We start from the raw sequence: 56,320 nt of genomic DNA on the forward strand, positions 1-56,320 counted from the left end.
CCGGTCAGCCAGCGGGCGAAGCGAAGGGCGTCGCGGGCGGGGCCGCGCAGGTTCCAGTGGTGGCTGATCCCGTACCGCTCGACCCCGGCGACGAGGGCGAAGGTGCGCCGGGGCGTCAGGGAGGCCGGCAGCGCGCCGGGCAGGGGCGCGGGTCCGGGGGCGGGCCGGGTGCCGGGGTGGGTCACCCGAGGCCCGCTTCGGCCACCGCCCGTCCGATGTGCTCGTAGAGGGACGGCTGTTTCCAGTAGGCGCTGTGGGAGGCCGGGAAGGGCTGGCGGCTGCGGACCTCGTGGTCGGTGACGCGCGGGTCGCCGGGGAAGACGGGTCCGGCAAGGTAGGAGAGCACGTCCTGGCGGTCGTACACGTTGAGCCAGCGGGGGAAGCCGTACGGGAGGGCGCTGCCGGGCGGGAGGGCGGTGAGCGCGCCGAGTTCGTACAGGTAGGGGGCCTGCGAGCCGACGGTGACCAGGAGTTCGGCGCCGGGCACCGGTCCGCCGGAGGCGGCCTCCAGGGCGAGCAGGTCCACGAGGGCGATCCCGCCGAGGCTGTGGCCGATCAGTACGGTCGGGCCCGGCTCGGCGGTGATCCGCCCGTGCAGGAACGCGCGCAGTTCGGTGCCGCGGGCCTGGTAGCGCAGGATGTCGCCGAGGGCGGGGGTGGCGCCGACGGTGAGGGAGCCCCGCCAGGCGTTGAGCAGCGGCTGCGTGGAGACCCGCAGTGCGAGCCGGCCGAGGAGGGCGGCGGCGCGGGCGCCGGGGACCCGGGCGCCGCCGCCCAGGCGGGTGGTGAGCAGTTCGACGAGCCGGTCGCGTTCGGCGGCGGTGCAGTCGGCGTCGGCCCCGGCGGTGGCGAGGGCGCCGGCGGTGACGGCCCGGGCGAGGGCGGTGGCCAGTTCGCGGGCCTGCGGTTCGGCGGGGACGCGGGCGGCGGCGCGGGCGGCCTCGGCGGATCCGGCGGCGGCCTCCAGCGCCGGGCGGAAGCCGGGGGCGAGGCCGGTGCCGTCCAGCAGGGCGCGGAGTTCGCCGGACTCGCCGCGGGGGTCGCCGGGGGCTTCGGCGAGGCGGTGCAGCAGGTCCAGGACGCCCGCGCCGGCGGACCGTACGCCGGGCGGCGCGAAGGGGTCGTCGTCGGGCCCGGGGCCGTCCGCGTCCCAGCCGGCCTCCGCCAGCACCCGCAGCTCGCACAGCGGGTCGGCGAGCAGCAGCCCCCACTCGGCGGTCTCGGCATCCGCCGGGTCCGCGGTCCCGGGGCGCAGTCCCGGGACGGAGCGGCCGCCCGAGCCCAGGCCGGCCCCGAACCGGTCGCCCCAGAAGCAGGAGTCGACGGCCGCGCCGGGGAAGCGGGCCGCGAGCCGCTCGCGCACCAGGGCGAACAGGGTGTCGTGCCGGTCGCGCCGTACTCCCGTGCCGTGAACGAACAGAAACCGCATGGCCGTACCGCCCCCTCGTCTCCCTGCCTGCCCCGCCCGGCACGATAGCCGTGCACGGGGAACGGGGTGCGGGGAACGCGGAGTTCGGCCGGTCCGGGGCCGGGTCGGCGCGCACGGGAGGGGGCCGGGCCGCCGCCGGCCGGCGTCGGTACGGACCCCGCCCCGCGTCGACGCGTGCGTCCCGCACCGGATACCGGGGCCGGGCGGGGACGCCGGCGGTCCGGGGGTGGGGCGCCGCCGGCACGGGGCGGAGTGGAGCACCGCCGGTCCGGGGGCCGGACAGGGCGGGGCGCCGCCGGCACGGGGCGGAGTGGAGCACCGCCGGTCCGGGGGCCGGACAGGGCGGGGCGCCGCCGGCACGGGGGCGGAGTGGAGCACCGCCGGTCCGGGGGCCGGACGGAGCGGGGCGCCGCCGGCACGGGGGCGGAGTGGAGCGCCGCCGGTCCGGGGGCCGGACGGGGCGGGGCGCCGCCGGTCCGGGGCGGGGTGGAACGCCGCCGGTTCCGGGACGGGGTGGAGCGCCGCCGCCGGCGGTCCGGGGCCGGTCAGCCGGGCGGTTCCGGGGGGACGGCCAGCGGCTTGCCGAGCGGGCCGCGCGGGATCCGGTCGACCAGCCGCACCCGCCGCGGTTCGGCGCCGAGCCCGCGTGCGGCGGCCCGTACGCCCTCGGCCGTCAGGGGGCCTCCGCCGGCCACGAGGACGTCGTACGCCTCTCCCCGCTGCGGGTCGGGGACGCGCACGCAGGCGACGTCGGCCCCGGGGAGCGCGGCGCGCAGCCGGGCGGCGATGGCGCCCAGGTCGCGCCGGGCGCCGTTGACCTTGACCAGGTGGGCGCGGCGGCCGAGGCGCAGGAAGAGCCGGTCGCCGAGGCGGCGGACCAGGTCGTCCATCTCGTGGTGCTCGGGGCGGCGTCCGTCGGGGAGGGGCGCGAGGCGGGGCCCGGCGACGGTGAGCGGGCCCTCCGCGCCGACGCCCGGCGCGGCGAACGCGACGTCGTCGAGGAGGGTCCACGCCCCGTGCGGGTCCCAGCCGCCGCGGTGCGCGACGGCCCCGGTCTCGGTGGAGCCCAGCAGCTCGATCAGGGCCGTGCGCGACGCGTCCTGGAACCTCCGCGCCTCGGGCGGGAGTTCGGCGGAGCCGTGCAGGAAGACGATGTGCTCGAAGGAGGCGGTCCAGCGGGGGTGGCGGGCCAGGATCCGGAAGGTGCGGGGGATGGCCGCGACGGCGATCCGCCGGGCCGCGACGGGAGGCGGCGGGCAGTCGGAGCCGGGCCAGAACCACACCGGCAGCCCGGTCAGCGCGGGCAGCATCACCGTGGCCGACGCGCCGTAGGCGTGCCGGGGCGGGACGAAGCTGACGAGGGCCTCGGGCCCGTAGGGGGCCAGCAGGCGGGCGCTGTGCGCGGCGTCGGCCCGGAGGAGTTCGCCGGACAGGACGCACCGGACGGGCTCGCCGGTGACACCGGACGTCTCGAACACGTACTCCCCGGAGCACAGTCGTGCGCGGATCCGGGCGGCCTCGGCCGTGGTGAGCCGGTCCCAGGGCAGGTGCCAGCCGCCGACGGGCGGGTGCCCGGGCGCGGCGGCACCGATGCCGGGGCGCTCCCGGAGCGCGTCCAGGGGCAGGGCCGGGTACCCCTGCGCGGGGATCGCCGCAGCGGCCGCCGCGCCGCCCCGGCCCTGCGGGCCCTCCCGGCCGCTCACGACGCCTCCCGCGGGAGGCCGGCGGACGGGCCGGCGGCGGGCGCCTGGGCCGGGGGCGCCGGCCGGTGGCCGGTGGGGTCGAGGAGCATGCGCGGGTTCCCCCAGTGCGTTCGGGTGCGTCGGGCCTGTGCGTTCGGGTGCGTCGGGCCGCGACGGCTACCACCCGGCGGCCCCCGGTCGGCTCAACGACGCCGCGCCCCGCCGGATACGGCTCCTCCGCCGTCTCGCGCACCGGCGCGCGCACAGCGTCGGCGCTGCGCCCGGGAGCCGTCCGGCGGACCGCGGCCGTGGCCGCGGGGCTCCCCCGGCCACCGCCGGGAGGTGTTCCCGGGCACGGCACCGCGCCGCGTTGCCGAAACGCGAACGCCCCACCGGCTCCGCCGCCCGGCCGCTCCCGCGCCCCGCGGTGCACCGCACCGGACACCACGGCCCGTCCGGGCCCGATCCGCCGGGCAGGTCCTACGCCGCCGCGGCCAACTCCCCCACGTGCCCCCGCAGGACGGACAGGCAGGCCTGCGCGCCCAGGAGGTCCGGGTGGAGCACGGCGGTCATCCCCAGCCCGTCCAGCAGGGCGGTCAGCCGCTCCGTCTCCGCTCCGAGGTCCAGCCCCGCCCGCAGGGCTCCGCACGCGTCGAGCCGGCCGAGGACACGGCGTACGAGCTCCCGCGCGCCCACCGCCGTCCGCCGCGCGAGCCCCGCGAACTCCGGGCTGGTCCGCGCGGCGGTGCTGAAGTCGAGGAACACGGCGACCTCGGCCCGCCGGACCTCGTCCAGCGGGAGCAGCTCGGCCAGCAGTTCGACCGCGAGCCGGAGCTGCTCGGGCCGGGGGTGGCCGCCCAGCTCCCCGATCTCCTCGACGCGCCGCAGGAGCCGGGCCCCCAGCCGGTCCAGCATCGACTGCATCGCGAAGTCCATCAGCTCCTGCTGGCCGGCGAAGTAGTGCCGCAGGGAGCCGATGTTGAGGCCCGCCTCGTCGGCCACGGCGCGCAGGGAGGCGCGCTGGAGGCCATCGCGGACGACGACCCGGAACAGGGCGTCCACCACGTCCCGGCGGCGGGCTTCGGGATCCACGTACTTGGGCACGGGACGTTTCTATCACACCCGTGATATAAAAGAGCCAAGGGTTCTATCACACTCGTGATAAATAAAATCGGGAGGCCTCCGTGGAGACGTACCTCAACCTCATGCTGATCAGGTTCGCCCTGCTGGCGGCCGGCGCCGTGGCGCTGGCGCTCCTGGCCTTCGCCGCCGCCCTGGCCCTCAAGCGGCGGGGCCGGCTGGAGCAGGTCCGCCGCCGTCTCGACCCCCTGGCCCGCTCCGCCCTGCGCGCGGCGGTCCGGCGCCTGGAGGGCGGCTCCGGCGACGCCCGGCGGCAAGGCGGCCGGCGATGACACCGACCGCCCTCCTCGCGGCGGAGCATTCCGACCTGCTCCACCACCTCCTCGTCGACCTGGCCGCCAAGGCCGGCATCACCCTGGCAGCCCTCGCGCTCCTCGCCCTCGGCATGCGGTGGATCCGGCGCCGGGCGGGCCGCACCCCCCGCACCCGGGGCGGTCGGGACCGCCCCGCACCGCCCGGCCGACCCCGCCCCCGGACCTCTAGCCGCAACCTGTGACATGTGAAATATTACCTGCGCTCCGGAAGCCGGACCCTCCGAGCTTCCCGAACTCCCCGAAAGGTCACCCCCGTTGCGCAGACTTGCCGCGGCGGGAGCGGCGATATCGCTCGCCGCTCTCGCCTTCCTCGCCACCCCCGCCCAGGCGGCCGCCCCGCCGCCCACGGCATCCGCCGCCCCGCAGGCCGGGCACGAGGCCTCCCCGCCGCCCGCGCCCCTCGAACTCCGGCGCCAGGCCCTGCGCCGCCAGGCCCTGGAAGGCGTCGCGGCGGGCGGCGCCGGATCGCGCCGGGCCGGGCCGGCCCCCCGCACCGCCCGGATCGGCGACCAGTACGTCGAGCTCGCACAGGAGCGCAAGGACAAGGTCTTCGTCATCCTCGCCGAGTTCGGCGACGAGACGGACCCCCGCTTCGGCGGCGCCCCCGGCCCCCTGCACAACGCGATCGCCGAGCCGCCGGCGGACGACAACCACACCCTGTGGCGCAAGGACTTCGACCGGGACTTCTACCAGCGGCAGTTCTTCTCCGCCGAACCCGGCGCGGACTCCATGCGGGCCTACTACGACCTCCAGTCCTCGGGCCGCTACGACCTCGACGGCACGGTCACCGCGTGGGTCAAGCTCCCCTACAACGAGGCCCGTTACGGCACGGACAAGTGCACCGAGGCCGGCCAGTGCCGCACCAACTGGGACCTGGTCCGCGACGCCACGACCGCCTGGTACGACTCCGAGCGGGCGAAGGGCCGTTCGCCGCAGGACATCAAGGCCGAGCTCGCCCCGTACGACGTGTGGGACCGCTACGACGCCGACCACGACGGGAACTTCGACGAGCCCGACGGCTACCTCGACCACCTGGTCGTCGTCCACGCGGGCAAGGACCAGACGTGGGGCGGCGGGGAACAGGGCAAGGACGCCGTCTGGGCGCACCGCTGGTTCGCCTACTGGGACCAGGCCGGCACCGCCGGACCCGAGGGCAACAAGGCGGGCGGCACCCCGGTCGGCGACACCGGCGTCTGGGCCGGCGACTACCTGACCGGCGGCGAGAACAGCGGAGCGGGCCTCTTCGCCCACGAGTTCGGCCACGACCTGGGCCTGCCCGACCTCTACAGCTCGGACGGGGACAACTCCGTCAACTTCTGGTCCCTGATGTCCTCGGCCTCCTACCTCGGCAAGGGCCCCAACACCACGGGGCGGTTCCCCGGCGACCTGGACCCGTGGAGCAAGCTCCAGCTGGGCTGGCTGGACTACACGGAGGCCGACGCGGGCCGCAGGACCCGCGCCACCCTGGGCGTCTCGGGCTACCACACCCAGGACCCCCAGGCCCTCCTGGTCCACCTCCCGCCGTCCACCACCCGTACGGACCTCACCGACCCCTACGCGGGCGCGAGCCAGTGGTGGAGCGGCACCGGCGACTTCATGGACAACACCCTCGCCCGCACGGTGGACCTCGGCGGCCGGCCGGCGACCCTCGGGGCCCGCCTCTGGTACGACACGGAGAAGGACTTCGACTTCCTCACCGTCGAGGCCTCGTCCGACGGCGGCGCCACCTGGGCCCCGCTCCCCGGCACCGTGAACGGGACGCCGATCCCGGCGAAGGGCGTCTCGGGCAGCTCCGGGGCCTGGACCGAGCTCACCGTCCCCCTCCCCGCCGGCACCACCGGGCTCCGCTTCCACGCCACCTCCGACGGCAACACCCACGGCCGCGGCGTCACCCTCGACGAGCTCCGGATCACCTCGGACGCCGACGGCCGCACCCTCTTCACGGACGGCGCGGAATCCGGCGCGAACGACTGGACGGCCCGCAAGTGGTCCCGCACCGAGGGCCGCACGGGAACGGAGTCCCACCCGCGCGCCTACTTCGCGGAGAACCGCCGCTACACGGGCTACGGCTCCTACCTCCGCACGGGCCCGTACAACTTCACCTCCACGAACGACCGGGTCGAGTTCTACCCCTACCAGCAGGGCGTGCTGCTCTGGCTCTGGGACACCGCCTACAGCGACAACACCACCAAGGCCCACCCGGGTTCGGGCCTGATCCTCCCGGTCGACGCCCGTCCCGAAGCCCTCCGCTACCCGGACGGCACCCCGGCCAACGCGCGGGCCCAGACCTTCGACGCGACCTTCTCCACCCGCCCCACGGACCGGATCACCCTGCACCGGCCCGGAAGCACCCTGACGGTCCCCTCCCGCCCGGGCGTCCCGGTCTTCGACGACCACCGCGGCGGCTACTGGACCCCGGACCTCCCCCAGGTGGGCGTCAAGGTCCCGGACACGGGCACCCGCCTCCAGGTCCTGCGCGAATCCGCCACGACCGCCACCCTCCAGCTGGGCCCCTCCGCCCCCTGACCCTCCCCGTACGCGCGAGCGCCCTGCCGGGACGGCCCGGCAGGGCGCTCGCGGCCGTCCGGGCCGGATCAGCCGCGGGGCAGGACCGTGGCGAGGACCGAGGGCAGGGGGTACCAGTCCGCGGAGGCGATCGAGGCGTGGCGGGCGGCCATCAGGGCCACCCGCTCCCGCGCCTGGGCCTCCGTGGGGTGGACCGCGTCGATGGCCGGGGCGACGTTCTGGGCGTCGGTGGCGATCAGGAGGTAGTGGTTGCGGTCGTACCAGGAGGTGTCGATCGAGCCCGAGGCGTAGGCGGCCGCGTCACCGTCGAAGACGACGAACCAGGGGCGCAGGGCCGGGTCCGCGTAGCGGGTGCGGGGGTCGCCCGCCTCGGCGCGGTGGACCGCCGGGAAGGCGGCGGCCGTCGAGAGGTGGTCGCGCAGGTGCTCGGCGTACTCGCGGTCCGTCCAGAGCTTGTCCGCGCCGTTGCCCTCCTCGACCGTGCCGGGGATCAGCTCCACCAGGAACGTGCCGGCCATCTGCGCACGGGTCGGCCAGGCTCCGGCGCGGGCCGCCGAGTCGAGGTCCGGGTGGCCGGCCGCGAGGCGGCCCGGGGTGTAGAGGGCGTCGCCGAGCTTCGAGGTGAGCAGGCTGTCCAGGGCGGCCGGGCCCCGGCCCAGGTTCGCGGCGAAGCCGTCCTTCAGCTCCAGCTTGAGGACGATCGGGCGGTGGCCGGGGTGGGCGTCGTGCCAGCTGCGGATGTCGGAGAGGCAGCCCGCCAGGTTCTGGTTGCGGGACTTGGTGCGCAGCTGGGCGGGGGTGGTGGCGTTCTCGCAGTTGCTGTCGTTGCCGAAGGGGTTGTCGTGGGAGACGCGCCACGAGCTGCCGAAGAAGTTGGTCCAGACGTCCAGTTCCAGCATGGCCGCGCCGGAGTCCAGCGCGTCCGCGAGGTAGGGGTACTTGGCCTTCTCGTAGGCGTTGTGGACGCCCACGCCGGTCGATGCGGCGTACGGGAGGTCACCGGTCGCCGCCGTGGCGGGGGCGGTGGCCACGGCGAGGGCGGCGAGGGCGGCGGTCAGCAGGGCGGCTGCCGTGCGGAGGCGGGTGCGGATGGGCATGGGTGTGCGACTCCCCTGGTTACCGAGTGGTAAGGCGGGTGGAGCGTAGGGGAGTTGGATGAAGAGGGGAAGGACTGGGGATGGCCGGTCAGGGACGGGGTGTGAGGAGGGGCACATTCCGGCCGGGAACCCCGGGGGACGGCCGGCCGTTCCGGGGGGTTGACGGGTGATCCTCGGCGGTGGGAGTGGCGCGATGACGGGCAGGGCCGTGCGGGTCTGCGTGCTGGCCGGGGTGTGCTGCGCCCTGGTGGTCGCCGGGGTGGCCTTCGGCATGGGGCGGATGGGGACCGTCGCCCGCGGCGACGGCGACCAGGGCCGGTACGTGCAGGACACCTCGCTCGCCGACCAGGCCGCCGCGGCGGCGCTGGAGAAGCTCGCCGAGGGGGATCCGCGGACCGCTCCCCCGGTGCAGGGCTTCGCGGAGGGCACCTGGAAGGCGTCCGAACCGCTGGAGGCCCGGGAGGTGCCCGCCGAGCCGGCCGTCGGGGCGCTGTTCTCCCCCGGCCTGGACTGGGACGACGACCACCACTGCTCGGGGAGCGTGGTGCACTCCGCCGGCGGGGACCTCGTCGTCACCGCCGCCCACTGCGTGTACGCGGGCGGGTTCCGCAACAACCTGGCCTTCGTGCCCGGGTACGAGGAGGGGAAGGCGCCCTACGGCGTGTGGGTGCCCACCCGGATCGACGTGGACCCGCGGTGGGTGCGCGACTCCGACCCCGATGTCGACGTGGCGTTCGTACGGGTGCGCCGGGCGGGACACCCCGGCCAGCGGCTGGAGGACGTCACCGGGGCCCACCCCGTCCGCTTCGGCCAGCAGCTGCCCGTCCCCGCCCGGCTGGTGGGGTACCCCAACGACACCGAGCGGCCGCTGGGCTGTTCCAACACGGCCGTGGCCGACGGGCCGACGCAGCTGCGGTTCGACTGTGCGGACGTGCCCAACGGGACCAGCGGCGGCCCCGTCCTCAGCGCCGGGAACAGCCTGATCGGGGTCATCGGCGGGCGGGACGGCGGCGGGGACGAGACCACCTCGTACAGCAGCTACTTCGGCGACGACGTACGGGCGCTGTACGAGCGGGCCGTACGCGGATAGGCCCCGCCCGCCCCGAGGGGGCGCCGCCGGGGCCGGGGGCCCGTGCGGGAGGGCGCGGGGGCGTCGTCCGAGCCGGCTGGGTGGTTGTCCGGAGTGTCGTCCATCCGCCGAGTGTGGGGGGACCCGCGGCGGCGGGGGCAGGTTCCGTCCGGGGCGGACGGGGGCACGGCAGGGGCGGACGGGGGCACGCCGTCGCGCGGACGTCGTCCGGCCGGTGCGCGGCGCACGACGGGACGGCGGCGGGTGCGCCTCCCGGGCGGCCGGGTACGCCTCCGCGGCCGCCCGGGTACGCCTGCGCGACCGCCGCGATCACCGTCCGGCGGTGGTGTCGTTCCAGGTCACCCTGGCACGGGAGCCCGGTCCGCACCCCAGTAAGCTGCGGGTCCGTCCCGCGCGTCCGCCCTCTCCCGTTCCCGAGGTACCGCAGTGAGCTCCGCAGCACCCCCCACAGCCGTGGCGGTCGTCGGCCTCGGGGCCGACGGCTGGGCCGGGCTCACCGCAGCCGCCCGGGAGGCGCTGGCCGGCGCCGAGGTGCTGATCGGCGGGCCCCGGCAGCTGGACCTGCTCCCGGCCGGCGAGTGCGCCGGTCTGCGGGTCGCCTGGCCGAGCCCGCTGCGCCCCGCCGTGCCGAAGCTGGCGGCCGAGCACGCCGGGCGCCGGATCGCCGTACTGGCCAGCGGGGACCCGATGTTCTACGGGATCGGCCGCGCCCTCTGCGAGGAGCTGGGCCCCGACGCGCTGCGCGTCCACCCTCACCCCTCCTCCGTCTCCTACGCCTGCGCCCGCCTGGGCTGGCCGGTGGAGGACACCGAGGTGGTGACCGTGGTCGGGCGGCCGGTGGCCCGGGTGGCGGCCGCGCTGCACGAGGGGCGGCGGCTGCTGGTGCTGAGCGCCGGAGCGGCCACCCCGCGCGAGATCGCCGCCCTGCTGCGGGAGCGGGGCTTCGGCCCGAGCCCGATGCGGGTCCTCGAACAGCTGGGCTCCGAGCGCGAGGACGCGTACGGGGGCACCGCGGACGGCTGGGCGCACGAGCCCGGCGACGCCCTCAACGTCGTCGCCGTCGAATGCCGCCGGGACCCCGGCTCTGCGGTCCCCCGGCTCGGCGCCACCCCCGGCCTGCCCGACGCCGCGTACGAGCACGACGGCCAGCTCACCAAGCGCCACGTCCGCGCCGCGACCCTGTGCGCCCTGGCCCCCGCCCCCGGCGAACTGCTGTGGGACATCGGCGGCGGCTCCGGCTCGATCGGCATCGAGTGGATGCGCACGCACCCCTCCTGCCGGGCCGTGGCCGTCGAGCGCGTCCCCGAGCGGGCCGGCCGCATCACCCGCAACGCGGCCGCCCTCGGCGTCCCGGGCCTGCGCGTGGTCGTCGGTGCGGCCCCGGCGGCGCTGGACGGACTGCCCGCCCCCGACGCGGTGTTCATCGGCGGCGGCCTCACCGCCCCGGGTCTGCTCGACGCCGCGTGGGCGGCGCTGGCCCCCGGCGGCCGGCTGGTCGTCAACACCGTGACGCTGGAGTCGGAGGCGGTCCTCGCCGAGCACTACCGGCGCCACGGCGGCGAACTGGTGAAGCTGGCCGTCGCCCACGCCGTGGCGGTCGGCGGGTTCACGGGGTGGCGGCAGGCGATGCCCGTCACCCAGTGGTCCGTGACGAAGACCCAAGGAGACTGAGATGACCGTGTACTTCATCGGCGCGGGCCCCGGCGCCGCCGACCTGATCACCGTGCGCGGCGCCCGCACCCTCGCCGCCGCCCCCGTCTGCCTCTACGCGGGCAGCCTGGTCCCGCGCGAGCTGCTCGACGACTGCCCCGAGGGGGCCCGGCTGGTCGACACCTCGCAGCTGAACCTCGACGAGATCATCGCCGAGTGCGTACGGGCCCACGGGGCGGGTCAGGACGTGGCGCGGCTGCACTCCGGCGACCCGTCCATCTTCAGCGCGGTCGCCGAGCAGATGCGGCGCCTGGACGCGGCCGGCATCCCCTACGAGGTCGTCCCCGGCGTGCCCGCGTTCGCGGCGGCGGCCGCCTCGCTCAAGCGGGAGCTGACCGTCCCGACCGTCGGCCAGACCGTGATCCTGACCCGGATCGCCCAGCAGGCCACCCCGATGCCGCCCGGCGAGGACCTGGCCACGCTCGGCCGCAGCGGCGCGCTGCTGGTGCTGCACCTGGCCACCCGTTACGTGGACCGCGTCGTCGACGAACTCCTGCCGCACTACGGGGCCGAGTGCCCGGTGGCGGTGGTGGCGATGGCCAGCCGCCCCGACGAGCTGATCCTGCGCGGGACGCTCGCCGACATCGCCGGCCAGGTGAAGGGGGCGGGGCTGGTGCGCACCGCGGTCATCGTGGTGGGCCGGACGCTGGGCGCGGAGCAGTTCCGCGACAGCCACCTCTACTCCCCCGAGCGCGACCGGCATGTCTGCTGAACCGGGCGCCGCGGGCGGGCCCGGGCGGCACGTCCTGATCCTGGGCGGCACGACCGAGGCCCGCCGGCTGGCGGAGGCACTGGCCCGCGGCCCCGCGCACGCCCGCGCGTACCGGGTCACGAACTCCCTCGCCGGCCGGGTCGCCGCGCCCGTGCTGCCGCCGGGCGAGACCCGGATCGGCGGCTTCGGCGGGGCCGCGGGGCTGGCCGGCTGGATCACCGCCCACGGCGTCACGCACGTCGTCGACGCCACGCACCCCTTCGCGGAGCGGATGAGCTTCCACGCGGCCGAGGCGGAGGCGCTCACGGGCGTGCCCGTGCTGGCGCTGCGCCGGCCCGGCTGGAGTCCGGGCCCGGGCGACGCCTGGACCTTCGCGGACGACCTCGCCGGCGCGGCGGCCGTACTGCCCTCGCTGGGCGGGCGGGCCTTCCTGACCACCGGCCGCACGGGCCTGCACGTCTTCGCGGACCTCACCGACACCTGGTTCCTGGTGCGTTCGGTGGACCCGCCGCAGGGACCGGTGCCGCCGCGCCTGGAAACGGTGCTGGCGCGCGGGCCGTTCGGCCTGGAGGAGGAGCGGGAGCTGCTGACCCGCCACCGCATCGACGTGCTGGTCACCAAGGACAGCGGCGGCGGCGCGACGGCCCCCAAGCTCACCGCCGCGCGCGAGGCCGGGATCCCGGTCCTGGTGGTGCGCCGCCCACCGGTCCCGGAGGGGGTGGCCCGCGCGGAGTCGGTGGAGGAGGCGCTGCGCTGGCTCGGCGCCGAAGGGCCGCACCCTCTAGGCTGAAGGAATGCGGATACGTCACTCCCTCGTCCTCGTCCTGGCCCTCGCCGCCGCGTCGGCGCTCGTCACCGGATGCGGCGGGAGTGCGGCGCCCGAGCCCAAGGGCTGGGAGCCCGACGACGCGCTCCAGCGGGCCGACGAACTGCTGGGCAAGGGCGTCTCGGACGGGGCCCGCGTGACGATGCGGGGCACGGGTTTCCTCAAGGCCGGCATGGAGAAGACCCTGGAGACCGGCGGGGAGCGCCCGTACCGCTTCGACATCGCCTGTGACAGCGAGGAGAGTTCGCGGGTCACCCTGGTGCTGTCGCGCGAAGGCGGCTCCGGGGACCGGTCGTTCGACGTGTCGTGCACGGCCGGCGAGGTCACCCGGCTGAACCTGCCGGCCGGTTCGGCGCTGAACGCGCACATCGACCCCGCCCCGCAGGAGGACTCGCCCCCGGCCGGGGTCGTGTCGTGGCAGCTGGTCGCCGTCGACCCGTCGACGGTCCAGGGCTGCGCGGACGCCCTGGCGGGCTGCCCGGGCTGAGCCGCGGCGGACCGGCCGGGGGATCCCCCGGCCGGTCCGCGCTCACCCCGTGGGCGGGGTCACGCGTACCGGCGCGGGGTCACGGGTACCGTCGGCCGGGTCACGCGTACCGGCGCGGGGTCACGGGTACCGTCGGCCGGGTCACGGGTACCGGCGCGGGGTCCACGTCACGCGCGAGCCGTCGGCCCGTTCGGTCACCTGCGTCTGCGAGGAGCCGACCAGCAGGATGGTCCGCATGTCCACCTCGGACGGCTCCAGTTCGCCCAGCGTGACGACGCGCACCGACTGCTCGGGCCCGCCCACGTCCCGGGCCACGACCACCGGGGTCTGCGGCGCGCGCAGCTCCAGCAGCAGCTCCTTCGCCCGGGCCACCTGCCAGGTCCGGCTGCGCGAGCCCGGGTTGTACAGGGCGAGGACCAGGTCGGCGGCGGCCGCCGCGCGCAGCCGCTCCGCGATGACCTCCCACGGCTTGAGCCGGTCGGAGAGCGAGACGGTGGCGTAGTCGTGCCCCAGCGGGGCTCCGGCCGCGGCGGCCGCCGCGTTGGCCGCCGTCACCCCGGGCAGCACCCGTACGGGCACGTCCGCGTACGGGGCCTGCCCGGCCACCTCCAGGACCGCGGTGGCCATGGCGAAGACACCGGGGTCGCCGCCGGAGACCACGGCCACCCGCTTGCCGCGCCGGGCGAGGTCGAGGGCGAACTCGGCGCGCTCGGACTCCACCTTGTTGTCGGAGCCGTGCCGCACCTGGCCGGGCCTGACCGGCACCCGGTCCAGGTAGGTGGTGTACCCGACCAGCACCTCGGCGTCGGCCAGGGCCCGCTTGGTCTCGGGGGTCAGCCACAGCGGCCCGGCCGGGCCGGTGCCGACGACCGCGACCTCGCCGGGCCCGGACGGCACGCTGCCCGGGTTGCCGATCCGGCTGGGCACGACGGCGACGGCGAAGTACGGGACGCTGTCGGGGTCGATGTCCGCGAGGACCCCGGTCCGCTCGCCCTCCATCGTGGCGCGCTCGACGTAACGGGCCTCCGCGAGCCGCCCGCTGCCCTCCATGGCCCGCCGGACGGCGGGGAAGGTGCGGCCGAGCTTCATGACGACCGCCGAGTCGGTGGCGGCGAGGCGGGCGGTGAGCTCCTCCTCGGGCAGGGTGCCGGGCAGGATCGTCAGCACCTCCTCGCCCTCCACGAGCGGGGTGCCGAGACGGGCGGCGGCGGCGCTGACCGAGGTGACGCCGGGGATGACCTCGGCCTCGTAGCGGTCGGCGAGCCGCTTGTGCATGTGCATGTAGGAGCCGTAGAAGAGCGGGTCGCCCTCCGCCAGCACGGCGACGGTCCGGCCCGCGTCCAGGTGCGCGGCCAGGCGTGCGGCGCAGGCCTCGTAGAACTCCTCCATCGCACCCTGGTAGCCGCCGGGGTGGTCGGTGGTCTCGGTGGTGACCGGGTAGACCAGCGGCTCCTCGACGTGGTCGGAGCGCAGGTGCTTCGCGGCGATCGAGCGGGCGATGGAACGGCCGTGGCGGGCGCTGTGGTACGCGACCACGTCCGCCTCGGCGATCACCTCGACGGCCCGCAGGGTCATCAGCGACGGGTCGCCGGGGCCGAGCCCGACCCCGTACAGCTTCCCCTCGGCCCGGGTCTGGTCCTGCCCGCTCATTCTTCCTCGCTCGCGATCGCGTTGATCGCGGCGGCGGCGATGGCGCTGCCGCCGCGCCGGCCGCGCACGATGAGGTGGTCCAGGCCCGAGGCGTGGGCGGCGAGGGCGTCCTTGGACTCGGCGGCGCCGATGAAGCCCACGGGCACGCCGATGACGGCGGCGGGGCGCGGGGCGCCCTCCTCGATCATCTCCAGCAGCCGGAACAGCGCGGTCGGGGCGTTGCCGACGGCGATCACTGAGTTCTCCAACAGGCCCCGGTCGCGCCAGACTTCGAGGGCGGCGGCGCTGCGGGTGGTGCCCATCTTCGCGGCGAGCGCGGGCACGGCCGGGTCGGAGAGGGTGCAGACCACCTCGTTGTCGGCGGGCAGCCGCTTGCGGGTGACCCCGCTGGCGACCATCTGGACGTCGCACAGGATCGGCGCGCCGGCGTGCAGCGCGGCGCGGGCCCGCAGGACGACCTCGGGGGTGTAGCCGAGGTCCTGGGGGAGGTCGGTCATGCCACAGGCGTGAATCATGCGCACCGCGACCTGGGCGACCGAGGCGGGCAGCCCGGAGAGGTCCGCCTCGGCGCGGATCGTGGCAAAGGACTGGCGGTAGATCGCGGCGCCGTCCTTCTCGTACTCGAACACGGTGTACTCGCTCATTTCTTCACTGCGGCTTCGGTGGTGGTGGGGGTGGTGCGTGCGGCCGTGAGGGCGGCCGCCAGGTCTGCGTGCGGGACGGGCCGCCCGTCGAGTGCGTAGCCGTCGGGGGTGGCGAGAAGGTCCACCCAGGCGGTGCCGCGCGGATGTCCGCACCGGCGGGCACAGCCCGACCAGTGCACGGGCAGCTCGGCGGCGCCCGTCCGCTCGTGCACGACGGCCCGCGCGTCGGCGCGCACGTCCGCGAGGGACTTGGCGCAACCGGGCCTGCCCGTACAGGCGGTGACGGTCCGCCAGGGGCTTTCGGGCCGGACGACGAGGCCGGCCGCCTCGATGCGGGCGGCTCCGTCGGCCACCGCGCGCGGGAGGACGACGCTGCGCCACGGGGTGACGCGCAGCTCCCCGTCCCCGCCGTCGGCGGCCCCGGCCAGGACCCGCCACTGCGCGGAGTCCAGCCGGCCGAGCGGGGGCAGTACGCACAGTCCGGCCGCGCCCGCGCTCCCGGGCCGGGGCGGCTCGGCGTACGGCCACTCCACCTCGGGCACGCACCCGGCCACGACTCCCGCGTCCGCCAGCCGCCGTACGAACTCCCCCTCGTCCAGGGCGTGTTCAGGGGGCAGCTCGGCAACCCGCCAGGCCCGCGTCCCGGCCGCCCGGGCCGCGTCGAGGAAGTACTCGGCGGCGCACAGCGCGGCCCGGGCGGCGTCGACGGCCCCGACCCCGACGGCGCCGCCGCCGCTCCCGAGGCGCACGAGCACCCGTCCGTCCGCGCCGCCGAGCAGGGTCACGTCGGGGTCGAGGGCGGCCACGTCCCCGCGCCCGTCGTCGAGGGCGAACAGGAACCGCCCGGACAGGTCGGCCGCCCGGGCACTGGCGCACAGCAGCCGGTCGAGTTCCCGGACCCGGTCCGCGACGTGGGGCCCGGCCACCGGGGTGGCCACGATGTTGCGCACCCGCTCGTGGCTCGGCGCCGGCAGCAGCCCGGCGCCGTCCAGCAGTTCCGCGAGTCCGGCGCCACAGCCGTCGGCGAGGCCGCGCAGCTGGACGTTGCCGCGGGAGGTCAGTTCCAGGTGCCCGTCGCCGAACCGGTCGGCGGCGTCCCCGAGCGCGAGGGCCTGCCGGGTGGTGAGCAGCCCGCCGGGGATCCGGACGCGCGCGAGGTACCCGTCGTCGGCGGCGTGCAGCCGCAGCGCGCCGGGGCAGGCGTCACCGCGGTCGCGTATGACGGGTTCGTCCCGCGGTGCGGCGGAGGGTGGCTGGGGCGACATGGCCGCGAGCATACCCACGATTGCCCGCCCCCGACCTGTGTCCGTCGCCACCCCGACCAGCGACGACCGGCCCCGCCGGCGTTTGAGGCGCGGGGTCCGGGGCAGAGCCCCCACGGCGCACCGCACGCCACCGCACCGCACCACCCCCGAGCCCCCCACCCCACCTCCCGGCCAGGGAAATGGCCACCTAAGATGACCTTCCGGCGGGCCGCTCGGCCCGTCACCGCCGAGGACGGCGACATGGGAGGAAGCCCGGTGCGATTCCGGCGCGGTCCCGCCACTGTGAGCCCCGCGGAGCGATCCGCGGGGTGAGTCAGGAACTCCCGCTGTCCTCACTGCCCGGGGCGCGGAAACCCCGAGGAAGGCCTGCCGCCGCATGATCCTGCTGCTGTCGACGTCCGACACCGATCTGCTCAGCGCCCGCGCCGCGAACACCGCCGACGGCCCCGTGCCGTACCGGTTCGCGAACCCCTCCCGCCTCCCCCTCGACGACCTCGACGGCCTCCTCGACGGCGTCGGGCTGGTCGTCGTGCGCCTCCTCGGCGGCCTGCGCGCCTGGCAGGACGGCCTCGACGTGCTCCTCGCCCCCGGCCAGACCCGCCCCGTGGTGGTCCTGACCGGCGAACAGGCCCCGGACGCGCAGCTGATGGAGGCCTCCACGGTCCCGATCGGCATCGCCGCGGAGGCCCACCGCTACCTCGCGCACGGCGGCCCGGCCAACCTGGAGCAGCTGGCCCGCTTCCTCTCCGACACGGTCCTGCTCACCGGCCACGGCTTCGAGCCCCCGGCCGCCTCCCCCACCTGGGGCCCCCTGGAGCGCCCCGCCACGGAGGCCACCGGCCCGCAGGTCGCGGTGCTCTACTACCGCGCCCACCAGATGAGCGGCAACACCGCCTTCGTGCACGCCCTCTGCGACGCCGTCGAGGCCAAGGGCGGCCGCCCCCTCCCCCTCTACGTCTCCTCCCTGCGCACCCCGGAGCCGGAGCTCCTGGAGGCCCTGGCCACCGCCGACGCCATCGTCACCACCGTCCTCGCGGCCGGCGGCACCCGCCCCGCCACGGCCTCGGCGGGCGGGGACGACGAGTCCTGGGACGCGGGCGCCCTGGCCGGGCTCGGCGTGCCGATCCTCCAGGCCCTGTGCCTGACGGGCTCCCGCAGCACCTGGGAGGAGAACGACGAGGGCCTCTCCCCCCTCGACGCCGCCACGCAGGTCGCCGTGCCCGAGTTCGACGGTCGGCTGATCACCGTCCCGTTCTCCTTCAAGGAGATCGACGAGGACGGCCTGCCCGCCTACGTGGCCGACGCCGAGCGCGCCTCCCGGGTCGCCGGCATCGCCGTGCGCCACGCCCGGCTGCGCCACATCGAGCGCGCGGAGAAGCGGATCGCGCTGGTCCTCTCCGCGTACCCCACCAAGCACTCCCGCATCGGCAACGCGGTCGGCCTCGACACCCCGGCCAGCGCCGTGGAGCTGCTGCGCCGCCTGATCGCCGAGGGCTACGACTTCGGCCCCGTGGAGGAGATCCCGGGTCTGGTCTCCGGTGACGGCGACGAGCTGATCCGCGCCCTGATCGAGGCCGGCGGCCACGACCAGGACTGGCTCACCGAGGAGCAGCTGGCCCGCAACCCGGTCCGCATCCCGGCGGCCGACTACAAGCGCTGGTTCGCCGAGCTCCCCGCCGACCTGCGCGAGAGCGTCGAGGAGCACTGGGGCGAGGCCCCGGGCAACATGTTCGTCGACCGCTCCTCCAACCCCGAGGGCGACATCGTCCTCGCGGCCCTGCGCCGCGGGAACCTCCTCATCCTCATCCAGCCGCCGCGCGGCTTCGGCGAGAACCCGATCGCGATCTACCACGACCCGGACCTGCCGCCCTCGCACCACTACCTGGCCGCGTACCGCTGGATCCAGGCGGCCGCGCAGGACGGCGGCTTCGGCGCCGACGCGATGATCCACCTGGGCAAGCACGGCAACCTGGAGTGGCTGCCGGGCAAGAACGCGGGCCTGTCCGCCTCCTGCTCCCCGGACGCCGCCCTCGGCGACCTGCCCCTCGTCTACCCCTTCCTGGTCAACGACCCGGGCGAGGGCACCCAGGCCAAGCGCCGGGTGCACGCCACCCTGGTCGACCACCTGGTCCCGCCGATGGCGCGCGCCGAGTCGTACGGCGACATCGCCCGCCTCGAACAGCACCTGGACGAGTACGCCCAGATCAGCGCGATGGACCCCTCCAAGCTCCCCGCGATCCGCGCCCAGATCTGGACCCTGATCCAGGCGGCGAAGCTCGACCACGACCTGGGAATGGACGAACGCCCCGACGACGACGGCTTCGACGACTTCCTCCTCCACGTCGACGGCTGGCTGTGCGAGGTCAAGGACGCCCAGATCCGCGACGGCCTGCACGTCCTGGGCGGCGCCCCGACCGGCGAGGCCCGGGTCAACCTGGTCCTCTCCATCCTGCGCGCCCGCCAGATCTGGGGCGGCACCTCCGCCCTGCCCGGCCTGCGCGAAGCCCTCGGCCTCGACGAGTCGGCGGCCACCCGCACCTCGGCGGACGCCGTCGAGGAGACGGCCCGCGCCCTGGTGCAGGCGATGGAGGACGCGCACTGGGACCCGTCGGCGGTCGCCACCGTCTCGGCGGGCCACCCCCAGGCGGTCTCCGACATCCTCGCCTTCGCCGCGCACGAGGTGGTCCCCCGCCTGGCCGGCACCACGGACGAGATCGCGCACGTGGTCCGCGCCCTGGACGGCGGCTTCGTCCCGGCCGGCCCGTCCGGCTCCCCCCTGCGCGGCCTGGTCAACGTCCTCCCGACGGGCCGCAACTTCTACTCCGTCGACCCGAAGGCCGTCCCCTCCCGCCTGGCGTGGGAGACGGGCCAGGCCCTGGCCGACTCCCTCCTCACCCGCTACCGCGCGGACCACGACGACGAGTGGCCGGCGTCGGTCGGCCTGTCCCTCTGGGGCACGAGCGCGATGCGCACGGCCGGCGACGACGTGGCCGAGGCCCTGGCCCTCCTCGGTGTCCGCCCGGTCTGGGACGAGGCCTCGCGCCGCGTCACGGGCATCGAGGCGATCCCCCTCTCCGAACTCGGCCGCCCCCGCATCGACGTCACCCTCCGCATCTCGGGCTTCTTCCGCGACGCGTTCCCGCACGTCATCGGCCTCCTCGATGACGCGGTCCGCCTGGCGGCCTCCCTGGACGAGCCGGCGGAGTCGAACTTCATCCGGGCCCACGCCCAGGCCGACCTCGCCGCCCACGGCGACGAGCGCAAGGCCACCACCCGCATCTTCGGCTCCCGCCCGGGCACGTACGGCGCGGGCATCCTCCAGCTGATCGACTCCCGCGACTGGCGCACCGACGCCGACCTCGCGGAGGTCTACACGGTCTGGGGCGGCTACGCGTACGGCCGCGGCCTGGAGGGCCGGCCGGCCCGCACCGAAATGGAGACGGCCTACAAGCGCATCACCGTCGCCGCGAAGAACACGGACACCCGCGAGCACGACATCGCGGACTCGGACGACTACTTCCAGTACCACGGCGGCATGGTGGCCACGGTCCGCGCCCTGCGCGGCACGGCCCCCGAGGCGTACATCGGCGACTCCACCCGCCCGGAGACGGTCAAGACCCGCACCCTGGTGGAAGAAACCAGCCGGGTCTTCCGCGCCCGCGTCGTCAACCCCAAGTGGATCGAGGCGATGCGCCGCCACGGCTACAAGGGCGCCTTCGAACTCGCGGCGACGGTCGACTACCTCTTCGGCTACGACGCCACGACGGGCGTGGTCGCGGACTGGATGTACGACAAGCTGACGGAGACCTACGTCCTCGACCCCACCAACCGCGCCTTCCTGGAGGAGGCCAACCCCTGGGCCCTCCACGGCATCGCCGAGCGCCTCCTGGAGGCCGAGTCCCGCGGCATGTGGGAGAAGCCGGACCCGCAGATCCTCGAATCCCTCCGCCAGGTCTACCTGGACACGGAGGGCAACCTGGAGGGCGAGGCCGAGTAGGCACCCGGTTCCGCACGGTACGGGCCGGCCTCCCCACCCCCGCGGGGGTGGGGAGGCCGGCCCGTACCCCGTTCGGCCGCTACACCTTGGCGGTCTGGTTCAGCGCGACGAGCGCCGCCGCCCACCGCGCGAACTTCAGCGTCCCGAAGTCGGCGACGGTCTTCACCCCGAAGGCCTCGTGCAGCAGTTCCCCGTCCTTGTCGGTGACGCCCTTCAGCGCGGCGACGGGCGCGGAGAGGATCTCGGCGAGCGGCTTGTCCTCCCAGGCCTTGTCCAGCACCTTGCTCAGATCGATCGACGACATACGCGTTCCCTCCAGAACCGAACACTCCAGACGCCAAAAAACCTACACAAACCAGACACCCACCCGAAGCTCCGACACCAGCACGGCCCCCGGTACCCCCCGGCGGCCCCCCGCGCCGGGGAACGGGGTGGGTGTCACCTGAAGCGGTGAAAGGGGACGTGTCCGCCGGGTGTCGGGGGTAGGGCACTGCTGATCTCGTGCGGGGGCCGGGTCCGTCGGCCCCCGCGCCCCGGACGAAAGGCCCGCCCCGTCGTGACGCAGCAGCCGTTTCAACTGCCGGAGTTCTACGTGCCGTATCCGGCGCGGCTGAACCCCCACCTGGAGGAGGCCAGGGCCCACACCAAGGTCTGGGCGCGGGAGCTCGGGATGCTGGAGGGGTCGGGGGTGTGGGAGGAGCGGGACCTCGACTCGCACGACTACGCCCTGCTCTGCTCGTACACGCACCCCGACTGCGACGCCGCGGCGCTGTCCCTGGTCACCGACTGGTACGTGTGGGTGTTCTTCTTCGACGACCACTTCCTGGAGACGTACAAGCGCTCCCAGGACCGCGACGGCGCGAGGGCGTACCTCGACCGGCTCGCCGCCTTCATGCCCATGGACCTGGCGGAAGGTTTCCCCGAGGCGACCAATCCCGTCGAGGCCGGGCTGGCGGACCTGTGGGCGCGCACCGTCCCGGCCATGACGGCGGACTGGCGCGAGCGGTTCGCCCTGTCCACGAGGAACCTGCTCGACGAGTCCATGTGGGAGCTCGCCAACATCGACATCGGGCGGGTGGCGAACCCCCTCGAGTACATCGAGATGCGCCGCAAGGTGGGCGGCGCCCCCTGGTCGGCCGGGCTGGTCGAGTACGTGGCCGCGGAGGTCCCGGCACGCGTGGCGCACGCGCGCCCGCTGGCCGTCCTGCGCGATTCCTTCTCCGACGCCGTGCACATCAGGAACGACATCTTCTCCTACCAGCGCGAGGTCACCGACGAGGGTGAACTCTCCAACGCCGTACTGGTGCTGGAGACCTTCCTCGGCTGCTCCACCCAGGAGGCCGCCGAGGCCTCCAACGACCTGCTCACCTCCCGCCTCCTGCAGTTCGAGCAGACGGCCCTCACCGAACTCCCCCGGCTCTTCGCCGACCAGGCCCTCGAACCCGCCGGGATCGCGGCCGTCCTCGCCTACGTCAAGGGCCTCCAGGACTGGCAGTCCGGGGGCCACGAGTGGCACACGGTCTCCGGCCGGTACATGAACGAGGGGGCCAGGCCCACCGCCCGGCTGTCCCTGCCGTTCCTGCCGAGCGGTCTCGGGACCAGCGCCTTCGACCTGGGATCCGTCTTCACGCGGCGCTCGATGGAGATGCGCCGCCGCTCCTTCGCCTTCACCCCCTTCGAGCGCACGGGCCCGTCGGTGGTGCCCGACCTGCACCTGCCGTTCGAGCTGTCCCTCAGCCCGCACCTGGTGTCGGCGCGCGAGGGCTCGGTGGAGTGGGCCCGGCGGGCGGGCCTGCTGGAGCGGCGGCCCGGGGATCCCGGCTCGGGCATCTGGAGCGAAGAGGAGCTGCGGCGCTACGACTTCGCCCTCTGCTGCGCGGGCATGGACCCGGACGCCACCGCCGAGTCGCTGCTCGCGGCCGCGCTCTGGATGACCTGGGGCACCTACGCGGACGACTACTACCCGCTGGTGTTCGGGCGCTCCGGGAACATCGCCGCCGCCAAGGCGGCCACCGCCCGCCTCCTCGCGATGATGCCGCTCGACGGCGGAGAGCCGGCGGTGGCGCCGGCCATCGCGATGGAGAGCGCCCTCGCCGACCTGTGGCGGCGCACCGCCGCGGGCATGGCCCCGGACGTCCGCGCCGAGTTCCGGGCCACCGTGGCGGACGTGCTGGAGAGCTGGGTGTGGGAGGTGGAGAACCGCGCCCACCACCGCGTCCCGGACCCGGTGGACTACGCGGAGATGCGCCGCCGCACCTTCGGCACGCAGCTGACCATGTACATGTGCCGGCTCGGCCACGAGGGCCGGGGCATCCCCGACGAGATCTACCGGTCCGGGACGATCCGGTCCCTGGAGAACGCGGCCGCCGACATCGGCTGCCTGATGAACGACATCTTCTCCTACCAGAAGGACGTCGAGATCGACGGGGACATGCACAACCACCTGGTGGTCACCCGGAACTTCTTCGACATCGGCTATCCGCAGGCCCTCCACATCTGCCACTCCCTCATGGAGCGGCGCGTGGAGGAGTTCCAGCACATCGTCGCGACCCAGCTGCCGCGGCTGTGCGACGACCGGAAGCTGGACGCCGCCGCCCGGGCCGGTCTCGACGCCTACGCGGGTGAACTGCGGGACTGGCTGGCGGGGATCCTCAACTGGCATCTGAAGGCGCAGCGTTATCGTGAGGAGGATCTGCGCCGTCAGGGCGACGGGCTGTCGACCGCCGTCCTGAGCGGCGGCTTCGGCATGGCGGCGGCGCGGATCGGGCTGCCCGCCTGAGCCGGGCGGCGGCGGGGGCGGTCCGCTCGCCCGCCCCCGCCCCGTCCCCCATCCCCTCCCGTCCCCGCCCCCGCCCCGTCCCCGTCCCGGTCAGAACTCGTCGGCGGTGTGCGGCAGCAGCCGTGTGCGCAGGGCCGCGTCCAGGGCCGCCGCCGCGCCGGGGGTGTGCTCGGCCACCAGCCCGGCGGCCACCAGCTCCGCGACCCGGGTCCCGCCGAGGTAGCAGGCGGCCAGCTCCCGTACGTCGAGGGTCAGGTCGGGGTCCGCGCGGGCGGGTTCGTACGCGGCCCCGCCCGGCCCCGCCTTGAGCCGGAACCGCCCGGAGTTCGCGGGCAGCCGCGCGTCGGCCACGTCGAGGACGAGTTCCACCGGCGCGGCCCACGACCGCGCGGTCAGCGCCTGCGCCACGTCGACCAGGCGCAGCCAGAGCGCCGGGAACTGGGCGGTGACCCTGACCTGGTCGCGGTCGGCGGCGAAGTGGAGCAGGGGGTCGTCCGCCGGCCGGCCCCAGGCCCGGACGGTGCCGGTCAGGTCGAGGGAGGCCGTGTAGTCCCACAGGGCGGCGGCGACGGCGGGGGTCTCCGCCTCCAGTTCGTCGACGCGGACCAGGCCGGGGACGCGGGTGTTCCCGGCGTCGTCCTCCTGCTTGGTGCGGTAGAGGACGTAGCCCGCGACCGGCTCCCCGGGGGTACCGAGGGCGGCGATCCGGGGCGGGCCGAACTCCTTGTCCTCCTCGTCCTGTTCGCAGAGCCACTCCTGGGTCCACCGCGCGGGGCTGCGGCTGGGCCGGCCGGCCCGGGCGCGGCGGGCGGCCTCGTGGCAGGGGCCGATGACGCCGAGGGCGTCGGCCGGGTCGACCAGCCTCAGGGGGCGGGGGTCGGGGTCGATGCGCAGGGCGAGCGGGCGGCTGGAGTCGATCTCGACGGTGAGGCCCTGGGTGGCGGGGCCGTATCCGAAGCGGCCGTAGATGGCGGCCTCGGAGGCCCACAGGCACACCAGCGGGCTGCCGGCGGCCGCGGCGCGGCGCAGCTGCTCGTCCATGAGGGCGGTGAGGACGCCGCGCCGCCGGTGGGTGGGGGCGACGGAGACGAAGGTGAGGCCGGGGCAGGCGAGTTCGGAGCCGGGGACGGAGAGCCGGAAGGGGTGCGCGGCCATGAAGCCGACGAGGGTGTCGCCGTCGTAGGCGCCGAGCCGGTCGCAGCGGCTCAGCAGGGCGTGGTGGCGTTCGCGCCCTTCCGGCTCGGGCCGGTCGTGGAAGGCCAGGTAGGCGTGCTCCTGGGCGCGGGCGATGTCGTCCTCGGGTACCTCGCGGATGTCCACCATGATCAGGAGACTAATCGGTCATCGGGGACCGCTCGCACCATAGTGGCCTGATCTGTGCGAACTCAGGATGCGCCGGCGCGGACCGAGCCGGTGGTCCGGTGGGCGGAGTCGGCGAGGAAGCAGGTGATCCGCCGCTGCCCCTGGTCCCAGGTGGCGGACGTGGGGAGGTAGAAGTACACGGCCATCGTGTCCGGGATCTTCGCTCCGGCGCCCGCGTAGGCGGCGACCTCCTTGGCGCCGCACTTCTCGTTGGCGATCGAGACGATCTTCTTGTCGCCGGGGAACGGCCCTTGGGGCAGGGTGACGACGGCGAACGCCTCCGACTGGTGCGGTTCGCCGCAGGGCACGACGTCCACCGACGAGGGCCCGCGGGCCACCTCGTCGGTCTTGTAGTCCTTCACGTCGGCGGTGGTGTTGAAGCAGTCCCCCACCGCGATGTCGCCGGGGTCGCCGGCGGCCGGGGCGGCGAGGGCCGTGCCGGTCGCGGGGGCCGCGAGGAGCAGGGCGAGGGCGAGGGCCGCGCCGTGGGCGGCGCGGCGGTGCGATCGATGCGGTGTGGACATACGCGCGGCTCTCCTCGGGGTGGGCGCGAGACGCGGCGGTTGCTCCCCCCTTCCTACGCTACTCCCGGGCGGCCCCCGGGGCCTGCCGGGCGCCGGGCCCGCTCCAGTCGGCCGGGACGCGGCCGAGGCGGACCCGCTGGGGGTGGTCGCCGACGGGGACGGAGACCCGCTTGGCCCCGGTGGCGAAGTCGATGGCGGTGACCCGGTCGGCGCCGCTCTCGGATATGACGCAGCCCTTGCCGTCGCCGTCGACGGTGGCCCAGTAGGGCTTGTCGGCGGGGACGAGGGGGCCCTCGGCGAGGGTGGCGCGGTCCACGACGGTGGCGTAGTCGTCCATCGTGCCGGCGACGCAGAGCCTGGTCCCGTCGGGGCTCACGGACAGCCCGTGGTGGCGGGAGTCGTTGACCCAGGTGGTGCGGTCGGTGCTGGTGGCGGGGTTCGCCGGGAGGGTCTTGACCCGGGTGATGCGGTCGGCGGCGACGTCGTACTCCACGAGGCCGTTGAAGAAGGAGACCTGGAAGTAGAGCGTGGACCCGTCCGGGGTGAAGGCCATCGGGCGGACGGCGTCGGAGAGGTCCTTGCGGCCGAAGGCGTCGAGCCGTTCGCGCATGTCGACGGTGCGGACCGGGCGGAAGGTCTGCGCGTCGACGACGGTGAGCCTGCGGTCGCCCTTCGTCCAGTCCAGCCAGGGCGCGTCGAGGGAGGAGGTGACGTCGCCGATGGAGCTGTTCCACAGGAGGCGGCCGCCCTGGGTGAAGGTGTTCTCGTGCGGTTTGTCGCCGGTGGCGAAGGAGCCGACCTGCCGGCCGGTGGCGATGTCGAGGACGTGGACGGTGTTGGCGGTGGAGGCGGAGACGGCCACCCGGGTGCCGTCGGGCGAGACGGCCATGTGGTCGGAGCGGTAACCGGCCACCGGGAAGCGCCAGTTGATCCGTCCGGAGCGCAGGTCCACGGAGACGACGTCGGCGAAGCTGGGGCGGGAGACGACCACCGCCGTACCGTCCGGGGTGGTGTACATGTCGTCGACGAACTGGTCGTGGCCCTCGCCGGCCGTGGCCCGGATGCCGAGGAAGAAGCCGAGCTTCACGGGGTCGAGGTAGATCTCCCGCAGCCGCTCCTCCTTGTCGGGGATCACGTCGATCCTGCCGACGCGGGCGAGGTCGCCGGTGGAGGCGAGGACGTCGGCGGTGCCTTCCCAGTTGTTGCCGACGAAGAGCACCTCCCGCAGCCCGGCGGCCGTGGGCGGCGTCTGCGGCGAGGGCGCGGCGGCGGCCGGGGCGAGGCCGGCCGCGAGACCCGCCAGCGCCAGGGCGCACGCCAGGCGGAGGCTGCGGGCGGGGATGCGCGAGGAGGTGCGACCGTACCGGGACATCCGCTCAACTCCGTTGTGGGAAGGCGTCGTTACCGGGCGGTAAAGTAGGCGGGACGGCGAGAAGGCGCAACCCTCGGGGCTGCGCCTTCTGTCATCGGGCGGGCGGGGCGCCGCTCAGGCGACGGAGCCGATGCGGCCGATCACGGTGTTCGAGGAGTCCCGGTGGATCGGGAGGTGCGCGCCGGTCAGGGCGGCTCCGGTACCGCCGCGGCGGTTGGCCACGATCTCGGCGGCGATGGACAGCGCGGTCTCCTCCGGGGAGCGGGCGCCCAGGTCAAGGCCGATCGGGGAGCGCAGGCGGGCCAGTTCGAGCTCGGTCACACCGACGTCGCGCAGCCGCTCGTTGCGGTCCTCGTGCGTGCGGCGGGAGCCCATGGCGCCGACGTAGGCGACGGGGAGCCTGAGGGCCAGTTCGAGGAGCGGGACGTCGAACTTGGCGTCGTGGGTGAGCACGCACAGGACGGTGCGGGCGTCGACGCCGCCGGAGCCGGCCTCGGCCTCCAGGTAGCGGTGGGGCCAGTCGACCACGATCCGGTCGGCCTCGGGAAAGCGCTTCTCCGTGGCGAACACGGGCCGGGCGTCGCACAGCGTCACGTGGTAGCCGAGGAACTTGCCGATCCGCACCAGGGCGGAGGCGAAGTCGATGGCACCGAAGACGATCATCCGCGGGGGCGGGACGCTGGACTCGACGAGGACCTTGAGGGGCTCTCCGCAGAGCCGCCCGTCGGCGCCGATCTCCAGCACGCCGGTCTTCCCGGCGTCCAGCATGGCGCGGGCCTCCTCGGCGATCGTGCGGTCGAGCTCGGGGTGGCCGCCGAAGCCGCCCTCGAAGGCGCCGTCGCCGAGGACGACCAGGGCGCGGCCCTTGAGCTCGGCCGGGCCCTCGGCCATCCGGGCCAGGGCCGCCGCCTCGCCCCGGGAGGCGGCGCGCAGGGCGGTCGCGAGGGCTTCGCGCTGCGGGGAGCCCACCGGGACCGGGGTGACCAGGATGTCGATGATCCCGCCGCAGGTCAGACCCACGGCGAAGGCGTCGTCGTCGCTGTAGCCGAAGCGCTCCTGGACGGTCTCGCCGTCTTCGAGGGCCTGGCGGCACAGCTCGTACACCGCCCCCTCCACGCAGCCGCCGGAAACCGAGCCGATGGCCGTGCCCTCGCCGTCGACGGCGAGGGCGGCTCCGGGCTGCCGGGGCGCGCTGCCGCCCACCGCCACCACGGTGGCGACGGCGAAGTCACGTCCCTGCTCGACCCACCGGTTCAGTTCTTCGGCGATGTCCAGCATGTGCGGCCTCCTCGGAGAGGTTCGTTTTCCAGTATGGGTTGCGTGAAAGGTGGTGACCCGACCGGCACCGGGCCTAGGGAGCCGGATGCCGGTCGGGTCCGTACCGATCTTCGCCGGACTACTTGACGCCGAGCCACGCCTCGATGGGGTGGAGGGCGAAGAAGACCACGAAGACGACGGTGAGCGCCCACATGAAGCCACCGATCTCGCGGGCCTTGCCCTGCGCGACCTTGATGGCGACGTAGGAGAGCACACCGGCGGCGACACCGGGGGTGATCGAGTACGTGAACGGCATGATCACGACGGTCAGGAAGACCGGGATCGCGGTCGCGGTGTCGGCCCAGTCCACGTGGCGGGCGTTCTGCATCATCATCGCGCCGATGACGACCAGGGCCGCGGAGGCGACCTCACCCGGGACGATCTGGGTGATCGGGGTGAAGAAGAGGCAGGCGGCGAAGAGCAGGCCGCTGACGACGGAGGCGAGACCCGTGCGGGCGCCCTCGCCGACGCCGGTGGCGGACTCGACGAAGACCGTCTGGCCGGAGCCGCCGGCGATGCCGCCGATGGCGCCACCGGCGCCGTCGATGAACAGCGCCTTCGACAGGCCCGGCATGCGGCCCTGGTCGTCGGCCAGCTTGGCCTCGGTGCCGACGCCGATGATGGTGGCCATCGCGTCGAAGAAGCCGGCGAGCACGAGCGTGAAGACGATCATGCCGACCGTCATGACGCCGACGTCGCCCCAGCCGCCGAACTCGACCTTGCCGAAGAGCGAGAAGTCGGGCATGGAGATCGCGGAGCCGTCGAGGACCGGCGGGCCGTTCTTCCAGGCCTTCGGGTCGATGTCGACGACGGCGTTGACGATGGCCGCGATGACGGTGCCGCCGACGATGCCGATCAGGATCGCGCCCGGGACCTTGCGGGCCTGGAGCATGAAGATCGCGAGCAGGGTGATGCAGAAGATCAGGACGGGCCAGCCGGCGAGCTCGCCGACCGATCCGAGCTGGACCGGGGGACCGAACTCGGGGCCCTTGCCGACGAAGCCGGCCTTCACGAGACCGATCAGGGCGACGAACATGCCGATGCCCATGGTGATCGCGTGCTTGAGCGCGAGCGGGATCGCGTTCATGATCATCTCGCGGAGGCCGGTGACGACCAGGAGACAGATCACGACGCCGTACATCACGCACATGCCCATGGCCTGCGGCCAGGTCATCTGCGGGGCGACCTGCGAGGACAGGACGCCGGACACGGAGAGGCCGGCGGCGAGGACCAGCGGGACCTTGCCGATGAAGCCCATCAGGAGGGTGGTCGCGGCCGCCGCGAAGGCGGTGGCCGTGATCAGGGCCTTCTGGCTCATCGTGTCTCCGGCGACGTCCTTGCCGGAGAGGATCAGCGGGTTGAGCAGGAGGATGTACGCCATCGCCATGAAAGTCGTGACGCCGCCACGAATTTCAGTACCGACGCTCGACCCTCTATGGGTGATGTGAAAGTAACGGTCGAGCCAAGAACGCCCCGCGGGGTTCAGAGAGCCGTCGCCGGCCTCTTCCGCGGTGGTCTTGGGCTCCACAGACGACTGGGTCATGGTGCCTAACTCCCAAGGTTCAAAGGGGCACCCGCAAAAAGATTGGAGACGCGGGATTTGGGAAACTGCGTTGGCTGCACGACCCGGGGTGACGGCCCGAGGCGACGCGGAATGTGCACTGCGTGTACTGCGGGTAGTGCGGGGGTGACCGCTGGTACTACGTGGGGGTTCTTGCAGGGGTACTGCGGAGTGGAGCCGACCGCGAGCGGTGCGGTTGGTTCGGTGCTCCGGGCGGTGTGGGCGGCAAGTGTGACGTTCCCGTGCCACACCGCCCGGAGAGTCGGGGGGTCCGGGGGCCTCGCGGCCCCCGGACCGTGCCGTTCCTAGAGGGTCCCGGTGAGGGCTTCCGGACGGATCGGCGTCTTGTTGAGCTCCAGACCGGTCGCCGCCCGGATCGCCGCGAGGACGGCCGGGGTGGACGACAGGGTCGGGGCCTCGCCCAGACCGCGGAGGCCGTACGGCGCGTTCGGGTCGGCGAGCTCCAGGACGTCGACCGGGATGGTCGGGGTGTCGAGGATGGTCGGGATCAGGTAGTCCGTGAAGGAGGGGTTGCGCACCTTCGCGGTCTTCGGGTCCACGATGATCTCCTCCATGACCGCCACGCCGAGGCCCTGGGTGGTACCACCCTGGATCTGGCCCACCACGGAGAGCATGTTGAGCGCCTTGCCGACGTCCTGGGCGGTCGCCAGCTCGACGACCTTGACCAGGCCGAGCTCGGTGTCCACCTCGACGACCGCGCGGTGCGCGGCGAAGGTGTACTGGACGTGGCCGTCGCCCTGGCCGGTGACCAGGTCGAACGCGACGGTCGGGCGGTGGCGGAACTCGAGTTCGAGGTCGATGGCCTCGTTCTCCAGGATGTCGGCGATGTCCGCGAGGACCTCACCGCCGTCCGTGACGACCTTGCCGCCCTCCAGGAGGAGCTCCGCGTGGGCCCACGCCGGGTGGTACGAGCCGTTCTTGCGGCGGCCCATCTCCAGCAGCGCCTCGCGCACCGCCTCGCAGGTGTTCTTCACGGCGCCACCGGTCATGTACGTCTGCCGCGAGGCGGACGTGGAGCCGGCGGAGCCGACCTGGGTGTCGGCCGGGTGGATGGTCACCTGCGTGACGCCCAGCTCGGTGCGGGCGATCTGCGCGTGGACGGTGACGCCGCCCTGGCCGACCTCCGCCATGGCCGTGTGCACCATCGCGACGGGCTCGCCGTTGATGACCTCCAGGCGCACGCGGGCGGTGGAGTAGTCGTCGAAGCCCTCGGAGAAGCCGACGTTCTTGATGCCGACCGCGTAGCCGACGCCGCGGACGACGCCCTCGCCGTGCGTGGTGTTCGACAGGCCGCCGGGCAGCGCGCGCAGGTCCGCGGCCTCGCCGGCGGTCTCCCACTGGCGCTCGGGCGGCAGCGGGCGGGCCTTGACCCGGCGCAGCAGCTCGGCGACCGGGGCCGGGGAGTCCACGACCTGGCCGGTGGGCATGATCGTGCCCATCTCCATGGCGTTCAGCTGGCGGAACTCGACCGGGTCCATGCCCAGCTTCGCCGCGAGCTTGTCCATCTGGGCCTCGTACGCGAAGCAGGCCTGGACGGCGCCGAAGCCGCGCATCGCGCCGCAGGGCGGGTTGTTCGTGTAGAGCGCGATCGCCTCGATGTCCACGTCGTCGATGACGTACGGGCCCACCGAGAGGGAGGAGGCGTTGCCGACGACGGCCGGGGAGGCCGAGGCGTAGGCGCCGCCGTCGAGCACGATCCTGCACTTCATGTGCGTGATCTTGCCGTCCTTGGTGGCGCCGTGCTCGTACCAGAGCTTCGCCGGGTGGCGGTGCACGTGGCCGAAGAAGGACTCGAACCGGTTGTAGACGATCTTGACCGGCTTGCCCGTGGCCAGGGCCAGGAGGCAGGCGTGGATCTGCATCGAGATGTCCTCGCGGCCGCCGAAGGCACCGCCGACGCCGGAGAGCGTCATGCGCACCTTCTCCTCGGGCAGGCCGAGGACGGGGGCGATCTGCTTGAGGTCCGAGTGCAGCCACTGGGTGGCGACGTAGAGGTCGACGCCGCCGTCCTCGGAGGGCACGGCGAGGCCGGACTCCGGACCGAGGAAGGCCTGGTCCTGCATGCCGAAGGTGTACTCGCCCTCGACGATCACGTCGGCCCGCTTGCGGGCCTCCTCCACGTTGCCGCGGATGATCGGCTGGCGGTGCACGATGTTCGGGTGCGGGACGTGGCCCGAGTGGTGGTCGTCGCGGCCGGGGTGGATCAGCGGCGCGTCGGCGGCGAGGGCGGAGGCCTCGTCCGTGACGAGCGGCAGCTCCTTGTAGTCGATCTTGATCTTGGCGGCCGCGCGGCGGGCGGTCTCCGGGTGGTCGGCGGCCACGAGGGCGACCGGCTCGCCGTGGTGGCGTACGCGGCCGTTGGCGAGGACCGGCGTGTCCTGGATCTCCAGGCCGTAGTTCTTCATCTCGGCCGGCAGGTCGTCGTACGTCAGCACCGAGTAGACGCCCGGCATGGCCAGGGCCTCGGAGATGTCGATGGAGACGATCTCGGCGTGGGCGACGGTGCTGCGCAGGGTCTGGCCCCACAGCATGTCCTCGTGCCACATGTCCGAGGAGTACGCGAACTCGCCGGTGACCTTGAGGGTGCCGTCCGGACGGAGCGTGGACTCGCCGATGCCGCCCTTGTTGTGCTTCTGGGTGACGTTCGTCGGCGTACCCACGGTGCGGGTGTTCTGAGCCATGATCAGACCGCCTCTCCCTGACGGGCGGCCGCGAGGCGGACCGCGTCGAGGATCTTCTCGTAGCCCGTGCAGCGGCAGAGGTTGCCGGACAGGGCCTCACGGATGTCCTGGTCGGACGGGTCGGCGTTCTGCTCCAGGAGCGCGTCGGCCTGCACCAGCAGACCCGGGGTGCAGAAGCCGCACTGGACCGCGCCGGCGTCGATGAACGCCTGCTGGATGTCGGAGAGCTCCACGCCCTCACCGGTCTGGGAGTCGGTGCCCTTGGCGGACCACTGCTTGGCCTCGTCCGTGGACACGCCCTTGCCGCCGCCGCAGGCGCCGGTGCCGCAGGCGTGGCCGTGCTCCTCGCGCTGCTTGGCGAAGTCGGCCAGGCCCTCGACGGTCACGACGTCGCGGCCCTCGACCTGACCGGCCGCGACCAGGCAGGAACAGACCGGCACGCCGTCGAGGCGGACGGTGCAGGAACCGCACTCGCCCTGCTCACAGGCGTTCTTCGAGCCGGGCAGGCCCAGGCGCTCGCGCAGCACGTAGAGGAGGGACTCGCCCTCCCAGACGTCGTCGGCTTCCTGCGGACGACCGTTGACGGTGAAATTGACGCGCATGGTTACGCAGCCCCTTCAAGCGAGCGGCCGTTGGTGCCGCGGTACTGCTCCCAGGTCCAGACGAGCTGGCGGCGAGCAAGGATGCCAACCGCGTGACGGCGGTACTTCGCCGTGCCGCGGACGTCGTCGATCGGGTTGCACGCGGCGGACGCGAGCTCACCGAACTGCTTGGCGATCGACGGGGTGATGACCTTGCCGTTGTCCCAGAAACCGCCCTCTTCGAGCGCGGCGTTCAGGAACTCCTCGGCGGCCTTGGCCCGGACCGGGGTCGGGGCGGCCGAGCCGATGCCCGTACGGACGGTGCGGGTGTCGGGGTGCAGCGCGAGGCCGAAGCCGCACACCGCGATGACCATCGCGTTGCGGGTGCCGACCTTCGAGTACTGCTGGGGGCCCGTGGCGTTCTTGATGTGCACCGACTTGATGAGCTCGTCGGCGGCGAGCGCGTTGCGCTTCACACCGGTGTAGAACTCGTCGATCGGGATCAGGCGGGAGCCGCGTACGGACTCGACCTCCACCTCGCAGCCGGCGGCCAGCAGGGCGGGGTGCGAGTCACCGGCGGGGGAGGCGCAACCGAGGTTGCCGCCGACACCGCCGCGGTTGCGGATCTGCGGGGACGCGACCGTGTGCGAGGCGAGCGCGAGACCCGGCAGCGTACCGCGCAGGTTCTCCATGATCTGGGTGTACGGAACGGAGGCACCCAGCTTGGTGACCTCCTCGCCGACCTCCCACTCCCGCAGCAGTTCGATGCGGTTGAGGTCCAGGAGGTATTCCGGACGGCGGTGGTCGAAGTTGATCTCGACCATGATGTCGGTGCCACCCGCAATCGGCACAGCTGTGGGGTACTCGGCCTTGGCGGCGAGTGCCTCCTCCCAGCTGGCGGGGCGAAGGAAGTCCATGTGCGGCTCTCTTCTTCTTAGTCGGGCCGTTCACTTCAAGCCAGGAGGCCTAGGGGCCCTCGACTGGTCGTTCACGTGCTGTTAACGCGGTGTGGAGCCAGTACACAAGCCCTGGGTCCCCGGGTGCAGTCACCGAAACCATGAAGGAGTTGGCTGGGTGCCTCCCTCGTCTTGTAGATTCGTATGAAAGGCAGGATGCGACGACCTGCCCGATTTCCAACGGCAACATTCGAGACAGATCGGCGGCGACATCATGCGGCTGCGCGCACTGCTGGAAACCGAGGCGCTGGGGCTGCGGCTGCTGGGCGGCGAGGAAGAACTCGACCGGACGGTCCGCGGGGTCATGACGACCGACCTGAGGGATCCCAGCCGGTATCTCTCGGGAGGAGAACTCGTCCTCACCGGCCTGGCATGGCGAAGAAATTCAGCCGACTCCGAGCCATTCGTACGAATTCTTGCGAGCGCGGGCGTGGCCGGCCTCGCGGCGGGCGAGGCGGAACTCGGGGACATCCCCGATGATCTCGTTTCAGCCTGTCGGCGCAACCGGCTCCCGCTGTTCGCCGTGAACGAGGACGTTGCATTCGCCACGATCACCGAGTACGTCGTGCGGCAGGTGTCCGGCGAGCGTGCGGGCGACCTCGCGGCGGTCGTCGACCGGCACCGGCGGCTGATGACCTCGGGCCCCGCGGGCGGCGGACCCGATGTGGTGCTGGATCTCCTCACCACGGACCTCGATCTGCGGGCCTGGGTGCTCTCCCCCACCGGCCGGCAGATCGCCGGAGCGGGCGAACCCCTGGCCCCGGGCGTCTGTGCGACGCTGGCGAGCGAACACCTCGCGGCGGTCCGGACCGGCCGCAGGGGCCCGCACCGGCTGTCCATCCAGGGTATTACCTACTCCCTCTTCCCGATCAGGGGAGCGGGCCGCGGCCAGGGCCCCGGGGCCCGTGACGTGCGCGAGAGCGTGCTGTCCGACTGGCTGCTGGCCGTCGAGGCGGACGCGGGCGACTGGCCCGCCGAGCGGCTCGACCTGCTCCAGGGGGTCACCCAGCTGATCGCCGTCGAGCGGGACCGGCGCGACGCGGCCCGCACGGTGCGCCGCCGGCTGGCGCAGGAGGTGCTGGAGCTGGTCCAGACGGGCGCGCCGCCCGCCGAGATCGCCGCCCGCCTGCGGGTGGCCGCCCCGGTGCTGCTGCCCGGGCTGGGCTCCGCCCCGCACTGGCAGGTCGTGGTGGCGCGGGTGGACTGGGAGGGCGGGGACATCCCCGGCGGCCCGGTGGCCCAGTCGCTGCTGGAGGAGATCCTGGTCGACCCGTCGCTGTCCGGGCCGGAGCCGTCCGACCGGATCGCGGTGGCCCACGCCGGCGACGAGGCGATCGCCCTCGTGCCGCTGCCCTCGCTGCCCGGCGACGCCGGCGAGGACAAGGGCCCGGACTCCGCCCTGCACGCCGACGTGCTGCTGGCGACCGTGCGCGAACCCCTGGCGGCCGGCCTCGCCGACGACGGCCGGCTCACCCTGGGCGTCAGCGCGGCCGTGCACTCCGCCGAGGGGCTGCGCGGGGCGCTGGAGGAGGCCCGGCACGCCCGCCGGGTCGCCGCCGCCCGTCCGGGCCGGGTCTGCGCCGCCGGCCACCACGAGCTCGCCTCGCACGTGCTGCTGCTGCCGTTCGTGCCGGACGACGTGCGCCGCGCCTTCACGGCCCGGCTGCTGGACCCGCTGCGGGACTACGACCGCCGGCACCGGGCGGAGCTCATCCCCACCCTGGAGGCGTTCCTCGACTGCGACGGCTCCTGGACCCGCTGCGCCACGCGGCTGCACCTCCACGTCAACACGCTGCGCTACCGGGTCGGGCGAATCGAGCAGCTGACGGCGCGCGACCTCTCGCGGCTGGAGGACAAGCTGGATTTCTTCCTGGCACTGCGCATGAGCTGACGCCCCGCAGGTCGGGGAGCCGGGCGCCGCGAAGGGTCCGGACGGGGAACGCTGACGAACCGTCCGGACTTTGTGAAAGAGTTCACCCGACCCCTTGGCCGAGGCAGCCGATCCGTGCTCTCATTTCGCCCCAGGGCTCAACGACGTGCTGCTTGGTTGCTTCGGGGAGGGCAATGTGGCGGATACCGCCATGTCCGGTGCGGGATCAACGGGGGGCGACGACCCCCTCCAGCGGGCGATATGGCGGCTGCGCTCGCGCGGCTGTTGGACGGATGCGGCGGCCCTGCTGACGCCGCACGCGCACGAGGCGGGGGCGGCGGTCCAGCGGACCGCGCTCCTGGTGGAGCGGTGCCTGTTCACCGGGCAGGGCTGGAGCGAGGCGGAGGACGCGCTCCGGGTGGCGGAGGCCACCGCCCGGGACGACGACGACCGCGGGGCGGCCGCCTGCGAGCGGGGCCAGCTGGCCTACGCCGCCACGGTGCTCGGCGTACGGGACCGGGCGGACGAGGCCCGCTCGGCGCTCGGCCGGGCGGCGGCCCTGCTGTCGCCGGGGTCGCGGACCCGCCCGCTGCTGGACTTCCGGCGGGGGCTGGTCGCCGAACACCTGGCGGACGCCCCCCAGGCGGCCCGGCCGGCCTACCACCGCGCCCACGCGGGGGCCGAGGCGCACGGGGACACGCTGCTGCTGTCCTTCACCTGGCGCCACCTGGCCGCGCTGGCCCTGCGGGACGGCGAGGTGGCCGAGGCCCGCAAGGGCTTCGCGGAGTCCCTGCGGATCCGGGAGGACCTGGGCTTCCTGGTGGGCACGGCCCCGGCGCTGGCGGCACTGGCCGAGGCCGAGCCGGAGCCCGAGGCGAGCCGGCTGCGGGCGGAGGCGCGCCGCCTGTTCCACCTCCTGGGCGGCATCCCCACCTGGCTGGCGGAACAGCTCCACCCCCTGCCGTCCTGACCCACCGCCGCGCGGGGCTTCCCGGGGGATCCGCCCCCGGACCCCCGCGCCTCGACCGCCGGCGGGGCCGTGCACGGCCGCGCAGGCGGTCACGCGCCCGCGAAGTGCTCGCGGACCAGGGACTCCACCACCGGGAGGTCCCGGGCGATCAGGGCCTCCAGCAGGGCCGAGTGCTCGGCCGCGTCGGCCACCAGATCGGCCCGCCGCACCCGCGGGGCACCCGGCAGCGGCCACTGCGCCCGCCGGTGCAGCTCCTCGGCGATCTGCACCAGCTGCCCGTTGCCCGCCAGCGAGAGCACCGCGCGGTGGAAGGCCCGGTCCGCCTCCGCGTACGCCGGCAGGTCCCCGGCCGCGGCCGCCTCGGCCGTGGCGAGGACCGCCGGACGCAGGGCCTCCCAGGTGGCCGCGGGCACGGAGCGGGCCAGCCGGAGCATCACCGGCACCTCGATCAGGGACCGCACCTCGGCCAGCTCCGCCAGGCTCCGGGCGGTCCGGGTGAGCACCCGGAAGCCCCGGTTGGGCAGGCATTCCACCGCCCCTTCCAGCGCCAGCTGCTGCATCGCCTCGCGGACGGGGGTCGCGGAGACCCCGAAGCGCTCGCCGAGCGCGGGGCCCGAGTAGATCTCACCGGGCACCAGCTCCCCGTCGACCAGGGCCGCGCGCAGGGCGTCCAGGACCTGTCCGCGCACCGAGTGCCGCAGCACCTTCTGCGCCGGCACCACCGGCCGCGCCGCCGGGCCGCACGGCTCCGACGGCTCCGACACCGGGGCATGGGCCGCTCCGCGCACTCGGTCCTCCTCCGGGTCTCGACCGGTTCCGAGGATAGGTGACGGCCACCGGGGCTCCGGGGTGCGCGAGGCGCGGATCACGTGAAGGAGCCGGGTGCGGCAGGGGTGCGGACGGATCGCCGTAGATCAGTTAAGGTTAGGCTAACCTTGCCCACAACGCGTGATCGGTGGTCCGTCATGTCCGGCTCCGGCTCGGCCGTCCCCGTCCCGCTCCCGCCCGCACCCGCCCCGGCCGGCTCTCCGGTGGCCGGCGCGTACGAGCGCCTCACGACGGCCTACCCGGGCCTGCGGATCCGTGAGCACGGCGCGTCCGAACCCCTCCCCCGCGGGGCGGGATGGGTCGGCGCGCACGAGCTCGCCGCGGGCGGCGGGGCCCTCGACTCCCACCTCGCCTGGGACGCGGCCCAGGTGGTCCGGGACTACGGGCGGCCGGCGCGGCCCGACGTCGTGGCCGGGTTCGGCCTGCACCGCTACGCCTGGCCGGCCTGCCTGCTGATCACGGTCCCGTGGTTCCTGGAGCGCAGGGTGCCCCGGCTGCCCGTGGACCGGGTGGCCTTCCACCGGACCGAGGGGCGGATGTCCGTGCGCGTCGAGGAGTTCGCCTGCCTGCCCGGCGATCCCGCGGCCGCCCTCCCCGGGGCGCGGACCGTGGCGGGCGAGGAGGCGCTGCGCGAGGAGGTGCGGGCGGCCGTGGCCGAGCACCTGGGTCCGCTGCTGGAGGGGTTCGGCCCGCGGATGCGGCGGGGCCCGCGCGCCCTGTGGGCCACGGCCGCCGACGAGGTCGTCGAGGGCCTCTGGTACCTCGGGAGCCTGCTCGGCGAAGAGCGGCGGGCGGTGCGCGAGCTGGAGCTGCTCCTGCCGGGCGCGCTGGCCCCGTACCCGGCCGGGGCGCGCTTCCGCACGCTCGCCGGACCCTGCGGGACGGAGCTGACCACCCGGGACCGGGCCGGCTGCTGCTTCTTCTACACCGTCCGCCCCGAGGACACCTGCACCACCTGCCCCCGCACCCGCGACGCGGAGCGCATCGCCCGGCTCACGGCCGCCGCCGCCTGAACCCACCCCGCCGGATGAAGCACATTCGAACTCAACCGAGCACAACCGGAGGTTAGTTCGAGACACAACGCCCTATCCGACGGGCCCCGCACCCCGTTGGCGTCCACTTGACCCGAAACCCACGTGCACCACGGATCGGCTGCGCCACTATGGCGCCCGGAAAGCCGCATACGCGAGGCAAGGGACAACCGCATGAGACTGACCGACATATCGCTGGACTGGCTGCTGCCCGGCGGCCTGTTGATCCTGGGCGTGCTTGCGGCAGTGGCGGTGCTGGCCCGGGGCAAGCGGGAGGGCGAGAAGGCCGCGGCCGACGACAGCTGGGAGCGCAGCGAGGAGCGGCGGCGGCGCAAGGAGGCCGTCTACGGCACCGCCTCGTACGTCCTCCTCTTCTGCTGCGCCGCGGTGGCCGCCGCGCTCTCCTTCCACGGGCTGGTCGGCTTCGGCCGGCAGAACCTCAACCTCTCCGGCGGCTGGGAGTACCTGGTCCCCTTCGGCCTCGACGGCGCCGCGATGTTCTGCTCGGTGCTCGCCGTCCGCGAGGCCAGCCACGGCGACGCCGCCCTGGGCTCCCGGATGCTGGTCTGGCTGTTCGCAGGGGCGGCCGCCTGGTTCAACTGGGTGCACGCGCCCAGGGGTTCGGGCCACGACGGCGCCCCGCAGTTCTTCGCCGGGATGTCGCTCTCGGCGGCCGTCCTCTTCGACCGGGCCCTCAAGCAGACCCGCCGGGCGGCGCTGCGCGAGCAGGGCCTGATCCCGCGCCCGCTGCCGCAGATCCGCATGGTCCGCTGGCTGCGGGCCCCCCGCGAGACCTTCGGCGCCTGGTCGCTGATGCTCCTGGAGGGCGTGCGCACGCTCGACGAGGCGGTCGACGAGGTGCGCGAGGACAAGAAGGAGCGGGAGCAGGACCGGCACCGCAGGCGTGAGCAGCACCGCCTGGACCGCGCCCGCATCAAGGCGCTGGGCCGGCAGCACAGGGCGTTCGGGCGGGCCCGGGCGCGTCAGGTCGACCTGCCGGGGCTGACCCCCGGGACGGGCTCCGCGCCGGTCGGCGCGGAGCCGGCCATATCGGAAGCGGGACAGCTGCCCCTGCGACTAAGGCCCTCCCTGCAGGCCGTGAACGGAACCGAGTCCCCTGACCCGGCCGGTCCCCGGACGGTGGACCTCACCGCCGAGGACGACACCCAGACCATCCCCCGGCTCGACTCACTGGAGCGCAAACTGAAGGACCTGGAGCAGCAGTTCGGCTGACCGGCCCACGAACCGGACACCGGCGCACACCTCGGCGGGGCGGCCTTCGGGCGGCCCCGCCGTCGCACGCCCCGGGCCGCTGTGCGGCTACCCGGCGTCCTCCAGCTCGAACCAGACGACCTTGCCCGGCCCCAGCGCCGGCGGGTCCACCCCCCAGGTGTCGGCGAGCGCCTCCACCAGGACCAGCCCCCTTCCGTGCGTACCGTCGTCGGCGGACGGTACGTACGGCCGGGGCCGGCGGGCGGCGCCGTCGCGGACCTCGACCCGCAACCGGGCGTCCTTGACGCTCGCGGACACCTCGGCGCCCCCTTCCGTGTGGACGAGGGCGTTGGTGACGAGCTCGGTGACCAGCAGTTCGGCCACCTGGGCCGTATCGGCCCCGCAGCGGTGGCGGAGCAGCTCCCGCAACTCGCTGCGGACCTCGCCCACCGCCTTGAGGTCGGCGCGGCGTACGCTGCGCGTCATCTCCGCCCGGTCCGGCGACGGTTCGCGCGCCACCGGCCGCCCCCTGCGCCACGGCTTCCCGGTCTTCGCCCCCACGCGCACGGCGATGTACCTCCCCGTATTCCTGTGCCCGCCTCTCGAACAGGCCTACGGAATGCATGCCCCCGGGGCGGGTTCACACTCCTTCGCCCCCGTGTGCCCGGCCCGCCGCACCGCCGGGATCCGGCCACCCGCACCCACCGGGGCGCACCCCCGGCCGACACCGTCCCGCTGTCCGATGGTGCGAATCAGGTCACCCCACGGACACCGTCCTCGGGTGGATCCGACAGCCCCGCGCGCCCCGCCACCGCGTTCACCGGGGCGGCACCCGGCGGTGCGCGTCCCGCCGCTCCGCGCGGCCCCGTCCGGACGGAGGCCGGAAACCGGCGGGTGCCCCCCGCCCGTTCCGCCCACGGGATGCCCGAGAAGGGCACTTTGACGGGCGGGCCGTACTGCACGAGGCGGAGTAAATCTCGCACCGGCAACGGGGAACCGCCGCCGTCCGGCCTCGGCACCCCCTTGACGGGACCGTGTCAGGCCTCCCAGACCGCGGCCGCCGTCCGGTCGTCGGCGTAGCCCTTGAGGCGGATCTGGGTGTCCGCGAGGAAGGCCGCCAGACCGGGCGGGTCGCCCTGGGACCAGCGGGACGCGAGCTCGGCCGGGAGGAGGCCTTCCTCGCGCATGGGGTCCGCGAGGCCGCCGGAGCAGAGCAGCAGGGTGTCGCCCGGGCGGGCCGCGGAGGCACGGAAGCGGAAGCCGCCGGCCCCGGCCGTGTCCTCCTCCAGGTCCTGCCAGCGGCCCCCGCGGAGCCGGAAGACCCCGCCCGCGCCGGCGCCGAAGCAGATCCGGTGGGGGCACTGGGGGTCCAGGGGCAGCAGCATTCCGCGCAGCCCCGCGGTGTAGGCCTCCTCGTCGAGCCCGAGTTCGGCGGCCCGGGTCCGCAGCCGCCCGTAGCCCCGGTCGGTGAGCCGCTGGAGCCCCGAGAGCAGGGCCTCGCGGCGGCCCGTGCGGATGTCCTCGGCCAGTCTCTCCCGGCTGCGCCCGACGGCCGCCGCGACGGAGTGCCCCAGTTCGGCGGCGGCCTCGCGGGCGCCGGGGGCGGCCCGGTCCCCGCCGGCCAGGACCACCAGGACGAGGGCGTCGTCCCCGCTGCCGAAGCGGGCGGTGAGCAGGAAGTCCCGGCGGGCGTCGCCCCGGTAGCGGGCGGAGTCCCCGCGCAGCGAGGCGGCGCGCAGGGTGTACGTGCCGTAGCGGGCCCCCTCCAGGACGGTGTCGGGGGTGAGGGAGTCCAGGGCGGCGGGGTCGGCGGCCGGCAGCGCTCCCGGCTCGGCGGCGTAGGTGGGGGCCCGGTCCCCGAGATGGCTGACCACGGGCCGCCCGGCGGTCTCCGGTACGGGCTCCCGTACGGGCTCCGGCCGCAGGTCCCGCTCCGCTCGCGGCGGGGCGTCGGGGCGGGGCGGGGCGGGCGGCACCGCCACGTCCCCTTCGGCGTACCCGGTGGCCCCCGTCACCCGGGAGTCGCGGCGGGGCGGCGGGACGGGGGCGGCCGGCGCGGCGGGCTTGTCCAGCCTCAGCGGCGCGGTCGCGGCGGGGGGCGGCTCGGGCGCCACCGGGGGCGCTGCGGGCGGGGCGTCCGCCGCCCGGGGGCCGGGGAGCGACGGGGGCCCGGGCGGGGCCGGACCGTCCGTGCCGACCAGGACCGACGCCGAGCGGAAGCGCTGGTCCAGCGTGTCCCCCGGGTCGGGTCCGGTCCCCGCGTCCGGGTCCTCGTACAGCTTCTGCCACCAGTCCTGCGCGCCCTGCTGACTCATGTCCTCATTGTCGGCCGCACCGGGCGGCGGAAAACCCCGAATGCACGAAAAGGTCCCCCGGTCCGGGGTCGCCACCTTGGCAAACGGGCCGCGGGTACGGCGAAGATGGGCCGGAACGGGTCTGAGAGTGGGGTGGACGGGTTGCTGGGGGCAATAGGCCTGGACGAGGGACAGGAGTCGGCGTACCGCGCGCTGGTCGCGCTGGGGGCCGCGGAGGTGCCGGACCTCGCCCGCCGGCTGACGCTGCCGGTGCCGCAGACCGAGCGGACCCTGCGGCACCTGGAGCGGCACGGTCTGGCGGCGCAGTCCTCGGCCCGTCCCGGCCGGTGGGTGGCGGCGCCGCCCTCGGTGGCCCTGGGCGCCCTCCTCACCCGGCAGCGCCAGGGGCTGGAGCGGGCCGAACTGGCCGCCGAGCTGCTGGCGCGGGAGTACCGGGCGGAGGCGGCGGACGCGGCGGTGCACGACCTGGTGGAGGTGGTGACGGGCGCGAGCGCGGTCGCGCACCGCTTCCACCAGATCCAGCTCGGCGCCGTGGAGGAGGTGTGCGCGCTGGCGAGCGCGCGCCCGCTGGTCGTGTCGGGGATGGAGAACGAGCCGACGGAGGAGCAGGCCGCCGTGCGCGGCGTCGGGTACCGGGTGGTCATCGAGCGGGACGTCCTGGGCCTGCCCACGGGGATCCGGGAGGCGTCGACGGCGCTGGTGCGGGGCGCACGGGTCCGGGTGACGGGCCGGGTCCCCACCAGCCTGGTCATCGCGGACCGCGCCCTCGCCATGGTGCCGCTCACGGCGCACGGCACGGAGCCCGCGGCGCTCGTCGTCCACGCCTCGGGGCTGCTGGAGTCCCTGCTGGGCCTGTTCGAGGCGGTCTGGCGGGAGGCCGTCCCCCTGGTGCTGGGGGCGACCGGGACCCCGGAGGAGTCGGGCGGCGTGCCCGACAGCACCGACCTGGAGATCCTGACCCTCCTGCTGGCCGGGATGACGGACGCGAGCGTGGCCAAGCACCTGGAGCTGGGCCTGCGCACGGTCCAGCGCCGGGTGAAGGGCCTGATGGAACTGGCCGGGGTGACCACCCGGCTCCAGCTCGGCTGGCACGCGTACGAACGGGGCTGGGTGGCCCGGTAGCGCCGCCCCCGGGGAGGGGGAGGGGGCACGGCCCCCTCCCCCTCCCCGGTCAGGGCCGTCCGCCCCGCTTCGCGGCGTGGTTCGCGCGGCCCTCCGCCGACTTGGCGCGCCAGTCCCGGCGGATCTCCGCCCGCAGGCGGGCGTCCGTCTTCGCCACGATGCGCTGGTTCTCGCGCAGCAGCTTGCGGTAGCTCTCCAGGCGCCGCTCGGGGAGCGCGCCGTCGGCCACCGCAGCCCGCACCGCGCATCCCGGCTCCGCCTCGTGGGCGCAGTCGTGGAAGCGGCAGTCGGCGGCGTAGTCCTCGATCTCCGAGAACACCTGCCCGACCCCCGCCTCCGCGTCGAACAGGCCGACGCCCCGCAGCCCCGGGGTGTCGATCAGGACGCCCCCGCCCGGCAGCGCGAGCAGGTTGCGCGTGGTGGTGGTGTGACGGCCCTTGCCGTCGACGTCGCGCGTCGCCTGCACGTCCATGACGTCCTCGCCGAGCAGCGCGTTCGCCAGCGTGGACTTGCCCGCGCCCGAGATGCCGAGCAGCACGCTCGTGCCGCCGGCGACGACCGCCGCGAGGACGTCCGTCCCCTCGCCCGTGTGGGAGGAGACGGTGAGGACCTGCACGCCGGGCGCCGTGGTCTCCACGTCCTGGACGAGGTGGCCGAGCGCGTCCGGGTCCGGGACCAGGTCGGCCTTGGTCAGGACGACCAGCGGCTGGGCGCCCGACTCCCAGGCCAGGGCGAGGAAGCGTTCGATCCGGCCGAGGTCGAGCTCGACGGCCAGCGAGACCGCGATGATCGCGTGGTCCACGTTGGCGGCGAGGATCTGCCCCTCGGAGCGCTGCGAGGAGGTGGACCGCACGAAGGCGGTGCGGCGCGGCAGGTACGCCTTCACGTAGCGCGGGCTGCCGGTCGCCTCGACGGCGGCCCAGTCGCCCGTGCAGATGACCCGGAGCGGGTCGTGGGGGGTGACGAAGGCGGTGTCGGCACGGACGACGCCGTCCTCGGTCATGAGGTCGCACTGTCCGCGGTCGACGCGCACGACCCGGCCGGGGAGGAGTCCCTCGGCGGCGTACGGGGCGAACTCCGCGGCCCAGGCGTCGTCCCAGCCGTAGGCCGCGAGGGCGCGCGGGAGGGAGGCGGAGAAGGAGGAGGAGAGGGAAGAAGACGGGAGAGTCAAGGGGAACCCTTCACAGGGTGGCCCCGGCAGCGCGCGCACGGCGGCGCGCGGAGGGGTACCGGGTCAGCCGGAGGCCACGGAGGTGGAAACGAGGACGAACTCCTGAACGCGGGCAACGCCCGTCACCGTGACAGTCATCAACGTCCTCACCTCCTGCTGTGTCCCGACGAGCCAACGCGACTCTCCCGGAGGCCGGTTGTGCCCCGCGCCTCCGTACCCGGGAACCATAACCCGGCCCCGCGGAACGGCACCACCGGATTAATCCCCGGAATCGATCACCAGCCCGTGGCGGTAGGCGTAGCGGACGGCCTGGGCGCGGTCGCGGACGCCGGTCTTGGCGAAGAGGTTGTTGATGTGCGTCTTGACGGTGGACTCGCCGATGGTGAGCCGCCGGGCGATCTCGGCGTTCGAGCGGCCCTCCGCGATCAGGGCGAGCACCTCCCCCTCACGGGCCGTCAGCCCGTCGGGCGGGGCGGCCGCGGCCCGGGGCCGCGCCGGCGGCTCGGCGGCGACGGCCGCGGCGACGAGGCGTTCCTGGGCGGCGCGGCCCAGGCTGGTGGCGCCGTCGCGCACGGCGGCGAGGGCGCGGGAGATCTCCTGGGCGTCGGCGTCCTTGGTGAGGTAGCCGCGGGCGCCGGCCCTGAGGGCGTCCAGCACGGAGGCGTCGTCGCTGTAGGTGGTGAGGACGACGACCCCCGTCCCGGGGTGGTTCCCGGTGATCAGGCGGGTGGCCTCCACGCCGTCCATGCGGGGCATGCGCAGGTCCATCAGGACCACGTCGGGGGCGTGTTCGGCGACGAGCCGGACTGCTTCGGCGCCGTCGGCGGCGGAGGCGACCACCTCGGTGCCGGGCAGCAGGCCGAGCAGCAGGCCGAGCCCTTCCCGTACGACGGTCTGGTCGTCGGCCACGACGACACGGATCGGGGCGCCGTTCTCGGTCACGGTGCGAGGGGTCCTTCCAGGCGGACGCGGAAGCCGGTGCCGTACGGCCCGGCGTCGAGGGCGGCTCCGATGAGTTCGGCCCGTTCGGCCATCCCGACCAGGCCGTATCCGCCGCCGGAGGCGGCGTGCGGGGCGGGCCCGGTGCCGCCGGAGTCGGTGACGCACAGCTCGTAGCGCGCGCCCGGGCGGCGCAGGGTGATCTCCACGTCGGCCCCCGCGGCGTGCTTGCGCGCGTTGGTGAGGGCCTCCTGCGCGGTGCGGACGACGGCGAGGGCCGCCTCGGGCGGCAGCGGGTGCGGGCCGGCGGCGACGGTGAGGGCGCAGGCGGCGCCCGTCGTACGGCGGTACTCCTCGGCGAGGGCCGCGAGGGCCTCCTCGGGGGCGGGGGCGTCACCGCGCAGGACGGCGACGGCGCGGCGGGTCTCCTCCAGGCCGCCCTTGGCGAGGGCCCGGGCCCGCTCGACCAGGACCCCGGCCTCCTCGTAGCGGCCGGCCTCCAGGGTGAGGCGGGCGCTCTCCAGGTGGATGAGCTGGGCGGAGAGGGAGTGCGCGAGGATGTCGTGGACCTCGCGCGCCACGTGGGCCCGCTCGGCGAGCAGGGCGCGCTGGCGTTCGGACTCGGCGGCGGCGCGCCGGGCCCGGCCGGCGCGGACGTAGGCGAACATGCCGCAGAGGCCGACGACGTTCCACAGTTCGACGGGGTCGCGCCCGCGCAGCAGGGTGACGGCGGCGGCCGCGGCCGCCCCGGCGCCGAGGAGCACGGTGGCGGGGACGACCCCGAGGCGGGCGGCGGCGAAGCCGCACACGGCGAAGACGAGGACCACCCACGGGGTGGCGGGGGCCAGCAGACCGGTGGTGCAGGCGGCGGCCAGGGCGGCTGCGAAGAGCCACGCCCCGGTGCGGGGCCGGTCCTCGACGACGGCGACGGCGAGGAGGGTCATGCCGAGTCCGGCCAGCCCGCAGACGAGCGCGGCGGCGCCGGGCGGGGGCGTGAGGAGGCCGTGCAGGAACCAGACGAGCAATGCCACCTGGACGGCGACCCTGACGTGGGTGTTCGTGAGCGTGGGCAGGGTGCGTGGCATCGGCATCCCTGCCCACTGTAGCCAGGCCCGCCCGCGCGGGGAGCTGCGCATCGGGTCGGCCGCCTCATGCGGCGACGCGGACCCGGCGGGAGCGGGCGGCCAGGGCCAGGCCCTGGGCCAGGATCCAGCTCGCGAGGGTCACCAGCAGGGCCCCGTTGCCGACGGGGACGCCCACGGCGTACCCCAGGAGGGCGAGGGCGACGCGGACGGCGAGGGAGAACCCGAACAGGGCGAGGACCGTGCGGTTGCCCTTGGCCCAGAGGGTGCCGTCGGGCTCGCGCCACAGGGTCATGGCGCGGCCCATGAGGTGGCCGGTGCCGAAGGCCGCGGCGGTCCCGGCGGCGAGCAGCGCCGCGCTGAGCACGGGGTGGGCGGGGGCGATGAGCCCGCCCTCGGCCACGCCGACGGCGGCGAGGACCGCGGGCAGCACCCACAGGCGGTCCTGGTCCTTGACGGGCCGTCCGCCGAACCTGCGTACGAGGACGAAGACGACGGCCAGCGCGATGACGAGAACGCGTGCGATATCCATGCCCTTCACGCTAGGAACGGGCCGCCCCGCTGTGATCGGCGCCGGGGTGGATCCCGGGTGGAGGTTCCCCCTCCACCCACGGGTGGAGGCCGGCCCGCCTCCGTGTCCGTTTCCTTCAATACCTCCGGCCCGGGCCGCGCCTAGCCTGCCGTCATGACCCCACGACTCGACATGATCGGCCTGGTCGTCTCGGACATGGCCGCCTCGCTCGCCTTCTACCGCCGCCTCGGCCTGGACGTCCCCGCCGACGCGGACGGCCTGCCGCACGTGGAGGCCGTCCTGCCCGGCGGGCTGCGGATCGGCTGGGACACCGAGGAGGTCGTCCGCTCGTTCGACCCCTCGTGGACCCCGCCCTCCGGCGGCCCGCGCCGCGAGCTCGCCTTCCTGTGCGACTCCCCCGCGGAGGTGGACGCGCTGTACGCGGAGCTGACGGACGCGGGGTACGGGGGGCACCTGGAGCCCTGGGACGCCTTCTGGGGGCAGCGCTACGCGGTGGTCCTGGATCCGGACGGCTGCCAGGTCTCGCTGTTCGCCCCCGCGGACCCCGGGGCCGCCGGGGCACCCGACGGCGCCTGAGCCGCCGCCCACGCCCCCAGGCGTCGTCCCGGCCAGGGCCCGCACCTCGCGGGCCGGGTGGGCCTGGTCGGCGTACCCGGCGGCGTACGCCACCTCGGCCTGCGCCAGCCCGCGCCGAGTCAGGGCCGGCGCCCGCTGGAGGCGCAGTACCCGGCCCGGGGTGCGGGGGCCGTATCCGAAGGCGTCGAGGGAGCGGCGGCGGAGCCGGCGCTCCCCGATGCCGAGGGCGGCGGCGATGCCGGCGACGGGCTGCCCGGCCCGGAGCCGGGCGGTCACCTCGGCGGGGAGCGGGTCGGGCGGGCCCACGGCGTCGAGCCGGGCCCGTGCCAGCGCTTCGAGGCCCGCGCACGGGTCCGCGTACCGGGCGGTCCGCCGGTCAGCCGGCGCACCTCGGGGACGGGCCGCGCGGCCGGGGCCCTCGGGTCAGTGTTTGCGCAGGCGGGAGGTGTAGTCGTCCGGGGGCAGGAAGTTCGACCAGCGCTCCGGGAACTCGGAGGGCATGCCGGCGTCCTCGTCGTCCTCGGACTCCCCTTCGGCCAGGGCCCGCCAGGCGGCGGCCCGGGCGATGAGCCGGGCGGCCTCGGCCTCGCGGACCCGCTCGTTCGCCTCGCGCGCCGCGGCGGTGGCCACCGAGGGCCAGACCCGGTCGATGGCGGCGTTGACGGCCGCGCCGACGAGCACCGCGAAGGCCGAGATGCCGATCCACAGCAGGATCGCGACGGGCGCGGCCAGCGAGCCGTAGATGGTCGGGCCCTCCACGGTGTTGGTGAGGTAGATCCGCAGCAGGAAGGAGCCGAGCACCCACATGGCGAGGGCGACGAGCGCGCCGGGCACGTCCTCGATCCACGGCGAGCGGACCGGCACGGACACGTGGTAGAGCGTGGTCAGGAAGGCGATGGACAGCAGGGTGACCACCGGCCAGTAGAGGACGGCGATCACCTCCGTGCTCCAGGGCACCAGCCGGACGACGGCGTCGGGGCCGACCACCATCAGCGGCAGCACGATCGCACCGATCACCAGGGCGATGACGTAGAGGAGGAAGGAGAGCAGCCGGGTCTTGACGATGCCGCGCTGCCCGTCGAGCCCGTACATGACGGTGATGGTGTCGATGAAGACGTTGACGGCGCGGGAGCCCGACCACAGGGCGAAGGCGAAGCCGAGGGAGATCAGGTCGGGGCGGCCCTCGCGGGTGACGTCGTCGAGCATCGGTCTGGCGATGTCGTTGACGCCCCGGTCGGACAGGACGGTGCCGACCGCGCGCAGGATGTTCTCCTCGATGCTGGCCACCGACTGGGTGTTCGTCCAGCCGTCCACGTAGCCGAGGAGTCCGAGGAGGCCGAGGAAGAGCGGGGGCAGGGACAGGAGGGTGAAGAAGGCGGCTTCGGCGGCGAGGCCGAGGATCCGGTACTCGACGCACGAGTTGACGGTGTCCTTGAGGAGCAGCCAGCCCATCTTGCGTTTGGAGACGTTGCGGTAGAGGACGCGGGCCCGATGGAGCCTTCCCGGGCGTACCGGGGTCCCTTCGGGTGTTTCGTTTGCTGGCTGCACGTCCTTACGGTAGCCGCATGGCAGCCACCACCCACACAGTCAGCAACCAGGCCCCGCCGCTCGTCGGGTACGAGGTCTACCTCGGCGACCGGGCCCTCACGGAGGCGGTGGAACGGCACCTCGCGGACGCGCCTGCGGAGGTCCGCGACGAGGTGCGGCGGGAGCTCGCCGGACTGGGGCGCGCGGCGGGCTCGGCGCAGGCCCAGCGGTGGGGCCGTGAGGCGAACGAGAACCCGCCGGTCCTGCGGACGCACGACCGCTACGGCAACCGGATCGACGAGGTGGAGTTCCCCCGGGCGTGGCACCGGCTGCTGGGGCACGCGGTGGGCGCCGGGCTGACCGACGCCTGGGGGCGGCCCTCGGGGCACCTGCGCCGGGCCGCGGGCTTCTTCGTGTGGTCGCAGGCCGAGGCGGGGCACGGCTGTCCGGTGTCGATGACGCACGCGGCCGTGCCGGCGCTGCGGGCGGATCCGGAGCTGGCCGCGCTGTGGGAGCCGAAGCTGACCTCGCACGTGTACGAGCAGGGGCTGCGGCCGCCCGCGCTGAAGGCCGGGGTGCTGTTCGGGATGGCGATGACGGAGAAGCAGGGGGGCAGCGACGTACGGGCGAACACGACGGCGGCGGTGCCCCTGGACGCCTCCGGGGAGTACCTGCTGACCGGGCACAAGTGGTTCTGCTCGGCACCGATGTCGGACGGCTTCCTGGTGCTGGCGCAGGCGCCGGCCGGGCTGACGTGCTTCCTGGTGCCGCGGGTGCTGCCGGACGGGGCGCGGAACCCGTTCGCGGTCCAGCGGCTGAAGGACAAGATGGGGAACCGGTCGAACGCCTCGGGGGAGGTCGAGTTCGACGGGACCTGGGCGCGGCGGGTGGGCGAGGAGGGCCGGGGGGTGCGGACCATCATCGGGATGGTCGCGGCGACCCGGCTCGACTGCGTGGTCGGCTCGGCCTCGCTGATGCGGCAGGCGCTGACGCAGGCCGTCCACCACGCGGAGCACCGCTCCGTCTTCGGAGCACCGCTCATCGGTCAGCCGCTGATGCGCAACGTCCTGGCCGACCTCGCTCTGGAGTCGGAGGCGGCGACCGTGCTGGCCCTGCGCCTGGCGGCCGCCTGCGACGCGGGGACGGAGCAGGAGTCGGCCTTCCTGCGCCTGGCGGTGCCCGTGGCGAAGTACTGGGTGACCAAGCGCTGTACGCCGATGGTGGCGGAGGCACTGGAGTGTCTGGGGGGCAACGGCTACGTAGAGGAGTCCGGACTGCCGAGACTGCTGCGCGAATCCCCGGTGAACTCCATCTGGGAGGGTTCGGGCAACGTGCAGGCGCTGGACGTGCTGCGCGCCCTCCAGCGGGAGCCGCAGGCCCTGAACGCCTTCCTCCAGGAGGTCGGCCTGGCGCGGGGCGCCGACCACCGGCTGGACGCGGCCTTCAGGGACCTGTTCACGGACCTCGCGGACCTGGAGGGGATCGAGGGCCGGGCCCGCCGGGTGGTGGAGCGGATGGCCCTGGTGCTCCAGGGCGCGCTGCTGGTGCGGTGGGCCCCGCCGGAGGTGGCGGACGCGTTCTGCGCGTCGCGGCTGGGCGGCGACTGGGGGTCGGCCTTCGGAACGCTGCCGCACGGCCTGGACCTGGGTGCGGTGGTGGCGCGGGCGCGGATCTCGGGCTGAGCGCGGTCCCCTGACCGCTGCGGTTCGCGCGGTTCGCGGGTGGTCCCCAAACCACCCGGGACCGCGGGGCCGCGGCGGTCCCCAAACCACCGCGGCAGTGAACCGTTCAGCGCCGGGATCCGAACCCGTCCAGGTGGGTCCGGGGGTGGCGCCGCGCCGACTCGGCACCACCCCTGGTCCCAAGAGCCCCGAGGAAGGAGCTGTCACGCCGCTCTGCGGCGTGCCGATAGTTTCGGTCGCGCGGCCGGGGGTTGGCGAGAGTTGCATACCGTTGCAACGCTTCGGTCCACTGGTGGTCGCAGGTGCCCGCCGCACGTGCCCGGGGAAGGGTCGCGTACGCCGGCCTCGGCGGCTTCCGCAGTACGTCCTGTTCAGCACGGGGAGGTTCCGGTGGCCAACACCGCAGGCAGCACGGTCGACGTGGCGCGCATCTCGGCCATGGACGCGCGGGACGCCGCACGTCTGCTCAAGGGAGTACGGGCGGCGGCGCTGGCCGGGGACCGCCCGCCGGCCGCCCCGCGCCCGGAGATCGCCGAGTCCTGGCGGCGGATGATGGCCGGCGGGGTGCACCCGGACCGGGACGCGCGGTCGCGGGTGCTGTCGGCCGCCGAGACCGAGGAGCGGCGGCAGGTCTCGCCGCTGCGGGAGATCCTGCCGGTGCTGCGGGAGGGGCTGCTGCCCGCGCTGGACGAGTCCCTGCACATCATGGTCGTCGCCGACGCCGACGGGCGGCTGCTGTGGCGGGAGGGGCACAGCGGCATCCTGCGCAAGGCGGACCGGCTGGGCTTCGCGGTGGGGGCCGACTGGGACGAGGCGGTGGTCGGCACGAACGGGGTGGGCACCGCCCTGGTGACCCGGCGGCCGGTGCAGGTGTTCTCGGCGGAGCACTTCGTCTCCAGCCACCACGACTGGACCTGCGCCGGGGCCCCCGTGCACGACCCCCGGGACGGGCAGCTGCTGGGCGTGGTCGACGTCAGCGGGCCGCTCGCCACCATGCACCCGGCGACCCTGGCCTGGGTCAGCTCGGTGGCCCGGCTCGCCGAGCGGGAGCTGCGGGTGCGCCACCTGGAGTCCCTGGAGCGGCTGCGGGCGGTGGCGGCGCCGCTGCTGGCCCGGCTCCCGGGGCGGGCCGTGGCGGTGGACCCGCACGGCTGGACGGCGGCGGTGACGGGGCTGGCCCCCGCGGACCGGGTGCAGCTGCCGAAGGCGCTGGGCCCCGGGCGGCTGTGGATCCCGCAGCTGGGCGACTGCGTCGCGGAGCCGCTGCCCGGCGGCTGGCTGCTGCGCCTGGCGGAGTCCTCGGCGGCCGCGGCGGTGAGCCGGGTGGTGCTGGACCTGAGCCGGCCCCGGTCCTGGTCGGCGACGGTGTACGGGGCCGCGGGAAGCTGGTCGCAGGAGCTGAGCCCGCGCCACGCGGAGCTGCTCTTCCTGCTGGCGCAGACCCCGCGCGGGCGGACGGCGGCGGAGCTGGCCGAGGAGCTGTTCGGGGACCCCACCCGCACGGTGACGGTCCGCGCGGAGCTCTCCCGGGTCCGCCGCCACCTCGCCGGGGTGCTGAGCCACCGGCCGTACCGGTTCGCGGAGGACGTGGAGGTGGAGCTGATCCGCCCGCGGGACCCGGCCGGGCTGCTCCCCCACTCCACGGCCCCGGGGGTGGTCCGGGCCCGGCTGGGCCTCGGCGGGCCCTGGGGGACCCCCCGGCGGCAGCCGGGGGATGTGGTTCCCTGAAGCGCATGAGCACCATCACACTGACCACCTGGTCCCTCGAGATGACCTCGCCCGACGACCTGGCCCCGGCCGCCGGACCCGGCCCGGAGGTCACGATCAGCCGGGCCGAGGTGCCCTCCCCCGAGTTCAGCCGCTTCCTGTACGCCTCGGTGGGCCAGGACATCCACTGGACGGACCGGCTGTCGCTGACCCGCGCGCAGTGGGTGGAGCAGCTGGACCGCCCGGGCGTGGAGACCTGGGTGGCGTACGACCGTGGCACCCCGGCGGGGTACGTGGAGTTCGACCCGCAGCCCGACGGCGTGGTGGAGATCATCTACTTCGGGCTGCTCCCCGCCTTCCGGGGCCGGCGGATCGGCGGGCACCTGCTGTCGGTGGGCATAGCCCGCGCCTGGGACCTGGCGGACCGCTGGCCGGACCGCGAGCCCACGCGCCGTGTCTGGCTGCACACGTGCAGCCAGGACGGCCCCACGGCGATGGACAACTACCAGCGCCGGGGCTTCAAGCTCTTCAGGACGGAAACGGAAGAGAAGCCCGACGCCCCCACCCCGGGTCCCTGGCCCGGCGCGTAAGTCCCGGCAGGGCGCTCACGAGGCCCCTTCCGCGCCGCCGCGGCCACGTCCGGCGGCGCGGGCCGGGGCGGGAGCGGAAGGCCCGCCACGCGTGACCCCCGTCACGCTGTCTCGCGATCCGGGACGAGTTCGTCCGTATCGTGGACAGTAGTGGACTCCTCCAATCGGCCCATGACACGCTTCGGCCATGAATGGAGCTGGAATCGCCTTGGTGAGTCGACGCCACGTCGACCTCGGCCGCATGTCCAGCGCCATGTGTCCGGCGAGCTGACGGAACCAGCCACCGCCGCACGTCGCCGCCGTCCCCGCCGCCGCGGACGCGTCGACCACCTGCAAGCCCCCTGAAGGCCGCACCCTGCCCCCGCACGCCGGAAACCCTGGCGAAACGGCGCACATCGGCCACACCTGCTCGGAGATTCCAGCGTGACAGGGGCGCGCCGCCGCTCCCCCCTGCCCCGCCTCCAGCCGTTGAAGAAGGACGTACCCGCCATGGCCGCCACCCCCGAAACGCCCGCAGCCGCCCCTGCAGCCGCCGCGCGCCGCAAGACCGGCCGTCACCGCGGTGAGGGCCAGTGGGCCGTCGGACACCACACGCCCCTCAACGGCAACGAGCAGTTCAAGAAGGACGACGACGGTCTCAACGTGCGGACGCGCATTGAGACGATCTACTCCAAGACGGGCTTCGACTCGATCGACCCCAACGACCTGCGCGGCCGTATGCGCTGGTGGGGCCTCTACACCCAGCGCAAGCCCGGAATCGACGGCGGCAAGACCGCGATCCTGGAGCCGGAGGAGCTGGACGACAAGTACTTCATGCTGCGCGTCCGCATCGACGGCGGCCGGCTGACCACCGCGCAGCTCCGCGTCATCGGCGAGATCTCCGAGGAGTTCGCGCGCGGCACCGCCGACCTCACCGACCGCCAGAACGTGCAGTACCACTGGATCCGGATCGAGGACGTCCCGGAGATCTGGCGCCGCCTGGAGGCCGTCGGCCTGTCCACCACCGAGGCCTGCGGTGACACGCCCCGCGTCATCCTCGGTTCACCCGTCGCCGGCATCGCCCAGGACGAGATCATCGACGGCACCCCCGCCATCGAGGAGATCTACCGCCGCATCGTCGGCAACAAGGACTTCTCCAACCTGCCCCGCAAGTTCAAGTCCGCGGTCTCCGGCTCGCCGCTGCTCGACGTGGCGCACGAGATCAACGACATCGCCTTCGTCGGCGTGAACCACCCGGAGCACGGCCCCGGCTTCGACGTCTGGGTCGGCGGCGGCCTCTCCACCAACCCCAAGCTGGGCGTCCGCCTGGGCACCTGGGTCTCGCTCGACGAGGTCCCGGACGTCTACGAGGGCGTCATCTCGATCTTCCGCGACTACGGCTACCGGCGCCTGCGCACCCGCGCCCGCCTGAAGTTCCTCGTCGCCGACTGGGGCGCGGCCAAGTTCCGCCAGGTCCTGGAGGACGAGTACCTGAAGCGCAAGCTCACCGACGGCCCCGCGCCCGAGCAGCCCAGCGGCCAGTGGCGCGACCACGTCGGCGTCCACCAGCAGCAGGACGGCAGGTTCTACGTCGGCTTCGCGCCCCGCGTCGGCCGCGTCGACGGCGCCACCCTGACCAAGATCGCGGACATCGCCGAGCAACACGGCTCCGGCCGCCTGCGCACCACCGCCGAGCAGAAGATGATCGTCCTCGACATCGAGGCCGACCAGGTCGACTCCGTCGTCGGGGCGCTGGAGGCGCTGGACCTGCGGGTCAAGCCGTCCCCGTTCCGCCGCGGCACCATGGCCTGCACCGGCATCGAGTTCTGCAAGCTGGCCATCGTCGAGACCAAGGGCCGCGGGGCCTCGCTGATCGACGAGCTGGAGCGCCGCCTGCCGGACTTCGCCGAGCCGCTCACCATCAACATCAACGGCTGCCCGAACGCCTGCGCCCGTATCCAGGTGGCGGACATCGGTCTCAAGGGCCAGCTGGTCCTGGACGACGAGGGCAACCAGGTCGAGGGCTACCAGGTCCACCTGGGCGGCGCCCTGGGCCTGGAGGCCGGCTTCGGCCGCAAGGTCCGCGGCCTCAAGGTCACCTCGGCCGAACTGCCCGACTACGTCGAGCGGGTCGTCACGCGCTTCGAGGCGGAGCGCGAGGACGGCGAGCGCTTCGCCGCCTGGGTCGGCCGCGCGAGCGACGAGAGCCTCTCATGAGCGAGCGCGCCGCACCGTTCTACTGCCCGTACTGCGGCGACGAGGACCTGTTTCCCCATGAGACGGGCCACGGCGCCTGGGAGTGCAGGGCCTGCAACCGAGCCTTCCAGCTGAAGTACCTCGGGCTGCTGGCCCGGGGCGTTCAGTCCGACACCGCTGGAGGGGACGAGATATGACCACCGCTCAAGACGCGCGTCTCACCGAACTGAGGGAACTGGCCGAGCAGGCGGGCCGGGAGCTGGAGGACGCCTCCGCACTGGAGATCCTCACCTGGGCCGCCGACACCTTCGGCAAGACCTTCTGCGTGACCTCCTCCATGGAGGACGCGGTGGTCGCCCACCTCGCCTCGCGGGCGATGCCCGGGGTGGACGTGGTCTTCCTGGACACCGGCTACCACTTCGAGGAGACGATCGGCACCCGTGACGCGGTCGAGGCCGTGATGGACGTCAACGTCATCACCCTCACCCCGCGCCAGACGGTCGCCGAGCAGGACGCCCAGTACGGCCCGAAGCTCCACGACCGCGACCCGGACCTGTGCTGCGCGCTGCGCAAGGTCAGGCCCCTCGAAGAGGGCCTGGCCGGCTACGAGGCCTGGGCGACGGGTCTGCGCCGTGACGAGTCCCCGACCCGGGCGAGCACGCCGGTGGTCGGCTGGGACGAGAAGCGGCGGAAGGTCAAGGTCTCGCCGATCGCCCGCTGGACCCAGGAGGACGTGGAGGCGTACGTCGCCGAGCACGGGGTGCTGACGAACCCGCTGCTGATGGACGGCTACACCTCCGTCGGCTGCGCCCCCTGCACCCGCCGGGTCGCCGAGGGCGAGGACGCACGGGCCGGCCGCTGGGCCGGCCGGGCGAAGACCGAGTGCGGACTGCACGGCTGATGACCACCACACCTACGGACACCACGGAACTTACGGAGAAGCGGATGAGCGTGACCGGCCAGGGAGCCACCGTGTGGCTGACCGGTCTGCCCAGCGCGGGCAAGACCACCATCGCCTACGCGCTGGCGGAGCGGCTGCGCGCCGAGGGCCACCGGGTGGAGGTGCTCGACGGGGACGAGATCCGCGAGTTCCTCTCCGCCGGGCTCGGTTTCAGCCGTGAGGACCGGCACACCAACGTCCAGCGGATCGGGTTCGTCGCCGAACTCCTCGCGAGCAACGGCGTGAAGGCCCTCGTCCCGGTGATCGCGCCCTTCGCCGACAGCCGCGAGGCCGTCGCCGAGCGGCACGCGACCGAGGGCACCGCGTA

Annotated in this window: 48 protein-coding genes, 1 pseudogene and 1 riboswitch (2 of these 50 cut by a window edge); of the genes and pseudogenes, 23 read left to right on the forward strand and 26 right to left on the reverse strand. The window is 74.5% G+C overall.

The window, feature by feature from the left end; all coding sequences use genetic code 11:
* The 4 genes from ACIRBY_RS18150 to ACIRBY_RS18165 form a co-directional block, all read right to left on the reverse strand.
* A protein-coding gene (locus tag ACIRBY_RS18150; RefSeq protein WP_403901562.1) for a hypothetical protein crosses the window boundary here: on the reverse strand, nt 1–185 show its 5' portion. It extends 1,894 nt beyond the left edge of the window; 185 of the gene's 2,079 nt are visible here — the first part of the coding sequence; its start codon is at nt 183–185; the stop codon falls past the left edge of the window.
* Nucleotides 182–1,429, reverse strand: coding sequence for a hypothetical protein (locus ACIRBY_RS18155; protein WP_403901563.1), 1,248 nt, complete (start codon nt 1,427–1,429; stop codon nt 182–184). Before ACIRBY_RS18155 ends, ACIRBY_RS18150 begins: the two co-directional genes overlap by 4 nt.
* Before the next feature lie 545 nt (nt 1,430–1,974).
* A complete protein-coding gene (locus ACIRBY_RS18160) occupies nt 1,975–3,132 on the reverse strand; it encodes an AMP-binding protein (RefSeq protein ID WP_403901564.1) in 1,158 nt (385 codons plus the stop codon).
* Nucleotides 3,133–3,591: 459 nt separating this feature from the next.
* Nucleotides 3,592–4,215: a TetR/AcrR family transcriptional regulator gene (locus ACIRBY_RS18165; RefSeq protein WP_403901565.1), complete on the reverse strand. Its 624-nt coding sequence runs from the start codon at nt 4,213–4,215 to the stop codon at nt 3,592–3,594.
* 80 nt (nt 4,216–4,295) lie between these two features.
* Between ACIRBY_RS18165 and ACIRBY_RS18170 the strand changes: the two genes are divergently transcribed.
* On the forward strand, nt 4,296–4,523 hold the full coding sequence (locus tag ACIRBY_RS18170) for a hypothetical protein (RefSeq protein ID WP_403901566.1): 228 nt from the start codon (nt 4,296–4,298) through the stop codon (nt 4,521–4,523).
* A gap of 297 nt (nt 4,524–4,820) precedes the next feature.
* Nucleotides 4,821–7,091 (forward strand): immune inhibitor A domain-containing protein, encoded by a 2,271-nt coding sequence (locus tag ACIRBY_RS18175; RefSeq protein ID WP_403901568.1) that lies wholly within the window; start codon nt 4,821–4,823, stop codon nt 7,089–7,091.
* Nucleotides 7,092–7,159: 68 nt separating this feature from the next.
* On the opposite strand, the gene ACIRBY_RS18180 is transcribed toward ACIRBY_RS18175, so the two are convergent.
* Nucleotides 7,160–8,188: a phosphatidylinositol-specific phospholipase C domain-containing protein gene (locus ACIRBY_RS18180; protein ID WP_403901570.1), complete on the reverse strand. Its 1,029-nt coding sequence runs from the start codon at nt 8,186–8,188 to the stop codon at nt 7,160–7,162.
* Between the two features lie 193 nt (nt 8,189–8,381).
* Between ACIRBY_RS18180 and ACIRBY_RS18185 the strand changes: the two genes are divergently transcribed.
* The 5 genes from ACIRBY_RS18185 (at nt 8,382) to ACIRBY_RS18205 (ending at nt 13,013) form a co-directional block, all read left to right on the forward strand.
* Entirely contained in the window at nt 8,382–9,278 is an 897-nt protein-coding gene (locus ACIRBY_RS18185) for a trypsin-like serine peptidase (protein WP_403901571.1), read from the forward strand.
* 426 nt (nt 9,279–9,704) lie between these two features.
* Entirely contained in the window at nt 9,705–10,949 is a 1,245-nt protein-coding gene (gene cbiE, locus ACIRBY_RS18190; protein ID WP_403901573.1) for a precorrin-6y C5,15-methyltransferase (decarboxylating) subunit CbiE, read from the forward strand.
* Between the two features lies 1 nt (nt 10,950).
* A complete protein-coding gene (cobM, locus tag ACIRBY_RS18195; RefSeq protein ID WP_403901575.1) occupies nt 10,951–11,700 on the forward strand; it encodes a precorrin-4 C(11)-methyltransferase in 750 nt (249 codons plus the stop codon).
* Nucleotides 11,690–12,490: a cobalt-precorrin-6A reductase gene (locus tag ACIRBY_RS18200; RefSeq protein ID WP_403901576.1), complete on the forward strand. Its 801-nt coding sequence runs from the start codon at nt 11,690–11,692 to the stop codon at nt 12,488–12,490. The genes cobM and ACIRBY_RS18200 overlap by 11 nt, the downstream gene beginning before the upstream one ends.
* Before the next feature lie 4 nt (nt 12,491–12,494).
* Nucleotides 12,495–13,013, forward strand: a complete 519-nt coding sequence (locus ACIRBY_RS18205; RefSeq protein ID WP_403901578.1) for a hypothetical protein — start codon at nt 12,495–12,497, stop codon at nt 13,011–13,013.
* Between the two features lie 141 nt (nt 13,014–13,154).
* On the opposite strand, the gene ACIRBY_RS18210 is transcribed toward ACIRBY_RS18205, so the two are convergent.
* Genes ACIRBY_RS18210 through ACIRBY_RS18220 form a run of 3 tightly spaced genes read right to left on the reverse strand, consistent with a single transcriptional unit; the run spans nt 13,155 to nt 16,572 of the window.
* Nucleotides 13,155–14,663 (reverse strand): precorrin-2 C(20)-methyltransferase, encoded by a 1,509-nt coding sequence (locus ACIRBY_RS18210; protein WP_403901580.1) that lies wholly within the window; start codon nt 14,661–14,663, stop codon nt 13,155–13,157.
* Nucleotides 14,660–15,307 (reverse strand): precorrin-8X methylmutase, encoded by a 648-nt coding sequence (locus ACIRBY_RS18215; protein ID WP_403901582.1) that lies wholly within the window; start codon nt 15,305–15,307, stop codon nt 14,660–14,662. Before ACIRBY_RS18215 ends, ACIRBY_RS18210 begins: the two co-directional genes overlap by 4 nt.
* Complete coding sequence (locus ACIRBY_RS18220) at nt 15,304–16,572, reverse strand: cobalamin biosynthesis protein CobG (RefSeq protein WP_403901584.1); 1,269 nt, start codon at nt 16,570–16,572, stop codon at nt 15,304–15,306. The genes ACIRBY_RS18215 and ACIRBY_RS18220 overlap by 4 nt, the downstream gene beginning before the upstream one ends.
* A 244-nt stretch (nt 16,573–16,816) precedes the next feature.
* Nucleotides 16,817–16,895, forward strand: a riboswitch (cobalamin riboswitch).
* 53 nt (nt 16,896–16,948) lie between these two features.
* Here ACIRBY_RS18220 and cobN point away from each other — a divergent pair.
* Nucleotides 16,949–20,569, forward strand: a complete 3,621-nt coding sequence (cobN, locus tag ACIRBY_RS18225; RefSeq protein WP_403901586.1) for a cobaltochelatase subunit CobN — start codon at nt 16,949–16,951, stop codon at nt 20,567–20,569.
* Between the two features lie 79 nt (nt 20,570–20,648).
* On the opposite strand, the gene ACIRBY_RS18230 is transcribed toward cobN, so the two are convergent.
* Nucleotides 20,649–20,873, reverse strand: a complete 225-nt coding sequence (locus ACIRBY_RS18230) for a hypothetical protein (RefSeq protein WP_366452868.1) — start codon at nt 20,871–20,873, stop codon at nt 20,649–20,651.
* A 252-nt stretch (nt 20,874–21,125) separates the two neighbouring features.
* Here ACIRBY_RS18230 and ACIRBY_RS18235 point away from each other — a divergent pair, with 252 nt between their 5' ends.
* Complete coding sequence (locus tag ACIRBY_RS18235; protein WP_403901587.1) at nt 21,126–23,348, forward strand: germacradienol/geosmin synthase; 2,223 nt, start codon at nt 21,126–21,128, stop codon at nt 23,346–23,348.
* A gap of 90 nt (nt 23,349–23,438) precedes the next feature.
* Here the strand turns inward: ACIRBY_RS18235 and ACIRBY_RS18240 are convergent, their stop codons facing one another.
* The 8 genes from ACIRBY_RS18240 to ACIRBY_RS18275 form a co-directional block, all read right to left on the reverse strand.
* Nucleotides 23,439–24,671 carry a GNAT family N-acetyltransferase gene (locus tag ACIRBY_RS18240; protein ID WP_403901588.1) on the reverse strand — a complete coding sequence of 411 codons (1,233 nt, stop codon included), beginning with the start codon at nt 24,669–24,671 and terminating at the stop codon, nt 23,439–23,441.
* A 62-nt stretch (nt 24,672–24,733) separates the two neighbouring features.
* Complete coding sequence (locus ACIRBY_RS18245; protein ID WP_403901590.1) at nt 24,734–25,234, reverse strand: septum formation family protein; 501 nt, start codon at nt 25,232–25,234, stop codon at nt 24,734–24,736.
* A 58-nt stretch (nt 25,235–25,292) separates the two neighbouring features.
* Nucleotides 25,293–26,606: a YncE family protein gene (locus tag ACIRBY_RS18250; RefSeq protein ID WP_403901591.1), complete on the reverse strand. Its 1,314-nt coding sequence runs from the start codon at nt 26,604–26,606 to the stop codon at nt 25,293–25,295.
* 114 nt (nt 26,607–26,720) lie between these two features.
* On the reverse strand, nt 26,721–27,884 hold the full coding sequence (locus ACIRBY_RS18255) for an XdhC family protein (protein WP_403901593.1): 1,164 nt from the start codon (nt 27,882–27,884) through the stop codon (nt 26,721–26,723).
* A 118-nt stretch (nt 27,885–28,002) separates the two neighbouring features.
* On the reverse strand, nt 28,003–29,466 hold the full coding sequence (locus ACIRBY_RS18260; RefSeq protein WP_403901594.1) for an NCS2 family permease: 1,464 nt from the start codon (nt 29,464–29,466) through the stop codon (nt 28,003–28,005).
* 323 nt (nt 29,467–29,789) lie between these two features.
* Nucleotides 29,790–32,186, reverse strand: a complete 2,397-nt coding sequence (pucD, locus tag ACIRBY_RS18265) for a xanthine dehydrogenase subunit D (protein ID WP_403901596.1) — start codon at nt 32,184–32,186, stop codon at nt 29,790–29,792.
* Between the two features lie 2 nt (nt 32,187–32,188).
* Nucleotides 32,189–32,788 carry a (2Fe-2S)-binding protein gene (locus ACIRBY_RS18270; protein WP_403901597.1) on the reverse strand — a complete coding sequence of 200 codons (600 nt, stop codon included), beginning with the start codon at nt 32,786–32,788 and terminating at the stop codon, nt 32,189–32,191.
* A 2-nt stretch (nt 32,789–32,790) separates the two neighbouring features.
* Nucleotides 32,791–33,684, reverse strand: coding sequence for a xanthine dehydrogenase family protein subunit M (locus ACIRBY_RS18275; RefSeq protein ID WP_045951909.1), 894 nt, complete (start codon nt 33,682–33,684; stop codon nt 32,791–32,793).
* Nucleotides 33,685–33,937: 253 nt separating this feature from the next.
* On the opposite strand from ACIRBY_RS18275, the gene ACIRBY_RS18280 reads away from it, so the two are divergent.
* A complete protein-coding gene (locus tag ACIRBY_RS18280; RefSeq protein WP_403901599.1) occupies nt 33,938–35,614 on the forward strand; it encodes a PucR family transcriptional regulator in 1,677 nt (558 codons plus the stop codon).
* A gap of 190 nt (nt 35,615–35,804) precedes the next feature.
* Entirely contained in the window at nt 35,805–36,563 is a 759-nt protein-coding gene (locus ACIRBY_RS18285; RefSeq protein WP_403901646.1) for a hypothetical protein, read from the forward strand.
* Nucleotides 36,564–36,652: 89 nt separating this feature from the next.
* Here ACIRBY_RS18285 and ACIRBY_RS18290 read toward each other — a convergent pair whose 3' ends face one another.
* Nucleotides 36,653–37,327 carry a GntR family transcriptional regulator gene (locus tag ACIRBY_RS18290; protein WP_403901648.1) on the reverse strand — a complete coding sequence of 225 codons (675 nt, stop codon included), beginning with the start codon at nt 37,325–37,327 and terminating at the stop codon, nt 36,653–36,655.
* A 201-nt stretch (nt 37,328–37,528) separates the two neighbouring features.
* Here ACIRBY_RS18290 and ACIRBY_RS18295 point away from each other — a divergent pair, with 201 nt between their 5' ends.
* A complete protein-coding gene (locus ACIRBY_RS18295) occupies nt 37,529–38,404 on the forward strand; it encodes a (2Fe-2S)-binding protein (RefSeq protein WP_403901600.1) in 876 nt (291 codons plus the stop codon).
* A 192-nt stretch (nt 38,405–38,596) separates the two neighbouring features.
* Nucleotides 38,597–39,655 carry a DUF2637 domain-containing protein gene (locus ACIRBY_RS18300; RefSeq protein WP_403901602.1) on the forward strand — a complete coding sequence of 353 codons (1,059 nt, stop codon included), beginning with the start codon at nt 38,597–38,599 and terminating at the stop codon, nt 39,653–39,655.
* An 87-nt stretch (nt 39,656–39,742) separates the two neighbouring features.
* Here the strand turns inward: ACIRBY_RS18300 and ACIRBY_RS18305 are convergent, their stop codons facing one another.
* Together ACIRBY_RS18305 and ACIRBY_RS18310 are read right to left on the reverse strand one after the other, a co-directional pair.
* A complete protein-coding gene (locus ACIRBY_RS18305) occupies nt 39,743–40,120 on the reverse strand; it encodes an ATP-binding protein (RefSeq protein ID WP_403901603.1) in 378 nt (125 codons plus the stop codon).
* Nucleotides 40,121–40,671: 551 nt separating this feature from the next.
* On the reverse strand, nt 40,672–41,949 hold the full coding sequence (locus ACIRBY_RS18310) for a protein phosphatase 2C domain-containing protein (RefSeq protein WP_403901605.1): 1,278 nt from the start codon (nt 41,947–41,949) through the stop codon (nt 40,672–40,674).
* Between the two features lie 141 nt (nt 41,950–42,090).
* Here ACIRBY_RS18310 and ACIRBY_RS18315 point away from each other — a divergent pair, with 141 nt between their 5' ends.
* On the forward strand, nt 42,091–43,071 hold the full coding sequence (locus ACIRBY_RS18315; protein ID WP_403901607.1) for a helix-turn-helix domain-containing protein: 981 nt from the start codon (nt 42,091–42,093) through the stop codon (nt 43,069–43,071).
* A 49-nt stretch (nt 43,072–43,120) separates the two neighbouring features.
* Here the strand turns inward: ACIRBY_RS18315 and rsgA are convergent, their stop codons facing one another.
* The 4 genes from rsgA to ACIRBY_RS18335 form a co-directional block, all read right to left on the reverse strand.
* Nucleotides 43,121–44,242, reverse strand: a complete 1,122-nt coding sequence (rsgA, locus tag ACIRBY_RS18320; protein WP_403901608.1) for a ribosome small subunit-dependent GTPase A — start codon at nt 44,240–44,242, stop codon at nt 43,121–43,123.
* 258 nt (nt 44,243–44,500) lie between these two features.
* Nucleotides 44,501–45,184 carry a response regulator gene (locus ACIRBY_RS18325; RefSeq protein ID WP_403901610.1) on the reverse strand — a complete coding sequence of 228 codons (684 nt, stop codon included), beginning with the start codon at nt 45,182–45,184 and terminating at the stop codon, nt 44,501–44,503.
* The gene (locus ACIRBY_RS18330; protein ID WP_403901611.1) at nt 45,181–46,272 is read right to left on the reverse strand and encodes a sensor histidine kinase; all 1,092 of its coding nucleotides are present in this window, start codon (nt 46,270–46,272) and stop codon (nt 45,181–45,183) included. The genes ACIRBY_RS18325 and ACIRBY_RS18330 overlap by 4 nt, the downstream gene beginning before the upstream one ends.
* Before the next feature lie 58 nt (nt 46,273–46,330).
* Entirely contained in the window at nt 46,331–46,795 is a 465-nt protein-coding gene (locus tag ACIRBY_RS18335; RefSeq protein WP_403901653.1) for a hypothetical protein, read from the reverse strand.
* Nucleotides 46,796–46,948: 153 nt separating this feature from the next.
* Here ACIRBY_RS18335 and ACIRBY_RS18340 point away from each other — a divergent pair, with 153 nt between their 5' ends.
* Nucleotides 46,949–47,371: a VOC family protein gene (locus ACIRBY_RS18340; RefSeq protein WP_403901649.1), complete on the forward strand. Its 423-nt coding sequence runs from the start codon at nt 46,949–46,951 to the stop codon at nt 47,369–47,371.
* 75 nt (nt 47,372–47,446) lie between these two features.
* On the opposite strand, the pseudogene ACIRBY_RS18345 reads toward ACIRBY_RS18340, so the two are convergent.
* A pseudogene (locus ACIRBY_RS18345) lies at nt 47,447–47,677 on the reverse strand (AraC family transcriptional regulator); the annotation flags it as partial.
* 117 nt (nt 47,678–47,794) lie between these two features.
* On the reverse strand, nt 47,795–48,919 hold the full coding sequence (locus tag ACIRBY_RS18350; RefSeq protein WP_403901612.1) for a YihY/virulence factor BrkB family protein: 1,125 nt from the start codon (nt 48,917–48,919) through the stop codon (nt 47,795–47,797).
* 17 nt (nt 48,920–48,936) lie between these two features.
* On the opposite strand from ACIRBY_RS18350, the gene ACIRBY_RS18355 reads away from it, so the two are divergent.
* The 8 genes from ACIRBY_RS18355 to cysC form a co-directional block, all read left to right on the forward strand.
* Complete coding sequence (locus tag ACIRBY_RS18355) at nt 48,937–50,580, forward strand: acyl-CoA dehydrogenase family protein (protein ID WP_403901613.1); 1,644 nt, start codon at nt 48,937–48,939, stop codon at nt 50,578–50,580.
* Nucleotides 50,581–51,018: 438 nt separating this feature from the next.
* Nucleotides 51,019–52,308 carry a GAF domain-containing protein gene (locus ACIRBY_RS18360; RefSeq protein ID WP_403901650.1) on the forward strand — a complete coding sequence of 430 codons (1,290 nt, stop codon included), beginning with the start codon at nt 51,019–51,021 and terminating at the stop codon, nt 52,306–52,308.
* A gap of 5 nt (nt 52,309–52,313) precedes the next feature.
* Complete coding sequence (locus ACIRBY_RS18365) at nt 52,314–52,877, forward strand: GNAT family N-acetyltransferase (protein WP_403901615.1); 564 nt, start codon at nt 52,314–52,316, stop codon at nt 52,875–52,877.
* A 187-nt stretch (nt 52,878–53,064) separates the two neighbouring features.
* Nucleotides 53,065–53,148 carry a putative leader peptide gene (locus tag ACIRBY_RS18370; protein ID WP_344166751.1) on the forward strand — a complete coding sequence of 28 codons (84 nt, stop codon included), beginning with the start codon at nt 53,065–53,067 and terminating at the stop codon, nt 53,146–53,148.
* Between the two features lie 218 nt (nt 53,149–53,366).
* On the forward strand, nt 53,367–55,073 hold the full coding sequence (locus ACIRBY_RS18375; RefSeq protein ID WP_403901652.1) for a nitrite/sulfite reductase: 1,707 nt from the start codon (nt 53,367–53,369) through the stop codon (nt 55,071–55,073).
* Nucleotides 55,070–55,249, forward strand: coding sequence for a hypothetical protein (locus ACIRBY_RS18380; protein WP_401253811.1), 180 nt, complete (start codon nt 55,070–55,072; stop codon nt 55,247–55,249). Before ACIRBY_RS18375 ends, ACIRBY_RS18380 begins: the two co-directional genes overlap by 4 nt.
* Nucleotides 55,246–55,953: a phosphoadenylyl-sulfate reductase gene (locus ACIRBY_RS18385; protein WP_403901617.1), complete on the forward strand. Its 708-nt coding sequence runs from the start codon at nt 55,246–55,248 to the stop codon at nt 55,951–55,953. The genes ACIRBY_RS18380 and ACIRBY_RS18385 overlap by 4 nt, the downstream gene beginning before the upstream one ends.
* Nucleotides 55,953–56,320, forward strand: the 5' portion of a protein-coding gene (cysC, locus tag ACIRBY_RS18390; RefSeq protein ID WP_403901619.1) for an adenylyl-sulfate kinase. The gene runs 223 nt beyond the window's last position; the window shows 368 of its 591 coding nt (coding positions 1–368); its start codon is at nt 55,953–55,955; the stop codon falls past the right edge of the window. The genes ACIRBY_RS18385 and cysC overlap by 1 nt, the downstream gene beginning before the upstream one ends.

It is taken from the genome of Streptomyces sp. NPDC096136, from assembly GCF_044763325.1.
Classification (GTDB): domain Bacteria; phylum Actinomycetota; class Actinomycetes; order Streptomycetales; family Streptomycetaceae; genus Streptomyces.

Bases quoted from the DNA above. Each gene is read 5' to 3' on its own strand.
- ACIRBY_RS18295 (WP_403901600.1), top strand. From the start codon at position 37,529: ATGTCCGGCTCCGGCTCGGCCGTCCCCGTCCCGCTCCCGCCCGCACCC.
- ACIRBY_RS18250 (WP_403901591.1), bottom strand. From the start codon at position 26,606: ATGTCCCGGTACGGTCGCACCTCCTCGCGCATCCCCGCCCGCAGCCTC.
- cobN (WP_403901586.1), top strand. From the start codon at position 16,949: ATGATCCTGCTGCTGTCGACGTCCGACACCGATCTGCTCAGCGCCCGC.
- ACIRBY_RS18230 (WP_366452868.1), bottom strand. From the start codon at position 20,873: ATGTCGTCGATCGATCTGAGCAAGGTGCTGGACAAGGCCTGGGAGGAC.
- ACIRBY_RS18380 (WP_401253811.1), top strand. From the start codon at position 55,070: ATGAGCGAGCGCGCCGCACCGTTCTACTGCCCGTACTGCGGCGACGAG.
- ACIRBY_RS18155 (WP_403901563.1), bottom strand. From the start codon at position 1,429: ATGCGGTTTCTGTTCGTTCACGGCACGGGAGTACGGCGCGACCGGCAC.
- ACIRBY_RS18305 (WP_403901603.1), bottom strand. From the start codon at position 40,120: ATGACGCGCAGCGTACGCCGCGCCGACCTCAAGGCGGTGGGCGAGGTC.
- ACIRBY_RS18255 (WP_403901593.1), bottom strand. From the start codon at position 27,884: ATGCTGGACATCGCCGAAGAACTGAACCGGTGGGTCGAGCAGGGACGT.
- ACIRBY_RS18220 (WP_403901584.1), bottom strand. From the start codon at position 16,572: ATGTCGCCCCAGCCACCCTCCGCCGCACCGCGGGACGAACCCGTCATA.
- ACIRBY_RS18215 (WP_403901582.1), bottom strand. From the start codon at position 15,307: ATGAGCGAGTACACCGTGTTCGAGTACGAGAAGGACGGCGCCGCGATC.
- ACIRBY_RS18200 (WP_403901576.1), top strand. From the start codon at position 11,690: ATGTCTGCTGAACCGGGCGCCGCGGGCGGGCCCGGGCGGCACGTCCTG.
- ACIRBY_RS18275 (WP_045951909.1), bottom strand. From the start codon at position 33,684: ATGGACTTCCTTCGCCCCGCCAGCTGGGAGGAGGCACTCGCCGCCAAG.
- cobM (WP_403901575.1), top strand. From the start codon at position 10,951: ATGACCGTGTACTTCATCGGCGCGGGCCCCGGCGCCGCCGACCTGATC.
- ACIRBY_RS18330 (WP_403901611.1), bottom strand. From the start codon at position 46,272: ATGCCGATGCCACGCACCCTGCCCACGCTCACGAACACCCACGTCAGG.
- ACIRBY_RS18185 (WP_403901571.1), top strand. From the start codon at position 8,382: ATGACGGGCAGGGCCGTGCGGGTCTGCGTGCTGGCCGGGGTGTGCTGC.
- ACIRBY_RS18210 (WP_403901580.1), bottom strand. From the start codon at position 14,663: ATGAGCGGGCAGGACCAGACCCGGGCCGAGGGGAAGCTGTACGGGGTC.
- ACIRBY_RS18370 (WP_344166751.1), top strand. From the start codon at position 53,065: ATGAATGGAGCTGGAATCGCCTTGGTGAGTCGACGCCACGTCGACCTC.
- ACIRBY_RS18335 (WP_403901653.1), bottom strand. From the start codon at position 46,795: ATGGATATCGCACGCGTTCTCGTCATCGCGCTGGCCGTCGTCTTCGTC.
- ACIRBY_RS18240 (WP_403901588.1), bottom strand. From the start codon at position 24,671: ATGGTGGACATCCGCGAGGTACCCGAGGACGACATCGCCCGCGCCCAG.
- ACIRBY_RS18355 (WP_403901613.1), top strand. From the start codon at position 48,937: ATGGCAGCCACCACCCACACAGTCAGCAACCAGGCCCCGCCGCTCGTC.
- ACIRBY_RS18205 (WP_403901578.1), top strand. From the start codon at position 12,495: ATGCGGATACGTCACTCCCTCGTCCTCGTCCTGGCCCTCGCCGCCGCG.
- ACIRBY_RS18245 (WP_403901590.1), bottom strand. From the start codon at position 25,234: ATGTCCACACCGCATCGATCGCACCGCCGCGCCGCCCACGGCGCGGCC.
- ACIRBY_RS18285 (WP_403901646.1), top strand. From the start codon at position 35,805: ATGTCCGGTGCGGGATCAACGGGGGGCGACGACCCCCTCCAGCGGGCG.
- pucD (WP_403901596.1), bottom strand. From the start codon at position 32,186: ATGGCTCAGAACACCCGCACCGTGGGTACGCCGACGAACGTCACCCAG.
- ACIRBY_RS18385 (WP_403901617.1), top strand. From the start codon at position 55,246: ATGACCACCGCTCAAGACGCGCGTCTCACCGAACTGAGGGAACTGGCC.
- ACIRBY_RS18360 (WP_403901650.1), top strand. From the start codon at position 51,019: ATGGACGCGCGGGACGCCGCACGTCTGCTCAAGGGAGTACGGGCGGCG.
- ACIRBY_RS18260 (WP_403901594.1), bottom strand. From the start codon at position 29,466: ATGACCCAGTCGTCTGTGGAGCCCAAGACCACCGCGGAAGAGGCCGGC.
- ACIRBY_RS18280 (WP_403901599.1), top strand. From the start codon at position 33,938: ATGCGGCTGCGCGCACTGCTGGAAACCGAGGCGCTGGGGCTGCGGCTG.
- ACIRBY_RS18375 (WP_403901652.1), top strand. From the start codon at position 53,367: ATGGCCGCCACCCCCGAAACGCCCGCAGCCGCCCCTGCAGCCGCCGCG.
- ACIRBY_RS18340 (WP_403901649.1), top strand. From the start codon at position 46,949: ATGACCCCACGACTCGACATGATCGGCCTGGTCGTCTCGGACATGGCC.
- ACIRBY_RS18310 (WP_403901605.1), bottom strand. From the start codon at position 41,949: ATGAGTCAGCAGGGCGCGCAGGACTGGTGGCAGAAGCTGTACGAGGAC.
- ACIRBY_RS18365 (WP_403901615.1), top strand. From the start codon at position 52,314: ATGAGCACCATCACACTGACCACCTGGTCCCTCGAGATGACCTCGCCC.
- ACIRBY_RS18300 (WP_403901602.1), top strand. From the start codon at position 38,597: ATGAGACTGACCGACATATCGCTGGACTGGCTGCTGCCCGGCGGCCTG.
- ACIRBY_RS18180 (WP_403901570.1), bottom strand. From the start codon at position 8,188: ATGCCCATCCGCACCCGCCTCCGCACGGCAGCCGCCCTGCTGACCGCC.
- ACIRBY_RS18270 (WP_403901597.1), bottom strand. From the start codon at position 32,788: ATGCGCGTCAATTTCACCGTCAACGGTCGTCCGCAGGAAGCCGACGAC.